Annotated in this window: 54 protein-coding genes (2 of these 54 running past the window's edge); 27 read left to right on the forward strand and 27 right to left on the reverse strand. The window is 71.3% G+C overall.

What is annotated here, in order from left to right:
* From rplT to pheT, 5 genes are all read left to right on the forward strand, one after another.
* Positions 1–106, forward strand: the final stretch of a protein-coding gene (gene rplT, locus KXC43_RS22360) for a 50S ribosomal protein L20 (protein ID WP_221378068.1). It extends 287 nt beyond the left edge of the window; the window shows 106 of its 393 coding nt (coding positions 288–393); its start codon lies beyond the left edge, outside the window; it ends in the stop codon at positions 104–106.
* Positions 107–433: 327 nt separating this feature from the next.
* On the forward strand, positions 434–1,210 hold the full coding sequence (locus KXC43_RS22365) for a TrmH family RNA methyltransferase (RefSeq protein ID WP_221378069.1): 777 nt from the start codon (positions 434–436) through the stop codon (positions 1,208–1,210).
* Positions 1,210–2,214 carry an alcohol dehydrogenase catalytic domain-containing protein gene (locus KXC43_RS22370; protein WP_221378070.1) on the forward strand — a complete coding sequence of 335 codons (1,005 nt, stop codon included), beginning with the start codon at positions 1,210–1,212 and terminating at the stop codon, positions 2,212–2,214. Before KXC43_RS22365 ends, KXC43_RS22370 begins: the two co-directional genes overlap by 1 nt.
* A 156-nt stretch (positions 2,215–2,370) precedes the next feature.
* On the forward strand, positions 2,371–3,432 hold the full coding sequence (gene pheS / locus KXC43_RS22375) for a phenylalanine--tRNA ligase subunit alpha (protein WP_221378071.1): 1,062 nt from the start codon (positions 2,371–2,373) through the stop codon (positions 3,430–3,432).
* An 88-nt stretch (positions 3,433–3,520) separates the two neighbouring features.
* Positions 3,521–6,001, forward strand: a complete 2,481-nt coding sequence (gene pheT / locus KXC43_RS22380) for a phenylalanine--tRNA ligase subunit beta (RefSeq protein ID WP_221378072.1) — start codon at positions 3,521–3,523, stop codon at positions 5,999–6,001.
* A 43-nt stretch (positions 6,002–6,044) separates the two neighbouring features.
* Here the strand turns inward: pheT and KXC43_RS22385 are convergent, their stop codons facing one another.
* From KXC43_RS22385 to KXC43_RS22395, 3 genes are read right to left on the reverse strand one after another with little or no spacing between them, the layout of a single operon-like run.
* Positions 6,045–6,326, reverse strand: a complete 282-nt coding sequence (locus tag KXC43_RS22385) for a hypothetical protein (RefSeq protein WP_221378073.1) — start codon at positions 6,324–6,326, stop codon at positions 6,045–6,047.
* A 56-nt stretch (positions 6,327–6,382) separates the two neighbouring features.
* Entirely contained in the window at positions 6,383–7,132 is a 750-nt protein-coding gene (locus KXC43_RS22390; RefSeq protein ID WP_221378074.1) for an SAM hydrolase/SAM-dependent halogenase family protein, read from the reverse strand.
* Between the two features lie 17 nt (positions 7,133–7,149).
* Positions 7,150–7,896 (reverse strand): SDR family oxidoreductase, encoded by a 747-nt coding sequence (locus KXC43_RS22395; RefSeq protein WP_221378075.1) that lies wholly within the window; start codon positions 7,894–7,896, stop codon positions 7,150–7,152.
* Between the two features lie 76 nt (positions 7,897–7,972).
* On the opposite strand from KXC43_RS22395, the gene KXC43_RS22400 reads away from it, so the two are divergent.
* Positions 7,973–8,980, forward strand: a complete 1,008-nt coding sequence (locus KXC43_RS22400) for an LLM class flavin-dependent oxidoreductase (protein WP_308129190.1) — start codon at positions 7,973–7,975, stop codon at positions 8,978–8,980.
* 55 nt (positions 8,981–9,035) lie between these two features.
* Here the strand turns inward: KXC43_RS22400 and KXC43_RS22405 are convergent, their stop codons facing one another.
* Positions 9,036–9,485: a hypothetical protein gene (locus tag KXC43_RS22405; protein ID WP_221378076.1), complete on the reverse strand. Its 450-nt coding sequence runs from the start codon at positions 9,483–9,485 to the stop codon at positions 9,036–9,038.
* A gap of 145 nt (positions 9,486–9,630) precedes the next feature.
* Here KXC43_RS22405 and KXC43_RS22410 point away from each other — a divergent pair, with 145 nt between their 5' ends.
* The 4 genes from KXC43_RS22410 (at position 9,631) to KXC43_RS22425 (ending at position 12,966) form a co-directional block, all read left to right on the forward strand.
* Positions 9,631–10,362, forward strand: coding sequence for an ABC transporter ATP-binding protein (locus tag KXC43_RS22410; protein ID WP_221378163.1), 732 nt, complete (start codon positions 9,631–9,633; stop codon positions 10,360–10,362).
* A 10-nt stretch (positions 10,363–10,372) separates the two neighbouring features.
* Complete coding sequence (locus tag KXC43_RS22415; protein ID WP_255644564.1) at positions 10,373–12,199, forward strand: FtsX-like permease family protein; 1,827 nt, start codon at positions 10,373–10,375, stop codon at positions 12,197–12,199.
* 93 nt (positions 12,200–12,292) lie between these two features.
* Positions 12,293–12,577 (forward strand): type II toxin-antitoxin system Phd/YefM family antitoxin, encoded by a 285-nt coding sequence (locus KXC43_RS22420; RefSeq protein ID WP_221378078.1) that lies wholly within the window; start codon positions 12,293–12,295, stop codon positions 12,575–12,577.
* Positions 12,574–12,966: a type II toxin-antitoxin system VapC family toxin gene (locus KXC43_RS22425; RefSeq protein WP_221378079.1), complete on the forward strand. Its 393-nt coding sequence runs from the start codon at positions 12,574–12,576 to the stop codon at positions 12,964–12,966. The genes KXC43_RS22420 and KXC43_RS22425 overlap by 4 nt, the downstream gene beginning before the upstream one ends.
* 68 nt (positions 12,967–13,034) lie before the next feature.
* On the opposite strand, the gene KXC43_RS22430 is transcribed toward KXC43_RS22425, so the two are convergent.
* Both KXC43_RS22430 and KXC43_RS22435 read right to left on the reverse strand, forming a co-directional pair.
* On the reverse strand, positions 13,035–14,180 hold the full coding sequence (locus KXC43_RS22430; RefSeq protein ID WP_221378080.1) for a DUF3616 domain-containing protein: 1,146 nt from the start codon (positions 14,178–14,180) through the stop codon (positions 13,035–13,037).
* Between the two features lie 57 nt (positions 14,181–14,237).
* On the reverse strand, positions 14,238–15,596 hold the full coding sequence (locus KXC43_RS22435; protein WP_221378081.1) for a M20/M25/M40 family metallo-hydrolase: 1,359 nt from the start codon (positions 15,594–15,596) through the stop codon (positions 14,238–14,240).
* 76 nt (positions 15,597–15,672) lie between these two features.
* On the opposite strand from KXC43_RS22435, the gene KXC43_RS22440 reads away from it, so the two are divergent.
* Positions 15,673–16,131: an SRPBCC family protein gene (locus tag KXC43_RS22440; RefSeq protein ID WP_221378082.1), complete on the forward strand. Its 459-nt coding sequence runs from the start codon at positions 15,673–15,675 to the stop codon at positions 16,129–16,131.
* A 33-nt stretch (positions 16,132–16,164) separates the two neighbouring features.
* Here KXC43_RS22440 and KXC43_RS22445 read toward each other — a convergent pair whose 3' ends face one another.
* The gene (locus tag KXC43_RS22445; protein WP_221378083.1) at positions 16,165–17,340 is read right to left on the reverse strand and encodes an acyltransferase family protein; all 1,176 of its coding nucleotides are present in this window, start codon (positions 17,338–17,340) and stop codon (positions 16,165–16,167) included.
* Between the two features lie 140 nt (positions 17,341–17,480).
* Complete coding sequence (locus KXC43_RS22450) at positions 17,481–18,194, reverse strand: SanA/YdcF family protein (protein WP_221378084.1); 714 nt, start codon at positions 18,192–18,194, stop codon at positions 17,481–17,483.
* A gap of 9 nt (positions 18,195–18,203) precedes the next feature.
* Between KXC43_RS22450 and KXC43_RS22455 the strand changes: the two genes are divergently transcribed.
* Positions 18,204–18,917, forward strand: coding sequence for a GNAT family N-acetyltransferase (locus KXC43_RS22455; RefSeq protein WP_308129191.1), 714 nt, complete (start codon positions 18,204–18,206; stop codon positions 18,915–18,917).
* Here KXC43_RS22455 and KXC43_RS22460 read toward each other — a convergent pair.
* From KXC43_RS22460 to KXC43_RS22470, 3 genes are all read right to left on the reverse strand, one after another.
* Positions 18,907–21,159, reverse strand: coding sequence for an exo-beta-d-1,3/1,6-glucosidase (locus KXC43_RS22460; RefSeq protein ID WP_221378085.1), 2,253 nt, complete (start codon positions 21,157–21,159; stop codon positions 18,907–18,909). The two genes, KXC43_RS22455 and KXC43_RS22460, sit on opposite strands and share 11 nt — an antisense overlap.
* Positions 21,160–21,273: 114 nt before the next feature.
* Positions 21,274–21,507 carry a hypothetical protein gene (locus KXC43_RS22465; RefSeq protein ID WP_221378086.1) on the reverse strand — a complete coding sequence of 78 codons (234 nt, stop codon included), beginning with the start codon at positions 21,505–21,507 and terminating at the stop codon, positions 21,274–21,276.
* 26 nt (positions 21,508–21,533) lie between these two features.
* Entirely contained in the window at positions 21,534–22,205 is a 672-nt protein-coding gene (locus tag KXC43_RS22470) for a Crp/Fnr family transcriptional regulator (RefSeq protein WP_221378087.1), read from the reverse strand.
* A gap of 137 nt (positions 22,206–22,342) precedes the next feature.
* Between KXC43_RS22470 and argC the strand changes: the two genes are divergently transcribed.
* The 8 genes from argC to argH are packed head-to-tail and all read left to right on the forward strand — an operon-like array spanning position 22,343 to position 30,611.
* Positions 22,343–23,350, forward strand: a complete 1,008-nt coding sequence (argC, locus tag KXC43_RS22475) for an N-acetyl-gamma-glutamyl-phosphate reductase (RefSeq protein ID WP_221378088.1) — start codon at positions 22,343–22,345, stop codon at positions 23,348–23,350.
* A complete protein-coding gene (argJ, locus tag KXC43_RS22480; RefSeq protein ID WP_221378089.1) occupies positions 23,347–24,519 on the forward strand; it encodes a bifunctional glutamate N-acetyltransferase/amino-acid acetyltransferase ArgJ in 1,173 nt (390 codons plus the stop codon). Before argC ends, argJ begins: the two co-directional genes overlap by 4 nt.
* Positions 24,516–25,385, forward strand: a complete 870-nt coding sequence (argB, locus tag KXC43_RS22485) for an acetylglutamate kinase (protein WP_221378090.1) — start codon at positions 24,516–24,518, stop codon at positions 25,383–25,385. The genes argJ and argB overlap by 4 nt, the downstream gene beginning before the upstream one ends.
* On the forward strand, positions 25,382–26,536 hold the full coding sequence (locus tag KXC43_RS22490; RefSeq protein ID WP_221378091.1) for an acetylornithine transaminase: 1,155 nt from the start codon (positions 25,382–25,384) through the stop codon (positions 26,534–26,536). Before argB ends, KXC43_RS22490 begins: the two co-directional genes overlap by 4 nt.
* Entirely contained in the window at positions 26,533–27,462 is a 930-nt protein-coding gene (gene argF, locus KXC43_RS22495; RefSeq protein WP_221378092.1) for an ornithine carbamoyltransferase, read from the forward strand. The genes KXC43_RS22490 and argF overlap by 4 nt, the downstream gene beginning before the upstream one ends.
* On the forward strand, positions 27,459–27,968 hold the full coding sequence (locus KXC43_RS22500; protein WP_221378093.1) for an arginine repressor: 510 nt from the start codon (positions 27,459–27,461) through the stop codon (positions 27,966–27,968). The genes argF and KXC43_RS22500 overlap by 4 nt, the downstream gene beginning before the upstream one ends.
* 12 nt (positions 27,969–27,980) lie before the next feature.
* Positions 27,981–29,183, forward strand: a complete 1,203-nt coding sequence (locus KXC43_RS22505) for an argininosuccinate synthase (protein ID WP_221378094.1) — start codon at positions 27,981–27,983, stop codon at positions 29,181–29,183.
* A 6-nt stretch (positions 29,184–29,189) separates the two neighbouring features.
* The gene (gene argH, locus KXC43_RS22510; RefSeq protein ID WP_221378095.1) at positions 29,190–30,611 is read left to right on the forward strand and encodes an argininosuccinate lyase; all 1,422 of its coding nucleotides are present in this window, start codon (positions 29,190–29,192) and stop codon (positions 30,609–30,611) included.
* Here the strand turns inward: argH and KXC43_RS22515 are convergent.
* Genes KXC43_RS22515 through KXC43_RS22525 form a run of 3 tightly spaced genes read right to left on the reverse strand, consistent with a single transcriptional unit; the run spans position 30,608 to position 33,645 of the window.
* Entirely contained in the window at positions 30,608–31,708 is a 1,101-nt protein-coding gene (locus KXC43_RS22515) for a winged helix DNA-binding domain-containing protein (protein WP_221378096.1), read from the reverse strand. The two genes, argH and KXC43_RS22515, sit on opposite strands and share 4 nt — an antisense overlap.
* 39 nt (positions 31,709–31,747) lie before the next feature.
* Complete coding sequence (locus KXC43_RS22520) at positions 31,748–33,139, reverse strand: hypothetical protein (protein ID WP_221378097.1); 1,392 nt, start codon at positions 33,137–33,139, stop codon at positions 31,748–31,750.
* Positions 33,136–33,645, reverse strand: coding sequence for a SigE family RNA polymerase sigma factor (locus tag KXC43_RS22525; protein ID WP_221378098.1), 510 nt, complete (start codon positions 33,643–33,645; stop codon positions 33,136–33,138). The genes KXC43_RS22520 and KXC43_RS22525 overlap by 4 nt, the downstream gene beginning before the upstream one ends.
* A gap of 188 nt (positions 33,646–33,833) precedes the next feature.
* Here KXC43_RS22525 and KXC43_RS22530 point away from each other — a divergent pair, with 188 nt between their 5' ends.
* On the forward strand, positions 33,834–34,610 hold the full coding sequence (locus KXC43_RS22530) for a response regulator transcription factor (RefSeq protein WP_308129192.1): 777 nt from the start codon (positions 33,834–33,836) through the stop codon (positions 34,608–34,610).
* 38 nt (positions 34,611–34,648) lie between these two features.
* Positions 34,649–35,188, forward strand: coding sequence for a VanZ family protein (locus KXC43_RS22535; protein WP_221378099.1), 540 nt, complete (start codon positions 34,649–34,651; stop codon positions 35,186–35,188).
* A 66-nt stretch (positions 35,189–35,254) separates the two neighbouring features.
* Here KXC43_RS22535 and KXC43_RS22540 read toward each other — a convergent pair whose 3' ends face one another.
* Positions 35,255–36,325 (reverse strand): glycosyltransferase, encoded by a 1,071-nt coding sequence (locus tag KXC43_RS22540; RefSeq protein WP_221378100.1) that lies wholly within the window; start codon positions 36,323–36,325, stop codon positions 35,255–35,257.
* A 341-nt stretch (positions 36,326–36,666) separates the two neighbouring features.
* Here KXC43_RS22540 and KXC43_RS22545 point away from each other — a divergent pair, with 341 nt between their 5' ends.
* The 5 genes from KXC43_RS22545 (at position 36,667) to KXC43_RS22565 (ending at position 42,344) form a co-directional block, all read left to right on the forward strand.
* On the forward strand, positions 36,667–38,556 hold the full coding sequence (locus KXC43_RS22545) for a nucleoside-diphosphate sugar epimerase/dehydratase (protein ID WP_221378101.1): 1,890 nt from the start codon (positions 36,667–36,669) through the stop codon (positions 38,554–38,556).
* A gap of 9 nt (positions 38,557–38,565) precedes the next feature.
* Complete coding sequence (locus tag KXC43_RS22550; protein WP_221378102.1) at positions 38,566–39,819, forward strand: nucleotide sugar dehydrogenase; 1,254 nt, start codon at positions 38,566–38,568, stop codon at positions 39,817–39,819.
* Positions 39,816–40,514, forward strand: coding sequence for a sugar transferase (locus KXC43_RS22555; RefSeq protein WP_221378103.1), 699 nt, complete (start codon positions 39,816–39,818; stop codon positions 40,512–40,514). The genes KXC43_RS22550 and KXC43_RS22555 overlap by 4 nt, the downstream gene beginning before the upstream one ends.
* A gap of 55 nt (positions 40,515–40,569) precedes the next feature.
* Complete coding sequence (locus KXC43_RS22560) at positions 40,570–41,640, forward strand: aspartate aminotransferase family protein (protein WP_308129193.1); 1,071 nt, start codon at positions 40,570–40,572, stop codon at positions 41,638–41,640.
* Between the two features lie 137 nt (positions 41,641–41,777).
* Positions 41,778–42,344: a GNAT family N-acetyltransferase gene (locus KXC43_RS22565; RefSeq protein WP_221378104.1), complete on the forward strand. Its 567-nt coding sequence runs from the start codon at positions 41,778–41,780 to the stop codon at positions 42,342–42,344.
* Positions 42,345–42,376: 32 nt separating this feature from the next.
* Here KXC43_RS22565 and KXC43_RS22570 read toward each other — a convergent pair whose 3' ends face one another.
* The 12 genes from KXC43_RS22570 to KXC43_RS22625 form a co-directional block, all read right to left on the reverse strand.
* Positions 42,377–43,465 (reverse strand): amidase, encoded by a 1,089-nt coding sequence (locus tag KXC43_RS22570; RefSeq protein ID WP_221378105.1) that lies wholly within the window; start codon positions 43,463–43,465, stop codon positions 42,377–42,379.
* A 30-nt stretch (positions 43,466–43,495) separates the two neighbouring features.
* Positions 43,496–44,419: an L-histidine N(alpha)-methyltransferase gene (locus tag KXC43_RS22575; RefSeq protein WP_221378106.1), complete on the reverse strand. Its 924-nt coding sequence runs from the start codon at positions 44,417–44,419 to the stop codon at positions 43,496–43,498.
* A 36-nt stretch (positions 44,420–44,455) separates the two neighbouring features.
* The gene (locus tag KXC43_RS22580; protein ID WP_221378107.1) at positions 44,456–44,659 is read right to left on the reverse strand and encodes a hypothetical protein; all 204 of its coding nucleotides are present in this window, start codon (positions 44,657–44,659) and stop codon (positions 44,456–44,458) included.
* A 93-nt stretch (positions 44,660–44,752) separates the two neighbouring features.
* Positions 44,753–45,757, reverse strand: a complete 1,005-nt coding sequence (locus KXC43_RS22585) for a GNAT family N-acetyltransferase (protein WP_221378108.1) — start codon at positions 45,755–45,757, stop codon at positions 44,753–44,755.
* Between the two features lie 2 nt (positions 45,758–45,759).
* A complete protein-coding gene (locus tag KXC43_RS22590; RefSeq protein WP_221378109.1) occupies positions 45,760–46,989 on the reverse strand; it encodes an FAD-dependent monooxygenase in 1,230 nt (409 codons plus the stop codon).
* Between the two features lie 9 nt (positions 46,990–46,998).
* Complete coding sequence (locus KXC43_RS22595) at positions 46,999–48,012, reverse strand: GNAT family N-acetyltransferase (protein ID WP_221378110.1); 1,014 nt, start codon at positions 48,010–48,012, stop codon at positions 46,999–47,001.
* The gene (locus KXC43_RS22600) at positions 48,009–49,136 is read right to left on the reverse strand and encodes a hypothetical protein (protein ID WP_221378111.1); all 1,128 of its coding nucleotides are present in this window, start codon (positions 49,134–49,136) and stop codon (positions 48,009–48,011) included. Before KXC43_RS22600 ends, KXC43_RS22595 begins: the two co-directional genes overlap by 4 nt.
* On the reverse strand, positions 49,133–50,335 hold the full coding sequence (locus KXC43_RS22605; RefSeq protein ID WP_221378112.1) for an O-antigen ligase family protein: 1,203 nt from the start codon (positions 50,333–50,335) through the stop codon (positions 49,133–49,135). Before KXC43_RS22605 ends, KXC43_RS22600 begins: the two co-directional genes overlap by 4 nt.
* A complete protein-coding gene (locus KXC43_RS22610; protein ID WP_255644572.1) occupies positions 50,332–51,618 on the reverse strand; it encodes a lipopolysaccharide biosynthesis protein in 1,287 nt (428 codons plus the stop codon). Before KXC43_RS22610 ends, KXC43_RS22605 begins: the two co-directional genes overlap by 4 nt.
* Positions 51,611–53,311: a tyrosine-protein kinase domain-containing protein gene (locus KXC43_RS22615; RefSeq protein ID WP_221378113.1), complete on the reverse strand. Its 1,701-nt coding sequence runs from the start codon at positions 53,309–53,311 to the stop codon at positions 51,611–51,613. Before KXC43_RS22615 ends, KXC43_RS22610 begins: the two co-directional genes overlap by 8 nt.
* 2 nt (positions 53,312–53,313) lie before the next feature.
* Entirely contained in the window at positions 53,314–54,993 is a 1,680-nt protein-coding gene (locus KXC43_RS22620; RefSeq protein WP_221378114.1) for a glycosyltransferase family 4 protein, read from the reverse strand.
* A gap of 7 nt (positions 54,994–55,000) precedes the next feature.
* Positions 55,001–55,728, reverse strand: partial view of an aminotransferase class I/II-fold pyridoxal phosphate-dependent enzyme gene (locus KXC43_RS22625; RefSeq protein WP_221378115.1) — the 3' portion only. It continues 424 nt past the right edge of the window; the window shows 728 of its 1,152 coding nt (coding positions 425–1,152); its start codon lies beyond the right edge, outside the window; the stop codon is at positions 55,001–55,003.

The raw sequence follows: 55,728 nt of genomic DNA on the forward strand, positions 1-55,728 counted from the left end.
TGACCTCGCGGTGAACGACGCGGCTGCTTTCGCCGCCATCGTCGAGGTTGCCAAGGCGGCTGTTGCCGCTGAGGGCACGGGTGGCGCCGCCGCCCAGGCTGCTTAGTTCTCGTTTTCTCCTGCAGGCGTCTCCCGATCATCTCGGGAGGCGCCTGCGGCATTTGAGAACAGCGGATCAAGATCAAATTCTGGATGTCCCGGCTGGGTGGCGGGTGCGGACCGTCGCTCCCGCGGGGACCGGCGCGGGCTTCGCTGGCCGCTGGCGCGTCCAGAACGCGAAACCCACACCGGCGGCGTGCGTGAGTGGTTGCGCTCAAGACCCAAAACCAAAGCCAAACCCGCCCCGGCCCGGACCCAGCCTGGCAGCGCGCCCGGTGGGGCACAGCGCGACGCCGGCGACGACGGCCTCGGACACGAAGACTTGGATCGGTTGATGACGTTCACCTCGCGCACGCCCAGGGTTGCCAACGCGCGGAAGCTGCAGCGGCGCCGGGATCGCGATCAGACCGGGCGCTTTCTGGCTGAGGGGCAGCAGGCGGTGCGTGAGGCGCTGGCCGCGGGCGTGGTGGTCGAGCTGTTCGCCACCGGCGACGCGGTCGAGCGGTATGCCGATCTGGTAGCTCACGCCGAAGTGGTGTCGCTCGTGAGCGAGGACGGGCTGGCAGCGCTGGCCGAGACTGTGCAGCCGCAGGGCATCGTGGCGGTGTGCGAGCAGGTGGACGTGCCGCTGAAGGAGGCGCTGGGCAAGAAGCCGCGGCTCGTCGCCGTGGTGGCGGAGGTCCGTGACCCCGGCAACGCGGGCACGATTCTGCGTACGGCGGACGCGGCCGGAGCGGGTGCGGTCGTGTTCGCGGGTGATGCTGTGGACCCGTACAACGGGAAATGCGTCCGCGCGTCGGCCGGGTCGTTGTTTCATGTAGATGTGGTCCGTTCCCCGCTCGACGTCGTGACACCGCTGCGTGAAGCCGGTCTGCAGGTGCTCGCCACCAGCGGCTACGGCGCCGACGACCTCGACACCCTGGCTGACGACGGCGTCCTCGCCGCCCCCACCGCGTGGCTGTTCGGGTCGGAGGCCCACGGCCTGCCTCCGGCGCTGCTCGACGGGGCCGACCGGCAGGTGCGCGTGCCCATCTACGGCGGGGCCGAGAGCTTGAACCTGGCCGCGGCCGCCGCCGTCTGCCTGTACGCGTCGGCCCGGGCGCAACGCTGATGCGGGCCATCGTCTACGACGCCGTCGGGGCGCCCCCGCGGGTCGCCGTGGTGCCCGAGCCTGTCTGCCCGGCCGACGGCGCCGTGATCGAGGTGCGGGCGACCGGGCTGTGCCGCTCCGACTGGCACGCCTGGCGCGGGCACGACCCGGTGCCGCTGCCGCACATCCCCGGGCACGAGTTCGCGGGCGAGGTCGTCGCGGTCGGCCCGTCCGTCCGCGGCTTCGCCCTGGGCGACCGGGTGACCGCGCCCTTCGTCAACGGCTGCGGCCGCTGCGAGTTCTGCGTGACGGGCCGGGCCCAGATCTGCCCCGACCAGGCCCAGCCCGGCTTCACCCACGCCGGGTCGTTCGCCGAGCGGGTCGTCGTGCGGGCCGCCGACACCAACCTGGTGCGGCTGCCCGACAGCGTCGGCTTCGTCGCCGCGGCCGCGCTGGGCTGCCGCTTCGCCACCGCGTTCCGGGCGCTGACCGGGCACGGGCCGGTGCCCGACGACGCTGTGGTGGCGGTCTACGGCTGCGGCGGCGTCGGCCTGTCGGCCATCATGATCGCGACCGCGCTGGGCCTCGAGGTGCTCGCCGTCGACCCGTCGCCCGCGGCCAACTCGATGGCCGCCGCGCTGGGCGCGGTGATCGTGCACGAGATCGACCAGCGGGCGCACATCGCGATCGACGCCTACGGCTCGGCCGCCACCGCCGAGGCCTCGGTGCGCAGCCTGCGCCGCGGCGGCCGGCACGTGCAGGTCGGCCTCATGCTCGGGGCCGACGCCCGCGCGCCGCTGCCCTGGGACCTGGTGGTCGCCCGCGAACTGCAGATCGTCGGCTCGCACGGCATGGCCGCGGCCGACTACCCGCCGATGATGGATCTGGTCGCCCGGGGCCGCCTCGACCCGGGCCGCCTGGTCGGCTCGGTGATCCCGCTCGAAGCGGCCGGGGTGGCACTGACGACGATGGATTCCCCCATCCCGGGCCACGCCGGTATCACCGTCGCGGAGCGTCAGGCCTGACGGGTATGATTCGACCCGTGCCAGGACTCTCATTGCTGTTTAGCCGGCCCGCTGGTCGCGGGCCGCGGGTCTGACACACCCTCAACTCCCTGACCGGCGGGCTGCGGCCCAGCCGTGCCTCCGTACACTGCCGTTGGCATTCAGGTGAGGGAGACCATGTCCTACCGCAACGATCCGTACGACCCCAAGCAGGCCGCCCTGCTCGACCCGGCCGCGCTCGAGGCCGCCGTCGACGACGCCCGCAAGGCCTTCGACGCCGCGTCCGACCTGGACGAGCTGGCCGCGCTGAAGTCCGTCCACCTCGGCGACCGCGGGCCCGTCTCGCTGGCCCGGCGTGAGATCGGCTCGCTGCCGCCGGCCGCCAAGTCCGACGCCGGCAAGCGCGTCAATCTGGCCCGGCAGTCCGTGCAGGGCGCGTACGACTCACGCCAGGCCGAACTCGAGATCGAGCGCGCCGCCCGCGTGCTCGTCGAGGAGCGGGTCGACGTCACCCTGCCGTGGGACAGGCGCCCGCGCGGCGCCCGCCACCCGCTGACCACGTTGATGGAGCACATGGGCGACCTGTTCGCCGGCATGGGCTACGACATCGTCGAGGGCCCCGAGCTCGAACTGGAGTGGGCCAACTTCGACGCCCTCAACATCGGGCCCGACAACGCCGTCCGCGGGTCGATGGACACGTTCTATGTCGACCTGCCCGGCCTGGTGATGCGCACGCACACCTCGCCCGGCCAGGTGCGCACGATGCTCACCCGGCAACCACCGATCTATGTGGTCAGCCCCGGCCGCGCCTACCGCTCCGACGAGCTGGACGCGACCCACAGCCCGGTCTTCCACCAGATCGAGGGCCTGGTCGTCGACGAGGGCATCACCATGGCCCACCTGCGCGGCACGCTCGACCACTTCGCCAAGGCGATGTTCGGCCCCGACGCGCGCACCCGCTGGCGGCCGCACTACTTCCCGTTCACCGAGCCGTCGGCCGAGTTCGACGTCTGGTTCGCCCAGCACCGCGACGGCCCGCGCTGGGTCGAGTGGGGCGGCTGCGGCATGGTCAACCCCAAGGTGCTGGTGGCCGCGGGCATCGACCCCGAGCGCTACTCGGGCTTCGCGTTCGGCATGGGCGTCGAGCGCACCCTGATGTTCCGCAACGGCGTCAGCGACATGCGCGACATGGTCGAGGGCGACGTGCGGTTCACCGCGAACTTCGGAATGGAGGTCTGATCGGCGTGAGCGAGCGCACCGAGCGCGAGATGCGCGCTCCCCGTCAGATCGGCACGAGGGCCACGAGCCCACGCCCAGGAGGCTCAGCATGAAGACGTCACTGTCGTGGCTGCGGGAATTCGTCGAGCTGCCGGCCGGCCTCACCGCCCAGGAACTCGACGACGCCCTGACCAACGCGGGCATGGAGGTCGAGTCGATCGTCGACCAGGCCGCCACCGTCACCGGCGACCTCGTGGTGGGCCGGGTGCTCACCATCGAGGAGCTCACCGGGTTCAAGAAGCCGATCCGTTTCACCACCGTCGACGTGGGCCGGGCCGAGCCGCAGGAGATCGTCTGCGGCGCCCGCAACTTCAGCGAGGGCGACCTGGTCCCGGTCATCCTGCCCGGCGGCGAGCTGCCCGGCGGTTTCAAGATCGGCGCCCGGAAGACGTACGGCCGCAATTCGAACGGCATGATCTGCTCGGCGGCTGAACTGGGCCTGAGCGGGGACCACGACGGCATCATCGTGCTGTCGCCCGGCGCCGCGAAGCCCGGCGACGACGCGCGTCCCGTCGTGGGGCTGGCCGACGTGCTGGTCGAGGTCGAGATCACCCCCGACCGCGGGTACGAGATGAGCCTGCGCGGCCTGGCCCGCGAGCTGTCGTATGCGTTCGACGCCGCCTACACCGACCCGGCCTCGATCGTCACCGCCCCCGGCGGCACGGCCGAGGTCCCGTACGAGGTGAAGCTCGAGGACACCGTCGGCTGCGACCGGTTCTCGGCCCGCGTCGTGCGCGGCATCGACCCGAACGCGTCCTCGCCGCTGTGGATGCAGCAGCGCCTGGTCGCCGCGGGCATCCGCACGATCTCGCTGCCGGTCGACATCACCAACTACCTGATGCTCGAGCTCGGCCAGCCGATGCACGTGTTCGACCTCAACCGGCTCAGCGGCGGCCTGGTCGTACGCCGTGCCCGGCCCGGCGAGAAGCTGACCACGCTCGACGGCGTGGCCCGCGTGCTCGACGCCGAAGACATGGTCATCTGCGACGACACCGGCCCGATCTCGCTGGCCGCGGTCATGGGCGGCGAGACCAGCGAGTGGCAGCCCGGCACGGTCGACGTGCTGCTCGAGGCCGCCCACTGGGACCCGGTGATGGTCGGCCGGACGGCCCGCCGCCACAAGCTGTTCAGCGAGGCCGCCAAGCGGTGGGAGCGCGGGGTCGACCCGCAGCTCACCCTGGTCGCGCTCGAGCGGGCGGTGCAGATCCTGACCGGGCACGCCGGCGGCACGGCCGACGAGCGGGTGCTCGACCTCGACCACGTGATCGCCCCGGCCCCGATCGCGCTCGACCCGGCCCTGCCCGCGCGCCGGATCGGGTTGGCCTACGACACCGAGCAGGTGACCGCCCTGCTGTCCCAGGTCGGCTGCACGGTCACCGGCGTGTCCCCGCTCGAGGTCACCCCGCCGACCTGGCGTCCCGACCTGCAGGCCCCGATCGACCTGGTCGAAGAGGTGGCCCGGCTCGGCGGCTACAACGACATTCCGTCGCTGCTGCCCCCGGCCCGGGGCGGCAGCGGCATCACCCCGCAGCAGCGGCGGCGGCGCACGGTGGGCCGGGCGCTGGCCGAGAACGGCTACGTCGAGGTCTTGTCGTACCCGTTCGTGGCGCCGGCGGCGGCCGACCAGCTCGGCTACCCGGCCGACGACCCGCGGCGCAGCGCCGTGCGGCTCACCAACCCGCTCTCCGAGCAGGAGCCGCTGCTGCGCACGTCGCTGCTGCCCACCCTGCTGGGCACGCTCAAGCGCAACCTGGGCCGGGGTCACCGCGACCTGGCGCTGTTCGAGACGGGCACGGTGTTCCTGCCGCGCCTGGCCCAGGCCGCCCCGCCGGCGATGGGTGTCGACCGCCGCCCGACCGGCGACGAGTGGGACGCCGCCAACGCGATCGTGCCCGACCAGCCCTGGCACCTGGCGGTCGCGCTGACCGGCGACGCCGAGCCGGCCGGCTGGTGGGGTGCGGGCCGGCCCGCGTCCTGGGCCGACGCGGTCGAAGCTGTCCGGATCGCGCTGTCCGCGGCCGGCGTCACCCCCGACCGGATCAGTGTGAGCGCGGCCGAACTCGCGCCGTGGCACCCGGGCCGCTGCGCGGCGATCGCCGTCGACGACGCCGTGGTCGGTCACGCGGGGGAGCTGCACCCGGCCGTCGTCTCCGCGTACGAGCTGCCCAAGCGCACCAGCGTGGCCGAGCTCGACCTGGACGCGCTGCCGCTGCCCCCGGTCACCCAGGCCCGGCGGATCTCGTCGTTCCCGCCGGCCCTGATCGACGTGGCGCTGATCGTCGGCCGCGACGTGCCGGCCGCTGCTGTCCAGCAGACGCTGGCCGGCGGGGCGGGCGAGCTGCTCGAGTCGGTGTCGCTGTTCGACCTGTACGAGTCGGACCAGCTGGGGGAGGACAAGAAGTCGCTCGCTTACAAGCTGACGTTCCGCGCCCCCGACCGCACGCTCACCACCGAGGAGACTCTCTCGGCGCGCGACGCGGCCGTGGCGGCGGTGTCTGCCCGCTACGGAGCCACCCTCCGCGGCGCGTAAGCATCGGTCGCATCGAGCCGGGCCCGAATACGGGCCCGGCTCGTCATCGCCGCTCGACGGTCCCGGTGCCGCCACAGGCGGAGCACATGGTGGCCGGCGCGTGTCTGTCCTCGAAGCCGTCGCCGGTGAAGTTGAGGGTGCGCTCGGGTTCCCGGCCGACCCAGCCGGTGCCGTGGCATCGCAGACACTTCACGGTGCGCGACCGGCCGGCGTCCGATCCCGTTCGCCCGGGCGAGCGCCCCTCGCCGCGCTGCCGAGCGGCGATGACGACTGCCACCACGATCACCAGCAGCGCAAACAGCAGGAACCACTTCATGGTCGCCATCACCCCATCGAATGGGCGGATTTCCGACGGCGCCTCGACTGTACCCGGGCCGGATCCTAGGACTGACGGCTGATCTCGACGGGGGTGCCGGAGGCGGGGCGGCCGAATCTGTCGGCGGCGCGGCCCCCACGCAGCAACAGCTCGAAGAACGGCACGCCCCAGCCCGAGCTCCCCGGGGCGAACGACATGGCGCCGGCCGGCACGGTGAAGACGCCGTCGCTGACCACGGCCTCGGCGGTGGTGTCCCCGATGCGTACGGAAACGGTCGTGTCCGGCTCGGCCGGCGGCTCGTGCCAGGACGTCTTGAGATTGCCGTAGCCGTCGGTGTAGACAACCGCGTTGCCGGGCGGATCCGGCAGCGTCAGCTCCTCGCCGAGCAGGTCTTCGCCGCGGGCCAGCGCGGCCACAGCGGCCGGGAACACGTCCCGCGACCGGAACTGGGAGCCGGCGTCGGCCACCTTGACCGCCCGGACCTTCGCGCCCAGAAAGGACAGGCTCACCCCGGAGGCCACGCCCACCACGAGCACACCCGAATCGAGCCGGACGGCGGCCAGACGCTCGCCGGCGTTGTCGGGACGCGGATCGTCCTCGTCGGCGCGCGGCGCCACGTTGGCGAAGACGATACGGTCGGCCGGGCCGTCGGTGAGCGCGAGTTGCGCGACGCAGAACCCGGCGCTGACCGTGTCGAACGCCGGCACCGGCACCGCGGTGACATCGGCCTGCGGCATCAGCTTCGCGAACCGTTGCCGCACCTCGGCGAAGGCCAGATCTCCCACGCCGTAGTCGGCGACGACTGTGATCAGCACTCCCGCAGATTAACCGGCTAATCGGTGGTGAAACCGCCGTTGACCGTGATCCGCTCGCCGGTCACGAAGCGGGACGCGTCGGACGCCACGAAGGCCACCACGTCGGCGATCTCCTGCGGGGTGCCGATCCGGCGCAGCGGCACCTCGGCCACGTACCCCGCAGTGTCGGCCTCGGTGAGCGCCCCGTGCCGCTCCACCGGGATCCAGCCCGGCGCGACCACATTGACCGTCACGTTGTCGGCGCCCAGCTCGCGCGCCCAGGTGCGGGCCAGAACGAGCTGCGCCCCCTTGGCCGCGTTGTAGGCCGAGAACCCCGGCAGCGCCCGCTCCACCATGTCGGAGCCGATGTGGATGAAGCGGCCACCGCCCAGCCGTCGCATGTGGGGCAACGTGGCCTGCAGCAAAAGGGTCGGGCTCTTCACAAAGAAGGTCAGCTGGTCGAGGTGGTCCTGCCAGGTGGTCTCCTCGGCCTTGACCTCCGGCTGCGGGCCGGTCGCGTTGGCCACCACCACCTGCACGGGCCCGAGCGCACCCTCGACTTCGGCCACCAGCCGGGCGACCTCGTCCTCGTCGGTCACATCGGCCTGGAAGGCAGCGGCCCGCCCGCCCGCGCCCTCGATGTCGGCGACCACCTTGGCCGCGCCCGCACCGTCGGACCGGTAGTTGACCGCCACTGCCCACCCGTCCGCCGCCAACCGCCGGCAGAGGTGTGCGCCGAGCCCACGCGAGGCCCCCGTCACCAGGGCACTTCCCGAGATCGTCATCCGCCGACCGTACGGCAGAGCGCAGTGACAGCAACGTCACGGGCCTGGGGGCGATCTTTCGTGGCAGGGTGGGTGGGTGGCTGTGCGACCTCTGCGGAAACTCGGGTTCCTGACCATCGGGCTCTTCGAGCGGGACGATCCGCGGGCGGGCCACGAGTCCACGCTCGGGATCATTCAGCTGGGGGAGCAGCTCGGCTTCGACAGCGCCTGGGTGCGGCACCGGCACCTTCAGTACGGCATCTCGTCGCCCGTGGCTGTGCTGGCGGCGGCCTCGCAGCGTACGTCGAAGATCGAGCTCGGCACGGCCGTGATCCCGCTCGGCTGGGAGAATCCGCTGCGCCTGGCCGAGGATCTCGCGACCGTCGACGTGCTTTCCGGCGGGCGGCTCAACCCGGGGATCAGCGTCGGCCCGCCGATGAACTTCGACACCGTGAAGGAAGCGCTCTACCCCGATACCGCCGACGCCGAGGATTTCAGCTACGGCCGGGTCGAGCGGCTGCTCGGTTTCGTCCGCGGCGACCAGGCCAGCGACTTCAGCGGCCGGCAGGGCGTCGTCGAGGAGTTCTCGGAGCGGGTCGAGCCGCACTCGCCCGGCCTGATCGACCGGATGTGGTACGGCGGGGCCAGCCTGCGGTCGGCGCAGTGGGCCGGCGAGCACGGCATGAACTTCCTGACCAGCAGCGTGGTCAAGGCCGAGGAGGCCGGCGACTTCGCCGAGATCCAGCTGTCGCACATCCGCGCCTTCCGCAGGCATCACCCGCTGGGTGACCAGGCACGCGTGTCCCAGGGCCTGGTCGTCATTCCCACCGATTCGGCGACTTCGGAGCAGAAAGCCAAATATCAGGCGTACGCCGAGAAGCGCACCCCGCGCACCCGTGAGCCACAAGGCCCGGCCCGCATGCTGTTCTCGCGCGATTTTGTCGGCAGCTCCGCCGAGATCGCCGGGCAGCTGCTCGCCCACGCCGCGTTCCGCGAGGTCGATGAGGTGGCGTTCGCCTTGCCGTTCAGCTTCGAACACGACGACTACGTCCAGATCCTCACCGACATCGCCACCCACCTCGGCCCGGCGCTGGGCCGGCGATAGGGTCTGTTTCGCAGCTGGGGCGGGGCTACGGCGCGGTCCAGCTGCGAAACAGACCCTAGCCGAGTGCGGCGGCGCTCGCCGGGTGCCCGTCGGTGAGGCCCGCGACCGGGATCAGGGCGGCCGGGCCGTCGGTCATCAGCACCAGGGTCGTCGTCTCGGTGTCCCCGGCCGCGAGCTGCCGCAGTTTGGGGACGTCGGCCGCAGCGACAGTGACCTGGCCGTTCTTGCGGGATGCCTGCACTGTGCCGAGCGGCCCGTTGAGTACGAGGCACAGCTTCTTGTCGCCGTCCTCGGCGTAGAAGGTGTCGGCGTCGCACATGCCCAGGGTCCGGCCCAGGAAGCCGGGCGGGTCCTGGGTCTCGCCCGAGATGGCGTCGTCCAACGCGTACACCTCGACCTGATGACTGCCCGGCCGGTTCAGCGGGTCCCGTACCAGAAAGAAGGTGACCGCCGCGCCCAGCACCAGAATGCTGCCCGCCCAGGCGAGCTTTCGTCTCGTTGACATGGATACGACCCTATGAACCGGCGGGGGCGCGGGGCCTGAGTAGCCGCACTCAAAGCGGTAGAGGTGCTAGCACCACCCCGAACTGGGTGGTTGGCCGTAGCGACTCGCAGCAGCCTCGAAAATAGCGTTCTACAGCATGACGACTATGACGATGGCCCCGGCCGCGGTGGCGCTGCACGGGGTCAGCCGGGTGTTCGGCCGGGGGCCGGCGGCGGTCCGGGCCGTCGACGACGTGACGCTCGATTTTCCGCGGGGCGGCTGGACGGCGGTGATGGGCCCCTCCGGTTCGGGCAAGTCGACGCTGTTGCACTGCGCGGCCGGGCTCGAGCGGGTCGACGGCGGGCGGGTGCTGCTCGGGGACACCGAACTGACCTCGGCCGGCGACGCCGAGCTGACCGCGTTGCGGCGCACCCGGATCGGGTTCGTGTTCCAGAGTTTCAACCTCATCGGCGCGCTGACCGCCGAGCAGAACGTGGCGTTGCCGCTGCGGCTGGCCGGCAAGCGCCCGTCCCGGTCGGTTGTCCGCGCGACGCTCGACGCCGTCGGCCTGGCCGACCGCGCCCGGCACAAGCCCCGTGAGTTGTCCGGCGGGCAGCAGCAGCGGGTGGCGATCGCGCGGGCCATGGTGACCGGCCCCGAGGTGCTCTTCGCCGACGAGCCCACCGGCGCTCTCGATTCCACGGCCGCCCGCACGGTGCTCGACCTGCTGCGCGCGATGGCCGACGCCGGGCAGAGCATCGTGATGGTCACGCACGACCCGGGCGCCGCGGCCCGGGCCGACGCGGTGGTTTTCCTGCGTGACGGCCGGGTGGTCGACCGGCTGGCCGGAGCCGACGCGCGCGGGGTGGCCGACCGGCTCGGGGCCTGGGAGCGCTGAGATGCTGGGGATGAGCCGGGCCGGACTGGCCGAACGTTGGACGCTGTTCGTGGGCGCGCTGCTGTCGGTAGCTCTCGGGGTGGCGCTCGTGCAATCTTCGCTGCTGTTGCTGATCTCGGCCGCGGGGCAGAGCTCGGACGATGCCGCAGTGCCGATGCTGGGCGTCGTGCTGGGCGGATCGGTCTTCCTGGCCGGCTTCGTCATCAGTTCGACGTTCGCCTTCACCGTCGACCAGCGCCGCCGCGACCTGGCCCTGCTGCGGCTGGTCGGCGGCAGCCGCGGTCAGGTACGCCGGCTGTTGCTGGGTGAGGCGTTGCTGCTGGGCCTGACCGGCGCCGGGTTCGGCGTGCCGGCGGGGCTGGGGGTGATGGCGGTGCAGACGTGGCTGATGCGCCGGTTCGAGTTCGTGCCGCCGGGGTTCACCGGCGAGTGGCGGATGTGGATCCTCGGCGTCTCGTTCGGCACGGGCATCCTGCTCGCGGTGGCCGGTGTGCTGGTCGCGGCGCGGCGGGCGGCCCGGGTGCGGCCGCTGGAGGCGTTGCGCGAGAGCGGCGCGGCGGCCCGGGTGATGACGGCCGGGCGCTGGGTGGCCGGGCTGTTCTTCTTCGCCGGCGCGCTGGCGCTGGTCATCGTGGCCCCGCACGGCGGTCCGGCCGGCGGCCAGGCGATGGCGATGAACGTGGCCATGCCGGCTGCAGTGGCGATGGTGGCGTTCGGGCCGTTGCTGGTTCCGGTGCTGGCCCGGTTGGTGCCGTTCGGGGGCGGAGTGCTCGGGTCGCTGGCCCGGGCGAACGTGCGCGATGCCCGCCGGCGGTCGGCCTCGGTGGCGGCGCCGCTGATCGTGCTGGTCGCCCTGGTCGTGGGTAACACCGGCGCCGGGAGCTCGTTCACGGCGAGCGGCGTCGACGAACTGGCCCGCTCGACCCACGCCGACTTCGTGGTGGAGGCGCCGGTGCCGGCCGGAGCGGTGCCGGGTGTGGCCACCGTGTCCGCCGAGACCGCACTGCTCGCCGACGTCACGGTCGGGTCGGGCGACGAGCGGGAGACGACAGCGCTCGACGCGCTGGTGATCGACCCCCGGGCGTACGCGGCGGTGCACGGAACGGCGGTCGAGCTGAGCGGCCGGGCGGTGGCCCGGGGCCCCGGCGGTGAGGTGCCCGCCCGCGGCCGGGTGAGCGTCCGGCTGCCGGGGGCCGACCTCGGTCAGCTGCCGGTGGTGGCCGCAGTCCCCGAGCGGATGAGCGGCGGCGCGAGCCTGCTGCTGCCACCCGGTCTGGTGCCCGCGGCCGCACTGGCACAGGCCCCTACCCGCTCGTTCGTGGCGCTCGAGCCGGGCGCTGACCCGGCCGCCGTACGGGCCGAACTCGCCCGCCTGGGCCCGGTGAACACCGCCGGCGACTGGCTGCGCGCGGACGCCGAACAACGCAGCTCGACCACCAACAAGGTCATGCTGATCGTGCTCGGCCTGGGCGGCCTCTACGCGCTGATCGGCGTGATCAACTCGATCGTCATCGGCGCCGCCACCCGCCGCCGCGAGTTCGCCGAGGCCCGCGTGACCGGTCTGACCCGCGCCCAGGTCGTCCGGTCGGCCCTGCTCGAGGCGTACGCGGTGACCGCCGCCGCCCTGGTCCTGGGCGCCGTAGCCGCGTCGGCCGCCTTCTTCGCGGTGCTCGCCACCACCTCGGCCGTGACCGGTGCCGCCACCCTCGACCTGCCCTGGCCCCTGTTCGCCGCAGTAGCCGCGATCGCCCTGACCGTCACCGGCGCGACCAGCCTGATCACGTCCTGGTCGGCCACCCGCCACCCGCCAGTGAGCCTGCTGGCCGCCCGCGAGTGATCGGACTAAGATGTACCTACACTTCGCCGGGTGTAGGTACATTGCCGGGTGTCAACATTGCCGACTGTAGGGATATGGCCGAGGAGGTCGTCGATGAGTTCAGTTTCCGTCCGGGAGTTCTCCTACAACCCGAGCGCGATGTTCAACCGCGTCGAGCAGGGCGAGACGATCGAGGTGACTCGTCACGGCAAGGTCATCGCTGTGCTGTTGCCCGGGGCAAGTGGCTTGGGCCGCTATTCTCCTCTGGTCGCCAAGGGGCTGATCCGGCTCAAGGCCACCACGACAGCCGACCTCGACCAGATGCCGTCCTACGACGTTCCAGCCGGCGTCTCACCGCTCGACATCCTGCTGGACGCCCGAGCCGAGGACGACCGTTGATCTATCTGGATGCTTCCGCCCTCGTCACCCTCATTTCGAGGCGGACCTATGCCGAGGAACTGCGCCAGTTCCTGAGCGCCCGGCCGGGGATGCCGATGGCCACAAGTACCCTCGGCTTCGTCGAGACCGTCCGCACCATGGACCGTATCGGCGACTACCCCAGCCTCATGCGTGACCTCGTCGGCCGCTTCACGGAGATTCTGCTGACCGAAGAGGTCCGCGATGCGGCAGCCCAGCTGCCGGGCGCCCTCCGGACGCTCGATGCCATCCACGTGGCCAGCGCGCAGGTTCTCGGCGATTCTCTGGACACGCTGATCACCTACGACAAACGGATGATCGAGGTCGCCCGGGCGGAAGGGCTTCCGGTCGAGGCTCCGGGCTTCTTCTGACAGGCGTCGGCGCCAACAGGCCGAGCCGGCGTGGCGAATGGACGACAGGAGTGACGAAGAGCAGGCACCTAGCGTGATGGATCAAATCCCCATTCGTCGGCTTCGGCACGTTGGCCGGCGAGGAAGCCGCGGCCGGTCCTGTTGACTCTGCCGGTCGGCATGCGGACGACGTCGGCGATCACGGCGTCGTCGTCGGTCAGGCGGACTGCGGCCGGGCTGTCGTAGACGACCAGCAGGCGGCCTTCGCCGTATCTGCTGATGCCTTCCGCGTGGTCGTCGCCCTCGCCGTACGTCAGTTCGAGCACCCGGCTGATCAGGTCGCCCCGCACGATCGTCGGCTGCTCGGACCGGGCTGCGCCGTGCCAGCGGTAGACCCGCACCGGGCCGTCCAGGTCCATCGTCGGGCCGGCCAGGATCAGCAGGTCGTCGCCGTCGGGGCAGAGGTCGCGGACGCCCAGGCCGTCGAGCTTCAGCACGTGCTTGCGGTAGGTGAAGCCGTCCGCAAACTCGTGCAGCCGCAGCCGGTCGGGCTCGTCGGGGTCGATGTAGGGCCGCAGCTCCAGCACGAACGCCCAGCCGCGCAGCACCGGCCCGCGCAGGCCCAGGTAGATCCGGTCGCCGCTGACCGCGATGCCCTCGATGTCGAGCCCGTTGTCCTTGCCCGGGATCGGCAGGAACGGCGCCAGGTGCTCGTCGCGGCGAAGCAGGCGGCGCAGGTCGTCCTGGCCGCCCAGGGCGGCGGCGTAGTGCTTCTCGCCGTCGATCTCGATTTCCCGTACGGGGGTGGGTAGCCCGTCCACGTCGGCGATCGGGAGCCGTACGAGAATCTGGCGATTCTCCTGCCCCTCGATGCGCGCCAGCCGCTTGAGCGCCTTCGCCCCCTCGTGCCGCTGCTTGATCTGCTTGCGGCGCAGGCTGTGCGAGCCGATCGCCCACAGGAACGACCCGGACCGGGCCAGCCCTTCGACGTCGGCCTCCTCCTCGATGTCGGTGCCCGGCAGGCTGATGAAATCGCCCAGGCTGTACGTCGTCTCGTCGCCGAACTCGGTGGGCCGGGCCGGGTCGTCGGCGACCAGCCGTTCCACGGTCGCCGTCTCGTCGCCCGCGATCCACAGGACGGGACCGTCGAGGCGTACGGCGGAGAGGTTGGTGTGTGTCGCCGCGGCGCGCGACTTGTCCCCGAAGCGCAGCCGGACCGTGTGTTCCAAGGTCATGGTCATCATCGTCGCACCGGGGAACCACCCCGCGTGTCCGCTGACGGGATTGCGAAATCAGCTGGACGGGCGAGGTGCGGCGGCCGGACTGCGGTGCCCGTCGGCGTCCACCGCCCGTACGCCGAAGAAGACGTTGTCCTTGGAGAGGTCGATGGTCACCTCGCTGACCTTGCCCACGGCCCGCGAATGCTGCCAGTCGGCGGCGGTCGTCTCGCGCCACACCACCTCGTAGCCGGCCAGGTCGGGCTCGGCGCCGAGCTGCCAGCGCAGCGTGGTGGCGTTGGTGAGCTGGGTTGTGTCGATGACCAGGCCTTTCGGCGTGCCCGGGGCCTGGGCGAGCGACCAGAGTACGGAGGCGTTGGTTCGGGCCACCCGGGCGATGTACCCGAAGTCGCAGAATTCGACCAGGTCGCCGTACTGGACGCCGTTCTCGACGCGGACGTCCTGGTGCTCGTGGGCGAAGTTCTCCCGCGGTTCGGTGAATCGGGCCGCCGGATAGCCGCGGAGCAGGAACGAGATGTGGTCACTGCCGCGCAGATAGCGGTCACGGCGCCAGATGAGACGTACGTCGAGGTCGGTCCGCAGGTCGGCCACGAACCGCCCGAGCTGGCGGGACGGCCCGTCGTTCTCGCCGCCGACGCTCTTGCGGGTGGTCGCCTCGGCTGCCGTCTCCGAGGTGGGCACGCCCTCGACGAAGAGCCGCACCGACCGGTTGGCGGGCCGGGTGCCGTCGTGGGCGTCGCCCGTGCCGACGATGTCGTTGCTGAACATGGCCTGGATGTCGGCGCCCTGGTCTTTGTAGGACTGGGCCAGGTGGTCGGAGCCGTACAGCCCCTGTTCCTCGCCGGCCACGGCCGCGAACACGATGGTCGCCTCGGGACGGCGGGTGGCCAGCACCCGCGCCAACTCCATGATCACGGCGACTCCGGACGCGTCGTCGTCGGCGCCCGGCGCGTCCTTGACCGCGTCCATCACGTCGGTCACACGCGAGTCGTAGTGCCCGGTCACCACGTAGATCCGTTCCGGCGTGACACTGCCGCGCAGCGTGGCGACCACGTTGGTGATCGTGGTCGGCGCCGGGATGCGCGGCGAGACCGGCTGCACGAACGACTGCAACTCGACCGTCATCCGGCCGCCGGAGGCCGCCGCGTACCGCTGCAGCTCGGCGAAGATCCAGTCGCGCGCCGCCCCGATGCCGCGCACCGGATCGTCCTGGCTGGAAAGGGTGTGCCGGGTGCCGAACGAGACCAGCTTGCGGACGATGGCCTCGACCCGTTCGGGCTCGATCTCGCGCAGGATCGCCTTCAGCTCGCCCTGGGGAACCGCCCCGGCCCGGGCCCCGCTCGGAGCGACCAGCGGAGCTGCTGCAGCCGCCGCGGACACCGTCAGAAACGCACGCCGACTCGATGTGGCCATGCCGTCCACTCTGGTCCTCGAACGTCGAGATGTCCACGCTCATCTATGTCTTGGCATGCCCGGTTAGAGTCGCGTCATGATGGTGCGTACGCGGTGGAGCGTGCCGCAGAGCCCGGCCGAGATGTGGCCCGCGCTGTGTGACTCGCGCATCGAGCTGACCCCGCGCTGCCCGGTTTTCTACCTCGGCACGCCTCGACCCGCCGAGTGCCGGCTCCCCGAGGGTTCGGGCCAAGTGGGCGCGGCCCGGCAGTGTGTCTCCGAGCAGGGCACCATCCGCCAGCGCATCGACGTCTGGGAGCCGCCGGCCCGGCTCGCCTTCCACATGGAAGAGACCGACCTCTGCTTCGACCGCTTCGTCGACCGCCTGGGCGACACGTTCGAACTGACGCCGGAGGGCTCGGGCACCCGGATCACCCGTACGACAACGGTTTCCGTACGCCACCGGTTCGCGGGTCTGCTCTACCCGGCGCTCTGGGTGGGCCTGAAGTCGGTGCACCGCTTCGTTTTCCGCAACTGGCAACGTCAGGCGACGTAGAACGACAAGTCCTCATGCAGACCGGTTCGCATTTCAGCGCACGCCGAAAAGGAAGCGGGTGGGGGCGGTTCGGCGGACCAGCAGGTCGTAGACGGCGAACATGATGGCGAACGAGAGCGCGACTATCGCCAGGTACTTCACCAGCATCGGGGCGTTCCACCGGACGGCGAAGTAGGCCACCGTGACGACGATCGGCTGGTGGAGGATGTAGAGCGGTAGGGCTGCGGTCGCCAGATAGGCGTAGGTGCGTCGTTCCTGCACCGCGACCGATCGGCGAGGGCCGGCGTTTTCACTTGGGGTGGCGGCCTTTTCGGGGCCGCGGTCGAGCAAGCCCAGGATGGCGACGAGCCAGCACCAGCCGGCGGCGGCGAAGACGACTCGGGCGGCGATCGCGTGGGCCGTCATGTCGGTGAACGGTTCGCCGTCGGCCGAGCCGAGCAGCGCGCCGGAGGCGCCGAACAACAAGAAACCGATGATGGCGGCCGGTTTGGCGTCGCGGCGCATTCCCGTACGGAAGCGGTCGTCACCGGCGAGGACGAAGCCGTACAGAAACAGCAGCAGGTAGGCCCAGCGGCTCCATCCCGCGAACGCTTCCTCCATGCCCAGCAGGGCGCCGACGACGATCAGCGGAATGGCCGGGAGCACCAGCAGCACACCCCGGCGGGACACGAAGCCCAGCCGTGCGACCGGCAGCCATCGCGCCATCAGAGCCAGGATCAGCGAGAACGTCAGCAACAGCACGACGAACCACAGATGCCCGCTCTCGAAATAGTCACCCTGCACCAGGAACGGGAAGTCGGCCAGGCTCAGGTGGACGTCGAGGAAGTGCAGCAGAAACCGGGGATACGACTCGTCGTAGCCCGGGTCGGCCGCCTTCAACCGCAGCCATTGCGGCACCGGAACGAGGGTCAGCGTCGCGAAGACCAGCGGAACCCCGAGGCGCAGCAACCTTTCCCGGACGAAGCCACCGCTGCCCCGGCGCTGCATCGAATGCCACGCCCCGAATCCCGCGATCAGGAACAGCGCCGGCATCGCCCACACCACGCCCAGCCCGGCCACCCAGGTCACGGCCTCGGTCGTCTGCGCATTCTTGACGTAGAAGTCGTCGCGCTCGTCGAACACGAGCGCACTGTGAAAGAACACCAGTCCCAGAACAACCACAAGCCGGATCGCATCCAGTTCGGGCCGCCGTGCTTCATCCCCCGCCATGCCGCCACGCTATGGTGCCCAGCATGGGAGCGGAAGCCGCGGGAAAGTCCCGTTGCTCGATCCGTCCGGCGAGCGTTCTCCGCTCCATCGCGTGGAGCTCCCGCAAGAACATCCGCCCGCCACCGAAGTCGACCGTCAGGTCAGGGGGCGGCGACGGCGTCGTGGACTGTTGTCTCCTGGCGGCCCAGGAAGACGGGGTCGCGGTGGGAGATGACGTCGGTCACGGCCTTGACGATGGCGCCGCGTTCGCGGATCACGGAGTTGCGCCACGGTTCTTGGTAAATTTTGACGGAGTCGTCGCCGACGCCGGTGGCTTCGATGCCCTGGCTGCGGCACAGGGCCACCGCGCGGTCCAGGTGGTAGGTCTGGGTGACGACGATGGCCTGGCGGACGCCGAAGATGCGGCCGGCCCGGGCACACGAGTCGTAGGTGTCGAAGCCGGCGTAGTCGAGGGCGACCCGCGACGCCGGCACACCCCGGGCCACCAGGTAGACCTCCGACATGCCGGGCTCGTCGTACTCCCAGCGGCTGTGGTCGCCGGAGACCAGGATCGCCTTGACCTTGCCCGCGTCGAGCAGGCGCCGGGCGATGTCGAGGCGGGCGGCCAGGAAAGGCGAGGGCGAGCCGTCGGGGTACACCTCGGCCCCGAGCACCAGCGCGACCGGCGCCGCGGGCACGTCGGCCTCGCTGTAGACGTGGCCCTGGGCGGCGGCGCGGGTCCACAGTTCGCCGCCGGCGGAGGTCAGCCCGCCCACGGCTACGGTCAGGACGACGGCCAGAACCGCGAGGCGGAGCAGGCGGCGGCGGCTGATGATCGGCACCCGACCGACGATGCCAGTCCGTGTCAACGCCATGATGGGATCGTGCCCAGCATCGATGATCTGGCCGCCGCCACCGAGGACGACTCCTTCATGCGGTGGGCAGGCGATCGGCCCGGCGTACGGATCTGGATCGAGCCCCGCGCGGCGGTGGTCGCCGTCCCGGCCCTGTCCCGCCATGACCGGCTGGCCATCCACGGCGAGCCGGGCGCCCTCGCGGGGCTGCTGAGCCGGGTGATGCCCGAGGTCGGCCCGAGCTACCGCCCGTTCGGCAACGAGACCACCGTCGTCGAGACCGCGGAGCTACTGCCCGCAATATCGGTCGCAGGCCGTTTCGCGTGGATGGAGACGGCCACAGCGCCCGCGGGCGGTCGCGGCGAATGGCTCACCGACGACGATCTGCCCGAAGTCGAGGCGCTGCTGGAAAAGGACTTTCCCGACTCGTACGCCCGTCCCGGCGCTCCGGGCGTGACGAGGTGGGCCGGTCAGCGCGACGAGGCCGGCGCCCTGGCCGTGGTGGCCGCCGACGCCTGGTCGAGCCCGCGGATCGGCCTCATGGGCGGCGTCGCCACCCGATCCGACCAGCGTGGTCGGGGACGGGCGGCGACGCTGTGCGCCTTCGTGACGGGTGAGCTGCTGACCGGCCGGTACCGGGTCGCGTTGCTCGCCGACTACTGGAATGTCGCGGCCGTGGCCACGTACCGCAAATTAGGTTTTGCCCTGAAGCCCTTGGCCGCCGCCCACCACGTCACTGACTGACGATCCGGAACGGCGCCCGCAGCAGGTCGCGCTCGCGGGAGCTCGGCCCGACCAGCAGCTCGAAGTCGCCCGGCTCGACGATGCGCCGGCCGTCCGCGGTGACCAGCGAGCACGCCGACGCCGGCAGCTCGAGCTCGACGGTGACGGTCTCGCCGGCCGGCACCTCGACCTGGCGGTACGCCTTGAGCTCGCGGCCGGCCCAGGTCACCGACGTGACCAGGTCGCTGATGTACGCCTGCACGGTCTCGAGCGCGGGCCGGGCGCCGCTGTTGGTGAGCGTGACCGTCGCCCGCACGACCTCGTCGGCCGGCACCGACGGCGTGGTGACCGTCAGATCCCCGTACGTCAAGGTCGTGTAGCTCAGGCCCTCGCCGAAGGCGAACAGCGGATCCTGCGTGAGGTCGGCGTAGCGGCTGCCGTGCTGACCGCGGATGGTGTTGTAGTAGACCGGCTGCTGGCCGACGTGCCGCGCCACCGACAGCGGCAGCCGGCCGCTCGGCTCGATGTGGCCGAGGATCAGCTCGGCGATCGCCCGGCCGCCCCGCATGCCCGGGTTGAAGGCCTGGATGATCGCCGCCGCGCCCAGGGCCGACGGCGGCAGAACGGTGGGCTTCGAGTTGACCAGCACGACGATCATCGGGGTCTTGGTGGCGGCGATGGCGTCGAGCAGCGCGATCTGGCCGCCCTGGAGCTCGAGCGTGGCCGTCGACTTGTGCTCGCCGGTCAGGTTGACCGTGTCGCCCACCACGACCACCGCGTAGTCCGAGCGGACCGCCTTGTCGCGGGCCACGTCGATCAAGTGGCGGTCGATCGGGGCGCCGACCGAGATCGGCGGGCGCGGCTGGCCGTCGGGATAGGTGGCGCCCTCGGGGTCGGGCACCAGGCGCTCGATGTCGGCGCCGCGGGCGTGCTCGATCACCCAGTTGGCCGGGGCGACGGCGCGGAAGCCGTCGAGCACCGTCTCGGTCAGCTCGCGCGGGTGGCCGTCGGGCATCCAGTCGACCTGGCCCGAGTCGCCGGCCCAGTCGCCGAGCTGGGCCGAGACGCTGTCGGCGTTGGGCCCGACGACGGCGATGCGACGGAACTTGCCGGCCGGTTCGACCGGCAGCACGCCGTCGTTCTTGAGCAGGACCAGCGAGCGGCGGGCGACCTCGAGGTTGAGCTCGGCGTGCTCGGCCGCCCCGATCACTTCCCGCTGGCGGGCCGGGTCGGGGGCGCGCGGGTTCTCGAAGAGACCCAGCTCGAACTTGAGGCGCAGGATCCGGCGTACGGCCTGGTCGATCTCCTCCTCGCGGAGCAGGCCGCGCTCGACCGCCTCCTGAGCGCCCTCGAAGAAGCCGGGAGTGACCATGACCAGGTCGTTGCCGGCCTGCACGGCGACCGCGGCGGCCTCGGCGTAGTCGGCGCAGACCTTCTGTTCCCAGACCATGCGGCCGACGTTGTCCCAGTCGGTGACGAGGGTGCCGGTGAAGCCCCACTCCTGTTTGAGGACGTCGTTGAGCAGCCACTTGTTGGCGGTGATGGGAACGCCGTCCATCGACTGGTAGCCGAGCATGAACACCCGGCAGCCTTCCTTGGCGACCCGCTCGAACGGCGGCAGGAACCAGGAGCGCAGCTTGCGCGGGCTGATGTCGGCCTCGCTGGCGTCGCGGCCGCCCTGGGTCTCGGAGTAGCCGGCGAAGTGCTTCGCGGTGGCCAGGATCGCGGTCGGGTCGTCGAGGCCGCCGCCCTGGTAGCCGCGGATCATCGCCGAGCCGAACTCGCCGATCAGGAACGGATCCTCGCCGAACGTCTCGTCGACCCGGCCCCAGCGCAGGTCGCGCGTGATGCACAGGACGGGGGAGAAGGTCCAGTGGATGCCGGTCGCCGCCACCTCGACGGCGGTGACCCGGGCGACCCGTTCGATCAGGTCGGCGTCCCAGCTCGCGGCCATGCCGAGCTGGGTCGGGAAGATCGTCGCTCCCGGCCAGAACGAGTGGCCGTGGATGCAGTCCTCCGCGGTGAGCAGCGGGATCTGCAGCCGGGTCTTGGCGACGAGGTCGATCGCCTCGAGCATCTTGGCCGGCGAGGTGTGCAGGATCGAGCCCGCCAGCTTCTCGCTGACGATCTCTTTCACGTCGCCCCGGGCATCCAGCTGGAGCATCTGACCCACCTTTTCGGGCAGAGTCATCCTGCTCAGCAGGTCGTCGACACGTTCGTCGACGGTCAGGGACTCATCCCGGTACGGGATGTCTGCGGGCACGTGCGCCTCCGGTCGTCACGACCGCGGTGGCACGGTCATCGAAACACGAACAACCCGGAGTCTTCCAGGACGGAACCGGTTACGGGAGCCCGCCCCGGTTCCGGAACTGTTCACTTAGTTGTCCGGATCGCTTTCGTCGATGCTCGGCGCCTCGATACCGGCTGCCTCGATCGCGTCGAGCCGGGCCTCGGCCGCCTCTTTCTCCCGCTCGACCAGCGTCGCGTACTCGACCAGCACGGACGGGTCGGTCGTGTCCTCGAGCCGGTCGAAGAACCGCTGCGTGGTGCGGACAGCTTCGGCGTACGCCTCGGCGGCCTCGCGGAGGGCGATGATCGTCTTGTCAGCCATGCGCCAGTCTTACCACCAATCGGGTTTCAGGGGCGGGTGGCTGCGCGCAGGCGTTGCGGGTCCCACACGGTTATGCGGCCATAACGGGTGCTGACGAGGTGTGCGTCACGCAGTTCGCGCAGGGCCTTGTGGACCGAGCCCTCGGCCGCGCCGCAGAGGGCCGCCAGCTCGGGCTGGGTGAGGCGGACGGCCAGCTCGACGGCGCCGTGGCTCAGGGGATGGCCGTGCTGCTCGGCCAGCTCGGCGAGGATCCGGGCCACGCGTACGCGGATCGGGTAGACGGTGAAGTCGATCTGCCGCCGGTTGGCCCACCGCAGGCGGGTGGCGACCATGGTGGCCACGGCCACCGCGGCGTCGGGATGCCGGGCCAGGAACGGGGTGAACCGCCCGGCCGGGATCATGACGACGCTACCGGGGCCGGACATCGTGATCGTGGCGCAGCGCGGCGCGCCGTCCAGCGCCGCCATCTCGCCGACCAGGTCGCCGGCGGCGCGGATGGAGATCAGCGACTTGCCGGCCGACACCTTGGCCACGCCGCGCCGGATGACGACCACGTGGGACTCGGCGCTGCCCTCGCGCATGAGGACCCCGCCCGTGGGCATGGCCTGTTCCGGCCCCAGCCGCAGCAGGGCCCGGACGGTGGGTTCGGCGAGCGCGGCGAGCAACGAACCGCGCGGCCACGTCTCGAGCGTGCTCATCTTCCGAGCACACCGCACGATCGGTGCGCGCGCCAGAGCTCTGGGTCACGATGTGACCAGCGACTCGCGGGTGAACCTGGTTGCCCCCGTCGTGGGCGGCTTGATACGGTCCTCTGCATAGTCATGCGGAGGTTGGTATGGGAATCCGGGTCGCAGTCGCCGGAGCAAGTGGATATGCCGGGGGCGAGTTGCTGCGCCTGCTCGCCGGGCATCCCGAGTTCGACCTCGTGGCCGCCACGGCACACTCACAGGCCGGGTCGCACGTCACCGCCGTGCACCCCCAGCTGGCCGGTCTCGACCTCACGCTCACCGCGACCGACGCGGCCGGCCTGAGCGAGGCCGACCTGGTGTTTCTCGCCCTGCCCCACGGGCAGTCGGCGGCGCTCGCGGCCCAGCTGCCCGAGTCGGTCAAGGTGGTCGACCTGGGCGCCGACTTCCGGCTTCAGGACGCCGCGCTGTGGGAGCGGTACTACGGCGGCGCGCACGCCGGCACGTGGACCTACGGGTTACCTGAACTGCCCGGCCGGCGCGAGCTGATCGCCGCCTCCGATCGGGTGGCGAATACAGGGTGTTATGCGGCCACCATCACACTCGCGCTGGCCCCGCTGATCGCCTCCGGGCTCGCCGACCCGGCCGACGTGGTCGTCGTGGCGTCCTCCGGCACGTCCGGCGCGGGCCGCTCGGCCAAGGTGAATCTGCTGGCCAGTGAGATCATGGGCGACCTCTCGCCCTACAAGGTCGGCGCCCACCAGCACGTCCCCGAGATCAAGCAGGCGACCGGCGCGACGTCGCTGTCGATGACGCCCGTGCTCGCCCCCATGCCGCGCGGCATCCTCGCCACGGTCACAGCGCGTTTCGCCGCCTCGGCGACGGGCGACCCGCGTGAGGTTCTGGCCGCCGCGTACGCCGACGAGCCCTTCGTCCACGTCCTGCCCGAGGGTTCGTGGCCGCACACGGCCGCGACCGCCGGCTCCAACTCCTGCCACCTGCAGGCCACCGTCGACGTCGATTCCGGCCGCATCGTGGTGGTCAGCGCGCTCGACAACCTCGGCAAGGGCGCCGCCGGCCAGGCGGTGCAGTGCGCCAACCTCATGTCCGGCCTGCCCGAAACGATGGGCCTGTCCGTGTTCGGAGTCGCACCGTGACCGTCACCCACCCCAAGGGCTTCCGGGCCTCCGGCGTCGCCGCCGGCCTCAAGCCCTCCGGAAATCCCGACGTCGCCCTGGTCGTCAACGACGGCCCCGACTTCACCGCCGCCGGCGTCTTCACCGGCAACCGCGTCAAGGCGGCGCCCGTGCTCTGGAGCCAGCAGGTGCTCAAGGGCGGCGTCGTGCGAGCGGTCGTGCTCAACTCGGGCGGCGCCAACGCCTGCACCGGCACGCAGGGCTTCCGCGACACCCACGCCACCGCCGAGCACACCGCGACCGTGCTGCGCGGCGGTCCCAAGCCCCAGCTGATCGGGGCCGGCGACGTGGCCGTCTGCTCCACCGGTCTGATCGGCGAGCTGCTGCCGATGCAGAAGCTGCTGCCCGGTGTGGCGGCCGCGGCGAAGGAGCTGAAGGCCGACGGCGGCCCGAAGGCGGCCGAGGCGATCATGACGACCGACACCGTGGCCAAGAACGCGGTCGTCGAGGGCGACGGCTGGTCGGTCGGCGGCATCGCCAAGGGCGCCGGCATGCTGGCCCCGGCCCTGGCCACGATGCTCGTGGTCATCACCACCGACGCGAGCGCGGGCAACGACGTGCTCGACGCCGCGCTGCGTGAGGCGACCCGGCTCACCTTCGACCGGATCGACGCCGACGGCTGCATGTCCACCAACGACACGGTTCTGCTGCTGGCCAGTGGCGCCTCCGACGTGCAGCCCTCGCCCGAGGAGCTGACCGCCGCCGTCACCGAGGTCTGCCACAACCTGGCCCAGCAGCTCATCGCCGACGCCGAGGGCGCCACCAAACACATCGCCATCGAGGTGAAGGGCGCGGCCAGCGAGGCCGACGCGGTCGAGGTGGGCCGCACGGTCGCCCGCAACAACCTCGTCAAGACGGCCCTGTTCGGCAACGACCCCAACTGGGGCCGCATCCTGGCCGCGGTGGGCACGACGGCGGCGCGCTTCGAGCCCGACCGGGTCGATGTGGCGATCAACGACGTGTGGATCTGCAAGGGCGGGGCGGCCGCCGACGACCGCTCCAAGGTCGACCTCAGCGGCCGCGACGTGAAGATCACGGTCAACCTGCGCGAGGGCGAGATGGAGGCGACGATCTGGACCACGGATCTGTCCCACGCCTACGTGCACGAGAACTCGGCGTACTCGTCATGACGTCTCCGGTCGAGAAGGCCGAGGTGCTGATCGAGGCGCTGCCCTGGCTGGAGCGCTTCCACGGCTCGACGATCGTCATCAAGTACGGCGGCAACGCCATGATCAGGCCGGAGCTCCAGCAGGCGTTCGCGGCCGACATGGCCTTCCTGCGCTACGCCGGCATCCGCCCGGTGGTCGTGCACGGCGGCGGCCCGCAGATCAGCCGCATGCTCGACCGCTTCGGCATCGAGAGCGAGTTCCGCGGCGGCCTGCGGGTCACCACGCCCGAGGCGATGGAGGTCGTCCGCATGGTGCTGACCGGGCAGGTCGGCCGCGAGCTGGTCGGGCTCATCAACCGCCACGGCCCGCTCGCCGTCGGGCTCTCCGGCGAGGACGCCCACCTGTTCACCGCCGTCCGCCGGGGCGCCGTCGTCGACGGCGAGACCGTCGACATCGGCCTGGTCGGTGACGTCGACCGGGTCGACACGTCGGCCGTCGACGACCTCATCGCGGCCGGCCGCATCCCGGTCATCGCCAGCGTCGCCCCGGACGTCGACGGCGTGGTGCACAACGTGAACGCCGATACCGCCGCCGCCGCGCTGGCCGAGGCGCTGGGCGCGCACAAGCTGGTGGTGCTCACCGACGTCCCCGGCCTCTATACCGACTGGCCCGACACGTCCTCGCTGGTCACCGAGATCGACGCCGACGCGCTGGCCAAGCTGCTGCCCCGGCTCGAGTCGGGCATGGCGCCCAAGATGGAGGCCTGCCTGCGCGCGGTCCGTGGCGGAGTGCCCGCGGCGCACGTCATCGACGGCCGCATCGCCCACTCGACCCTGCTCGAAGTCTTCACCCCGGAAGGAATAGGAACGATGGTGGTCCCCTCATGAGCTCGCTGATCGAGCGGTGGTCCCAGGCCGGGATGAACAACTACGGCACCCCGCAGGCCGCTCTGGTGCGCGGTGAGGGGGCCGTGCTGACCGCTGACGACGGCAAGCAGTACGTCGACTTCCTGGGCGGCATCGCGGTCAACGCGCTCGGCCACGCCCACCCGGCCGTGGTCGCCGCCGTCACCCAGCAGATCCAGCAGCTGGGCCACGTCTCCAACTTCTACGTGGCCGAGCCGCCGGTCGCGCTGGCCGAACTGCTGCTGGCGCTGGCCGGCCGGGCCGGGCGGGTCGTGTTCACCAACTCGGGCGCCGAGGCCAACGAGGCCGCCTTCAAGATCTCCCGCCTCACCGGCCGCACCCACGTCGTGGCCACCGACGGCGCGTTCCACGGGCGCACCATGGGCGCGCTCGCGCTGACCGGCCAGCCGGCCAAGGCAGACCCCTTCCGGCCGCTGCCGGGAGCGGTGACCCACATCCCGTTCGGTGATCTGCCGGCCCTGGCGGCGGCGGTCACCGACGAGACCGCCATGGTGATCCTCGAGCCGATCCAGGGCGAGAACGGCGTCGTCGTGCCGCCGGCCGGCTACCTGGCCGGGGCCCGCGAGATCTGCACGGCCAAGGGCGCGCTGCTCGTGCTCGACGAGGTGCAGACCGGCATCGGCCGCACCGGCCACTGGTTCCACCACCAGAGCGAGGGCGTCGAGCCCGACATCATCACCCTGGCCAAGGGCCTCGGCGGTGGCCTGCCCATCGGCGCCTGCGTCGCCTTCGGCCGGGCCGCCGAGCTGCTGACCCCCGGCTCGCACGGCACCACGTTCGGCGGCAACCCCGTCTCCTGCGCGGCCGGCCTCGCGGTGATCCGCACGATCGCCGGCGAGGGCCTGCTCGACCACGTCAAGCGGGTCGGCGAGCAGCTGCGCCGCGGCATCGAGGGCCTCGACCACCCACTGATCAAGCACGTGCGCGGCGCCGGTCTGCTGCTGGGGATCGTGCTCAACGAGCCCGAGTCGGCCCGCATCGCCGCCGCCCTCAAGGAGGCCGGGTTCCTGGTGAACGCCCCGCAGCCCGACGTCATCCGCCTCGCCCCGCCGCTGATCATCAGCACCGAGCAGGCCGACGCCCTCATCGCGGCCCTGGGCGGTGTGCTGTGACCCGCCACTTCCTGCGTGACGACGATCTTTCGCCCGACGAGCAGAATGCGGTGATCGAGCTCGCGGCCGAGATGAAGGCCGACCGGTTCAAATACACGCCGCTCCAGGGCCCGCGCTCGGTCGCCGTCTTCTTCGACAAGGTCAGCCTGCGCACCCGGCTCTCGTTCGAGGCGGGCATCGCCGAGCTGGGTGGCCAGCCGATGATCGTCGACACCCACGCCACCCACTTCGGCCGGGGCGAGTCGCTCAGCGACGCCGGCCGGGTGGTCTCGCGCTACGTGGCCGCGATGGTCTTCCGGACGACCGGCGACGAGCGCCTGACCGAGCTGGCCTCCGGCGTCAACGTCCCGGTGATCAACGCGCTCACCGACGGCTTCCACCCCTGCCAGCTGCTGGCCGACCTGCTCACGATCCGCGAGCGGCTCGGATCGGCCCAGGGCCGGAAGCTGGCCTACGTGGGCGACGCGGCCAACAACATGGCGCACTCCTACCTGCTGGCCGGCGCGACCGCCGGCATGCACGTCCGGGTGGCCGGCCCGTCCGGCTTCGACCCGGCGGCGGCGGTGGTGTCGCGGGCCGCCGAGATCGCCGCCTGGACGGGCGGCTCGGTCGAGGTGCTGCGCGACCCCTTCGAGGCCGCCGACGGCGTCAACGTGCTGGCCACCGACACGTGGACCTCGATGGGCCAGGAGGACGACGGGCGCGACCGGCGCACCCCGTTCTGGCCCTACCAGGTCAACGAGAAGCTGCTGGCGACGGCGTCGAGCGACGCGATCGTGCTGCACTGCCTGCCCGCGCACCGCGGCGAAGAGATCACCGACGACGTCATGGACGGCCCGCACAGCGCCGTCTTCGACCAGGCCGAGAATCGGTTGCACGCCCAGAAGGCGCTGCTGGCCTGGCTGCTGGGGGTGAATGCGCAGTGACCGGGCCGGTGACCCGCGCGGGGCGGCACGCCCGGATCGTGGAGTTGATCCGGGACAAGGCGATCCGCTCGCAGACCGAGCTGGCCGACCTGCTGGCCGGCGAGGGTGTGCAGGTCACCCAGGCCACCCTCTCGCGCGATCTGGAAGAGCTGGGCGCCGTCAAGGTCAGCGGCGCCTACCTGATCCCTGAGGACGGCAAGCGCCCCCTGCGCGAGACGACCGAGCAGGGCCCGGCCCGGCTGCTGAGACTGCTGCGTGAGCTGCTCACCGGCGTCGACTACAGCGCCAACATCGCCGTGCTGCGCACCCCGCCGGGCGCCGCGCACTTCCTGGCCAGCGCGCTCGACCGGGCCGGCCTGACCGATGTCGTCGGCACGATCGCCGGCGACGACACCATCCTCGTCGTCTCCCGCGACGCCACCGGCGGCAAGGCGCTGGCGGCCAAGCTCGCCGACTGGGCGGGCCACAACTCCGACAAGCCGAACGCCGAGTACCGACACTTCTGAAAGGAGCCTCCCGTGAGCGAGCGGGTCGTTCTTGCCTATTCCGGGGGGCTCGACACCTCCGTGGCCATTCCCTATCTCGCCGACCAGGTCGGCGGTGAGGTCATCGCGGTCGCGCTCGACGTCGGCCAGGGCGGCGAGAACATGGAGGTCATCCGGCAGCGCGCGCTCGACTGCGGGGCCGCCGAGAGCATCGTGGTGGACGCCCGCGAGGAGTTCGCCGCCGACTTCTGCCTGCCCGCCCTGCGCGCCAACGCCCTCTACATGGACCGCTACCCGCTGGTCTCGGCGCTCAGCCGCCCGCTGATCGTGCGGCACCTGGTCCAGGCGGCCAAGCAGCACGGCGGCACAGTGGTCTCGCACGGCTGCACCGGCAAGGGCAACGACCAGGTGCGCTTCGAGGTCGGCATCGGCGCGCTGGCCCCCGGCCTCAAGGTGGTCGCCCCGGCCCGCGACTTCGCCTGGACCCGCGACAAGGCGATCGCGCTGGCCGAGGAGAAGGGCCTGCCGATCGACGTGTCGCACAAGTCGCCCTACTCGATCGACCAGAACCTGTGGGGCCGCGCGGTCGAGACGGGCTTTCTCGAGGACATCTGGAACGCCCCGATCGAGGACATCTACTCCTACACCCAGGACCCGGCCGTCGCCCGGGACCCCGACGAGGTGGTCATCACCTTCGACCAGGGCAACCCGGTCGCCCTCGACGGCGAGACGGTCACCCCGTTCCAGGCGATCACCGAGCTGAACCGCCGGGCCGGGGCGCAGGGTGTCGGTCGCCTCGACATGGTGGAGGATCGTCTGGTCGGCATCAAGAGCCGCGAGGTCTACGAGGCCCCGGGCGCGATCGCGCTGATCGCGGCCCACCAGGAACTCGAGAACGTGACCGTCGAGCGCGACCTGGCCCGCTTCAAGCGCTCGGTCGACCAGCGCTGGGGTGAGCTGGTGTACGACGGCCTCTGGTTCTCGCCGCTGAAGCAGTCGCTGGACGCCTTCATCGACGACAGCCAGAAGCACGTGTCGGGCGAGGTGCGCCTCACCCTGCACGGGGGCCGGGCCACGGTCACCGGCCGGCGTTCCGAGGCCAGCCTGTACGACTTCGGCCTGGCCACGTACGACACCGGCGACACGTTCGACCAGTCCCTGGCCAAGGGTTTCGTGCAGCTCTGGGGCTTGCCGTCGCGCATGGCGTCGGCCCGTGACGCGCGCCTGGCAGACTGAGCCCCGATGAGTGACAAGACTTCTCTGTGGGGTGGCCGGTTCTCCGGCGGCCCGGCCGACGCCCTGGCCCGTCTTTCGGTGAGCGTCCAGTTCGACTGGCGCCTCGCCCCCTACGACATCGCCGGCTCGCGGGCCCACGCCCGGGTGCTCGCGGCAGCCGGGCTGCTCGACCCCGACGAACTGGGCCAGATGCTGGCCGCCCTGGACGACCTCGAGGCGGCCTGCGCGTCCGGCGAGTTCCGGCCGACCATAGACGACGAGGACGTGCACACCGCCCTCGAACGCGGTCTGCTCGAACGCCTCGGCGCCCTCGGCGGCAAGCTGCGGGCCGGTCGCTCGCGCAACGACCAGGTCGCCACCGACCTGCGGCTCTATCTGCGCGACCACGCCCGCGGGGTGGCGGTGGCGCTGGTCGAGCTGGCCGACGCGCTCACCGAGCAGGCGGCCCGCAACGTCGACACGCCCGCACCCGGCATGACCCACCTGCAGCACGCGCAGCCGGTCACGTTCGGGCACTGGCTGCTCGCCCACGTGCAGCCGCTGCTGCGCGACCTCGACCGGATGCGGGACTGGGACGTCCGTACGGCCGTCTCGCCGCTCGGCAGCGGTGCGCTGGCCGGCTCGTCGCTGCCGCTCGACCCGGCCGCCGTCGCGAAGGAGCTGGGCTTCACCGCGCCCGCGCCCAACTCGATGGACGCCGTGGCCGACCGCGACTTCGTGGCCGAGTTCCTGTTCATCACCGCGCTGATCGGCGTGCACCTCTCGCGCCTGGGCGAAGAGGTGGTGCTCTGGACGTCGACCGAGTTCGGCTGGGTCGAGCTCGACGACGCGTTCGCCACCGGTTCGTCGATCATGCCGCAGAAGAAGAACGCGGACATCGCCGAGCTGGCCCGGGGCAAGAGCGGCCGGCTGATCGGCGGACTGGTCACGGTGCTGACCATGCTCAAGGGCCTGCCCCTCACCTACGACCGCGACATGCAGGAGGACAAGGAGCCGGTCTTCGACGCGATCGAGACGCTCGAGCTCCTGCTGCCCGCGCTGGCCGGCATGGTCTCGACCATGACCGTCCGGGTCGACCGGCTCGCCGCGTCCACGCCGGTCGGCTTCTCGCTGGCCACCGAGGTCGCCGACTGGCTGGTCCGCAGGAACGTCCCGTTCCGTGAGGCGCACGAGATCACCGGCAAGCTGGTGGCGCTGTGCTCGGTGCGCGAGTGCGAGCTGGAAGACCTGACCGACGACGACCTCAAGACGGTCAGCGAGCACCTCGACCCGTCGGTGCGCCAGGTGCTCACCGTCGAGTCGGCCCTGGCCTCCCGCACCACCCCCGGCTCCACCGGCCCCGGTCCGGTCGCCGACCAGCTGGCGCAGGTGCAGCACCGCCTCGACAACTGGCGCCAGTGGGCGGTCGAAAAGGTCGTGCCCCGCTAACCGCTGGGTTTGTCGATGACGAGGTCGTGGGCGCGGCCCGGCGCCAGGAAGGCGAGCAGAGCCGCGCTCTCGGCTTCGACCTCTTCACGTTCCGAAGCGGTCAGGCGGCGGAACGGGCGGATCGTGAGCCGGTCGCCGGTCAGTTTCCAGGTGGCGGCCACGAACCCGTCGACCAGCAGCGAGCGGGGTTGCTCGGGGGAGTCGTAGCCGAAGCCCTGGGCGGTGTAGTCGACGGCGACCACCCGGCTGCGGTCGTCGTGCGAGAGCAGCAGATTGTCGAAGTCGTAGAGGAAGCGCACCGGCGCCGGGGTGTCCGGGTCGGGGCGCGGCGCGCCGGGCAGGTCGAAGAGTTCGCGACCCTGCTCGTCCCGGAACGTCACGAGCTGGGGTCGCATCCGTTCGACGACCTCGCCCAGCTTGGTCAACCCCGACCACTGCCGGCAGTCGGCCACCGTGGCCGGCCCGAACGCGGTCAGATAGCGCAGCATCAGCCGTTCCGGGGCCCGAACGTTGTCGGGAACGAGGGCGGGGGCGTTGCGGAGCCAGTCGTCGAGCGGCATGTGCAGGGCGCGGCCCTTGCGTCCCCATTGGCCGCGCGGCGGCAGCTGGGCCAGGGGCAGCCAGGCCCGGGCCACGTAACCGAGCGCGGCCGGGTCGCGGCCGGGGAAGTGTGTCTCGAGGGCTCGCCCCAGTTCGGCGAACTGCATCGGTCGTTCGGCAAGGATCGCCCGGGCTGCGGTCACCAGTTCGTCGCGGTCGACGCCGGTCACACCACGGCGGAAGACGCCCATGGTGCTGCGCTCGATGACGGGGTCGAGCAACGGCCGCAGCCAGCGGGCGTCGTCGGCGGTGACCAGGTGGATCGTGTTGCGCATCAGGCCGACCCGCACGATCGACGCCTCGCCGAGCAGCCGCGACGTTTCCGAGGGGTCGTAGGCGGCGAGCCGGCTCCACAGGCCGACGTACCAGCTCTGCGCCTCCTGTGCCTGCAACCCGGCGAGGTGGGTCAGAGCCTCGGCCGTGCTCAGCGGCGCACGCCGGAGCAGCAGTTGCCGCTCCAGCGTGGCCCGGTTGAGGTGCCGTCGCGTGAGGGTCATGCCCCCACGCTAGGGTCCATTGAGGCCAGTAACTGACCGCTAGCCGACGACCCGGGTCAGGGGGGTGTCGCCCGGCAGGCCGCCGCTGGACGTCTCGAACGGCGGCACGGGCGTCGTTCCCAGCACAACCCCATTCTTCCCGTACGCGGTGACCTGCGCCGCGGCGAAGGGCGGAACCGCGACGACGGCGGCGCCGGTCGCGTCGAGTGTCACCGGCGCCGGTGCCGCCCCGCCGATCTCCAGGGTCACCTTCTGCGCTCCGGACGGCGCGGTGACGACCACCTGATCCGTCCGGTCGTCCTTGCCGTCGGCTCGCAGGCGCCAGGCGATCGGCCGCTCGGCCGCCCCCTTCACCGGCAGCAGCAGCCGCAGGTCCTGGCGGTACGAGTCGGCGGCGCCGTGGTACGCGTAGGCCAGCACCCCGCCGCCCTTCGGCTGGATCGTCAGGAGCGCCGCCGGCTGCCCGTTGACCGTTCCCGTCCAGCGGAGGGTGATTGCCGTGCCGGCTGCCGTGACCCGGGCGTCCCGGATCGCGCCGGTGATCCAGCTCTGCAGCGTGGCCCGGTCGAACGTGCGGCCGCCCAGGGCCGCCGTGACCATCGCCTCGCTCACCTCGTGCGGGTCGTAGGCGTTGCCCGCCCAACCGCCACCGACTCCGCCCTCGTAGATGGTGTCCGGTCCCAGGGTGACGGTGGCCTTGGTCTCGGGTGGTGTGGGCGCCGGGGGCAGGGTCATCTCGGCCAGCCCGGTGCCGGCCGGCTGCTGCTGGGCCGGACCGTGCTCGACGGTGCCCTCGGGCGTGTAGCGGAAGCCCTGGCTCACCGAGACGGTGGACCCGACGGGACCGACCACGACCAGAATGCCCGGCCCGTCCGACCGCGTCTGGCCGTAGGTCACTACGGGCTCGCCGCCGTCGACCCGGCCGCTCTCCAGCAGTTCCGTGGCCGGCGCGCCCGCCTCGCCGGCATACCAGACCAGCGCCCTGTCCTCGAGGAAACCGAATCGCAGCGGCACGAGCGCCAGCACGAGCCGCTCGTCGCCGACGTCGGCCGCGTACACGAACCTGATCGCCTGCCGGTCGGCGACGCGCCAGGTCTCGCCCGGGTCCTCAATGTCCTTGATCTCCCGCCGGAGGCCCTCGAGGAACGCTTTGTCACCGGCGAGCGATCCGCGGACCGGCCCGTCGCCGAGCACCGCGTTGAATCCGGCGACCCGGACGGCGGGCACCCAGCTGGGCAGGGGCACCACGCCGGCCTGCACGCCGCCCGCTGCGGCCAGTGCGACCACGACACCGGCGAGAGCGGTTCGCCGCCGGCGCTTGTGGGCGCGTTCGCGCCGTTCGAAGCCCGCCCACGGATCCTCCGACACGTCCACCATGTCCGCTTCGGCGGCGAGCGCGTCTTTCAGCACGGATTCGGTGTTCACGTTCATGCTCGCGTCCTTTCCGGTACGGGGTTGAGGTGCGTACGCAGCCGGTCGAGCCCTCGTGAGGCCTGGCTCTTGACGGTGCCGACCGAGCAGCCCAGCAGGTCGGCCACCTCCGCCTCGCCGAGGTCGGCGAAGTAGCGCAGCACCAGCACGGCGCGCATCCGTGGCGGCAGGGTGCGCAGCGCGGCCACCACCTGCTGCCGCTGCTCGACCGACCCGTACGCGTCGGCCGCGGGCGAGTCGGTGACCAGTAGCGGCACCTCACTGACCCGCCGGCGGCGGCGCCACGAGGTCGCGGTGTTCACCATCGCCTTGCGCACGTAGGCGACCGGCGCCTCCATCCGCGAGACGCGGGCCCATTTGCGATGGGTCTTCTCCAGAGCGGCCTGGACCAGGTCCTCGGCGTAGCCGCGGTCGCCGGTCAGCAGGTAGGCGACACGCACGAGCGGCCCCCACTGCTGCTCGACGAAGGCGCGGAAGCCGTCGTCCGCCGGTGAGTGTGATGACATGCTGCGCTCAACGCCTCCCGGGACCGAAAAGGTTGAGTCCTCTATAGACAGCGGCTGCCGAACGAGTCCCGCTCAGTAAAAGAGCTTCACTTAGGTCGTTTGATCGGACAGGCAGGTATCCGTTATGTGACGAAGACGTTACGGTGGGGAGGCGCCGGGGCTCGGGTACCCCGTGGCACAGACGGGCAGTGACCTGGCTGGTTCGACATATTTCCAAGATTTTCGCGGCTGCGACCCATCCGAAGTCGTGGATGCTCCGAATAGACACGCAGGGGTACACAGGGAAAGAGCTTTCCGGGGTGCCTGCCGGATCCACCGATCCGGGCACGGGTGCTGGCGTCCATCGGCGAGGTGATGTGGTGATCCGGGTTGCGGTGGCCAGAGACGAGGGATACTTCGGCGTCCCCGTTCGTGCCCTGCTCGAGTCGAACCCCGACATGCATTTTATCGGCACGCTCCCGTTCGGCCTCGACCTGCCGCGTGTCGCGGCCGAGATGTGGCCCGGCGTGATCGTGATCGACACGCAGTACATGGTGAGTCAGGTGCTGCCGGTAGCCAATGCCGTGCGCTCGTCGAATCCGTCGTGCGCGCTGCTGCTGCTCTGCGATCCCAGCAAAAGGGGCATGCTGCCGCCCCGCCACCGGTCCGGCCCGCTCAACTTCCTGCCTCAGGACGCGTCGGCCGCGCTGCTGGCCGACTCGGTCCGGCGGCTCGCGGGCGGCGAACGGGTGGTCTCGGCGCGGTTGCAGACCGCCTCCCTGCTCGCCGACAAGGGTCTGACCACGCGCGAACTCGAGGTGCTCGGGCTCGCGGCCGAGGGTGAGCCGGTCAAGGAGATCGCCAAGCGGCTCTTCCTTTCCGGCGGCACGGTCCGCAACTACCTCTCGGCGATCATCTCGAAGACCGGCGCGCGCAACCGGCTCGACGCGATCCGGATCGCTCGCAAGGACGGCTGGCTTCGTTAGGGAACGCCCGCTGGGCGGCCGGACGTAGTGTTGGTCCAGTGCCAACTGGTCATGTCGAGATACCCGCGCTGCCGGTCATGATTCCGCTCGGGGTCGCGCTCATGATCGTCGCGGCGCTCGTGTTGCGGCGCCGGGGCGAGCTGACCCGGGGGCGGCTCGTCTCGTGGTGGCTGGCGGGCTGGTACGCGGTGGCCGTGCTGGGCGCGACCATGTTGCCGCTCCGGCTGACCTGGGGCCCCGGCGCGGGTGAGCCGGAATTGTTCCGGATCCTGGTGATCCCGTACGTCACCATGCGGGTCGACGACTTTGTGCTCAACATTTTCATGATGGTGCCCCTGGCCGCGGCGCTGCGCGTCGTGTTCGGGGTGCGGGACGGCAGGCGGGTGGTGCTGATCGGCTTCCTGATCAGCCTCACCATCGAGACGACCCAGTTGCTGATGCTCCTCTTCCTGAACGGCACCCGCTGGGCCGACACGAACGACCTGATCGCGAACACGCTCGGAGCCGGGCTGGGCTGGCTGGCCCTGCAGCGGGTCTCCAGGCGACGGCGTCAGACCGAGCCGGCCGTACGTTCGTAGCCGCGCCGAGGGTGCGGCGTCAGGCCGAGCCGGCCGTACGTTCGTAGCCGCGCTGAGGGTGCGGCGTCAGGCCGAGCCGGCCGTACGGTCGTAGAGCGCGCCCACCTCGGCCGCCACCCGCCCGGCGTCGTACCGCTCGCCCGCCGACCGCGCCGCGAGCCGGCCCCCGGACCGCTCGGCCAGGCAGAGCACCTCGGCCCGCAGCCCCCGCGGCAACGACTCGGGGTCGTGCGGGGTCAGCCGCCGGGCGCCGTCGACGGCTACCCCCTCCAGCGGCACGCAGGCGGCGTAGAGCGCGGGCAACCCGGCCGCGATCGCCTCGAGCACGGCCAGCCCGAACGTCTCGCGGCCCGGTGACGCGAAGACGTCCATCGCGCACAGCATCTCGCGGGCGTGCCGCACCGATCCGGCGAAGTGCACCCGGTCGGCGACGCCCTCGATGGCCGCGAGCCGTTCCAGCGCGTGCCGGGCCGAGCCGTCACCCACGAGCAACAGCACCGCGCCCGGCACCTCGCCCACGGCCCGGATCAGCATGTCGAACCGGCGGCGGGGTTCGAGCCGGCCGAGCCCGCCGATCACCGGGGTGTCCGGGGCGATGCGCAGCCGGGCCCGGGCCGACGCCCGCAGTCCGGGGTCGAACCGGAACTCCTCCGGGTCGAGGCCCTTGGGCACGACGACGAGGCGGTCGCCGGGCACTCCACGACGGCGCAACCGGTCGGCGACGGCCGCGGACACGGCGATGTTGACCTGGCCGAAGCGTTCGCCGGCCCGGTAGAACGCGCCGGCGCGCCGGCCGTCGTCGAGGTGGTAATCCGTGCCGACGATGCGCGCGACCCCGGCGAGCCAGGCCGCCAGCCGCCCCTGCACGCCGGCCCGGAACAGGTGGGTGTGCACGACGTCGAAGCGGCCACGCAGCGCGATCCGCCGCAGCCGGCGGATGGCGGTCGGGTCGATGTCGTGGGTGCTGACGAGTTGGTGCACGACCGTGCCGCCGGCCCGCATGTCGGCGAGCACCGGCCCGGGCGGGGACAACGTGACCACCTCGCTCTGCTGCGGCAGATGGCGGATCAGCAGTCGCAGCTGGTGTTCGGCGCCGTCGCCGGCCGGGGCGCTGATCACATGCAGCACCCGCGCCATTTTTCCACTCCCGTGGTGTCATTGTCGGCAATGCGATTGCGCACTCTGGAATGGACAGTCGCAGATCTTATTCACCGCGCGACAGACGCAAATGTCATGCGTAACAAGAGTGAGATTCATGTTTCGTTCGGAGTGACTGAGCTGGTCACACCGCATGTCACGAGAAATGTGAGAAGTTCTCACACGGTGCATGACAATAGCTACTGTATTCACTCCACCGTGCCTGGCAATCTCAAGGCCGCAGGCGAAGAAACACTTCGGATCATATTCCGCCACTTTCCTGACGCCCATTTCCCGGCCACGAGCGGGAAATGCGGGAGGTCGTGCGCAAGGAGGAAAGCATGCAGCTGAGGAGCGCGGCTCCCGCCGACGGGGCCGACGACGCGGGGGGCCGATGGCCGGGCGTGCGACTGACCAACACGATCCTGTTCGGCCGCTCCGCCCGGGCCGGCGTCGACGCCCTCGCCCTTGCCTTCGCCCTGCTGATCGCCGCGGTGCTGCGTCACGACGGTGACCTGGCCGCGGTCTCGCTGAGCGGGGTGCTCGTCCTCTCGGCGGTCGGCGCCGTCGTCCACACGGCGGTCGGGCTGCGCCTCGGCCTCTACACCGGGCGGTGGGCGTACGGCTGCTTCGAGGAGATCGCGGCGCTGGCCAAGACCGCGGCGGTCACCACCCCGGCCCTGTTCCTCCTCGACACACTGCTCGGCCGCCTCGTGCCGCGGTCGGCCATCATCGCGGCCGGCCTCATCACGCTCGTGCTCGCGGCGGGCGTGCGTTATGCCGTACGGCTTACCCGCGACCAACGCCTGCGTCCCTCACCGGCCCAGGGTGGCCGCGTCGTCGTGATGGGCGCCGGCGAGGGCGCCACCCAGGTCGTCCGGGCCATGCTGCGCGACCCCGCCAGCCCGTACGTCCCGGTCGCCCTGCTCGACGACGACCCGGCCAAGCGCACGTTGCAGATCATGGGTGTGCCGGTGGCCGGCACCCGCCGCGCGCTGGCCGACGTGGTGCGCCGCTTCGAGGCCGACGTCGTGCTCATCGCGATCCCCAGCGCCGCCGCCGATCTGGTGCGCGAGCTGACCGAACGGGCCGGCGCGGCCGGCGTCGAGGTCAAGGTCGTGCCGCCGGTGGTCGAGCTGTTCGGCCGCACGGTCAGCGTCGGCGACATCCGCCCGGTCAGCCACGCCGACCTGCTGGGCCGGCGTGAGATCGGCATCGACCTGGCCGCGATCGCCGGCTACCTGTCGGGCCGCCGGGTCCTGGTCACCGGGGCGGGCGGGTCGATCGGCTCGGAATTGTGCCGCCAGCTGAGCCGCTTCGACCCGGCCGCCCTGGTCATGCTCGACCGCGACGAGTCCGGCCTGCACGCCGTCCAGCTCTCGATGGACGGTCGCGGCCTGCTCGACGACCGTAACCTGGTCGTCGCCGACATCCGAGACCAGCAGCGACTCGACGAGGTCTTCGCCGAGCACCGCCCGCAGGTGGTGTTTCACGCGGCCGCCCTCAAACACCTGCCGCTGCTCGAGATGCACCCGTCCGAGGCGCTCAAGACCAACATCATCGGCACCTACCAGATCCTGCAGACCGCGCTGCGGCACGGCGTCGAGCGGCTCGTGAACATCTCGACCGACAAGGCCGCCGACCCCGGCAGCGTGCTCGGCTACTCCAAGCGCATCACCGAACGGCTGACCGCCGCGGCCGACGAGGCCGGCGCCGGCACGTTCTGCTCGGTCCGCTTCGGCAATGTGCTGGGCAGCCGGGGCTCCGTGCTCACCGCGTTCGCCGCCCAGGTCGAGTCGGGTGGCCCGATCACCGTCACCGACCCCGAGGTCTCGCGCTACTTCATGACCGTGCAGGAGGCGGTCCGCCTGGTCGTTCAGGCCGGCGCCCTCGACAGCGCGGGCGAGGTGCTGGTGCTCGACATGGGCGAGCCGGTGCGCATCGCCGACGTGGCACGCCGCCTGGCCGACGCGGCCGACCGGCACATCCCGATCGTCTACACCGGTCTGCGGCCCGGCGAGAAGATGCACGAGAGCTTGTTCGGCGCCCACGAGCCCGACCGCCGCCCGAATCATCCGCTCATCTCGCAGGTCTACGTGCCGCCCCTCGACGGGGCCGCGCTCTCCCTGCTCATCCCGACGGCGCAACGGCAAGAGCTGATCGCTGTCATGCGCTGGCTCGCCGAGAGCCCGGCGCTGTCCGTCGCCCGTCAGTTCTTGAAAGCCAGCTGAGGAGCCGTCATGCGGGTTGTCATCGTCGGTCAGGGATACGTGGGGCTGCCGCTGGCCGTCCGCGCGGCCCAGGTCGGGCACAGCGTCGTCGGCTTCGACGTCGACGACGAACGGATCAAGCGACTGGCCGCGGGCGAGTCCTACGTGGACGATGTCGCCTCGGCCGAGCTGCGCGAGCTGCTCGACGCGGGCACGTTCCAGCCCTCGTCCGACCCGCGGTCGTGCGCCGGGTTCGACGTCGCGGTCATCGCGGTGCCGACGCCGCTGCGCGAGGGCACGCCCGACCTCAAGTACATCGAGGAGTCGGCCCGTACGCTCGCCCGCTACCTGCGTCCCGGCGCGACCGTGGCCCTCGAGTCGACCACCTACCCGGGCACCACGACGGATCTGGTGGCCCCGCTGCTCGAGGAGGGCTCCGGCCTGATCGCGGGGGCCGACTTCTATCTGGGTTACAGCCCCGAGCGCATCGACCCCGGCAACCGGGAGTGGTCGCTGGCGACCACGCCCAAGGTGGTCTCCGGCATCAACCCGGCCTCGCTGGAACGGATCGACGCGTTCTACGCCTCGGTCGTCGACAAGACCGTGCCGGTCTCCGATCCCGCCGTGGCCGAGCTGGCCAAGCTGCTCGAGAACACGTTCCGGCACGTGAACATCGCGCTCGTCAACGAACTGGCGGTGTTCGCGCACGCCCTCGGCATCGACGTCTGGGAGGCGATCGACGCCGCGTCCTCCAAGCCGTTCGGCTACCTGCGCTTCGTGCCCGGGCCCGGGGTGGGGGGCCACTGCCTGCCGATCGATCCGTCCTACCTGTCGTGGCGGGTACAGCGCACGCTCGGGCAGAGCTTCCGCTTCGTCGAGCTGGCCAACGACATCAACAACCACATGCCCGACTACGTCGTACGGCGGTTGGTGGCGGCCCTGAACGAGCGGCGCAAGCCGGTCAACGGCTCGACGATCCTGCTGCTCGGCCTGGCCTACAAGAAGAACAGCGGCGACGCCCGCGAGTCGCCGGCCCGCCGGGTTGCGTCGCTGCTGCTGGACATGGGCGCCGACGTCCGGGCCGCCGATCCCCACGTGGTGGAGGACGCGCAGGTCGACCGCCGCGTCACGCGGGTCGCCCTCACGGCCCAGCAGGTCGCCGACGCCGACGCCGTCGTGCTGCTCGCCGACCACGACCTGTTCGACCTCAGCCTCGTCGAGGACGCCGTCTACGTGCTCGACACCCGCCACCGCCTCACCGGACCGAACGTGGAGACGATGTGAAGCTTCTCTGGGGTTTCTCGAATCAGCTGGCCGCCGCCGTCGCACTGATCCTGCTGTCGCCGGTGATCCTGGGCATCGCGCTCTGGATCCGGATCGCCGACGGCCCCGGCGTCCTGTTCGCGCAGGACCGCGCCGGCCTGCGCGGGCGGCCGTTCCGCATGCTCAAGTTCCGTTCGATGGTGCACGACTCGGTGGCGATGAGCGCCGAGCTCGGCATCGACGACCCGTTCGGCCTGGTCGAGAACGACCCGCGCATCACCCGGTGCGGCCGGTTCCTGCGCCGCACCTCCCTCGACGAACTGCCCCAGCTGCTCAACGTGCTGGCCGGCCGGATGCTGCTGGTCGGCCCCCGCCCCGACGTGCTGCCGCAGGTGGCGAACTACTCGCCGCTGGACGCCCGGCGCCTCGAGGTGAAGCCCGGCATCACCGGCTGGGCCCAGGTCAACGGCCGCGACGACATCGACTGGCCGCAACGGTTCATCCTCGACCGGTGGTACGTCGACAACTGGTCGCTCGCCCTCGACCTGCGCATCATTTGGCGCACCTTCGCCGACCTGCGCCGCGGCGAGCCACCCGTGCACGTCGACACCCTGAACATCGACCGGGCCCGTACGGGCGACGCGCCGCCCGTCCGACTGGGCATTCCCGCACCGCGCGAGGCCGAGCAGGCGCAGGACGCGCGGCGTGCGGCCTGAGACCGGTTCTTTGCGACCCCAGCGCTCGCCGATGCAGCCGGATCCTGGTTCTCTCGTGCGGCCCTCTCCCGTGCCGTCCGAGATCGGCTCGGAGTTCCACTGGGATCCGGCTCTCCTGCGCGACGGTGAGCGGGGCGGCCACCTTCCGGGCGAGCTGTTCGCGGCCGGGCACGAGCTGTTCGCGACCGGCTGCGGGGCGATGAGCGCGCTGCTGCGCCGGCTGGCTCGACCCGGCCGGCTGCACGTGCCGTCGTACTTCTGCATGGGGGTGGCCGAGGCACTGGGCAAGGACATGCCGCTGGCCTGGTACCGCCACCTGCCCGACGGCCGCGGGCCGCGCTGGGAGACGGTGCGCGCCGATCCCGGCGACGTTGTGCTGGCCCAGAACCTGTTCGGACGCGAGGACGGCGCCGCCTGGCACGAGTGGATCGGCGCCCACCCGGACGTGACGGTGCTCGAGGACCACTCCCACGACCCCTTCGGCCCGTGGGCGCGGAGCAGCACAGCGCCGTACGCCGTGGCCTCGCTTCGAAAAACGCTGCCCGTCCCCGACGGCGCCGTGCTGTGGTCGCCCCGCGGCCTCGAAGTTCCGCCCCCCAGCGGCCCCGCGAACGAGGGCAGCCAGCTGAAGCTGACCGCCATGCTGTTGAAGGCCGCGTGGCGGGACGGCCGCCCGATCCCCAAGGAAACGTTCCGCGCCCTCCAGCAGCAGGGCGAGCAGGCGCTGCTGGGCAGCGACGCCCCACCCGGCCCCTTCACCACCACCGTGCTGCCCCTGCTCGACATCCCGGGCATCCGTGCGACGGCCGGCCACAACGCCCGAGCCCTGGAAACTCTCCTCCGCCTTCCGGCTTGCGCACCCCCGACCGGCGGTGTGCCGTTCCGCGTTCAACTGGTCAGCCCCACCGAGGCCTCGCGGGACGCCTTGCTGGCCCACCTGGCGGCCGACGGCATTTTCGCGCCCGTGCACTGGCGGCAGGACCGCGACGGCTTCTGGAGCGGCGACGACGAGGCCGCCGACCTGGCCGCCCGCATCCTGACGCTGCCGGCGGACCACCGCTGCGGCCCGGCCGACCTGCACCGCCTGGCCGCGGCCGTCCGAGAAAGTGCCGGGCCGTCTGACTGAGCGCTGCGGTCGTCCGAGTGAGCGCTGCGGCCGTTTGACTGAGCGCTGCGGCCATCCGAGTGAGCGCCGGGGCCGTTTGAGAGCGCCGAGGCCGTCCGTGTGAAGATCGGATTGAGCGACGGGGAAGGGAGCTCTCGATGTCTGATCTGGACGGCTACGCCACGTCATTGTTCAACGGCCGGCACGTGCGGTTACGCGCGCTGCGGGACGACGACCTGCCGCAACTGGCGCAGTGGTGGAACGAGCCCGAAACCATGGTGCTACAGCAACACCGTTTGGTGCCCGGCCCGGTCGGCGGTCTCGAGGAGATGTTCCGGAACTGGAGCGCCAACAAGGACGAGAACGGCGTGGGCTTCAGCGTCGAGACGCACGAGGGCGAGCTGGTCGGCCACCTCACCCTGTGGGGTCTCAAGCCGCGAACCAGGATCGCCACGCTGGCCATCATCATCGGCTCGCCGCACACCGGCCGCGGCTACGGCACCGACGCTGTCCGGCTGGCCGTGCGCTACGCGTTCGAGGAACTCGCCGCCAACAAGGTCGAGCTGCAGGTCTGGGCGTTCAACGACCGGGCCGTCCACGTCTACGAGAAGGCCGGCTTCCGCCAGGAGGGCCGCCGCCGCGCCGCTGCGTACCACCGCTCGGCCTTCCACGACGAGATCCTGATGGGCATCCTGCGCGACGAGTACGAGCGCGCCGCCGGCTGACGACCGGCCTGCCGGCGCCGGCGCCGGCAGGCCTACTCGAAGGCCAGGCCGGTCGCACAGAGCAGCTCTTCGCCGTGCATCGGCCCGACGAGTTGCAGGCTGACCGGCACCGGCCCGGCCGACGGCACCGGCATCGACAGGGCGGGCACGCCGGCCAGGTTGAACGGCGCGGTCAGCTGGGTGAGCGGAAACCGCGCGAAGTCGCTCAGCAACGGCGGTTCGGCGACGAGGGTCGGCAGAGCCAGCACGTCCACCTCGTCCAGCATCGCGTTCACTTCCGCCTGCCAAGCCGCGCGGGCGGCCAGCGCTTCACTCAGCCGGCCCGGGGCGATGTCACGTCCCGCGTGCAGCGCGCCGTTGACGAACTCACCCACCCCGTCGGCGTCCAGCAGCGGGTGGTGGGCCCGCCACAGCTCGCCCAGGATGATCGCCTCCAGCGCCTCGTAGGTGTCGTCCCAACCCGGCAACCGCACCTCGCGGACGACCATCCCCGACACCTTCAGCGCACGGTCGATCGCCTCTTCCACCGCGCGGCCGACCCCCTTGACCCGGAGCCGTCCGACCACCCGGGCCGGAGCCGGCAGATCCGCCCACGCCGGATCGAGCAGCCGCATCCCAGCGACGACCCCGGCCACGTCGCGCGCGATCGGCCCGACGACATCCAGGCTGGGCGCCAGCGGCCACACCCCGTCGACCGGCACCCGCCCCAAGGTCGTCTTGAGCCCCACGATCCCGCAGCAGGCGGCCGGAATCCGCACCGACCCTCCGGTGTCGGTGCCCAGCCCCACATCCGCCTGGCCGGTGGCCACCGCGACCGCCGACCCACTCGACGACCCACCCGGAATCCGCTCCGGCGCCAGCGGATTCACCGGGGTGCCGAAAACCGCGTTGTCCCCCACCGGACTGACACACATCTCGGTCAACGTGGTCTTGCCGACGATGGACGCCCCCGCCCGCACCCCGGCCAGGCATCCGGCATCACGCGCCGCGACGACCCCCGCGTCCCGCACCGCAACACATCCGGCAGTCGTGACGACCCCGGCCACATCAATCGCGTCCTTGACCGCGACGCGCAGTCCCGGCCCCTCCGGCAGAGGAACGCGCATGACCCAGACCGACATCCGGCGACCATACTTGGCGCCCCCGCAGCCTCACGCCCCGGAACGGTGGTCCGCGACCCCGGCCAGAAGCACGTACTCGCTGTCCGCGCTACGGCGGTCCGTCAACAGCGAGTAGCCGGCATCCTCCACCATCTCGCCCAGCTCATCCGGCGACCGATGGTAATAGCGCCAGAGCAGGACGCGACTCCCGGCCGCCAAGGCGAGCCGCCCGGCGACCGTCACCGAGGCGGTCAGCCGGATCCGTAGATACCGCTGCCGGGTTGTGCCGTCAAAGCCGATCTCGGGCTCGTAACATTCGCGCGACACCCCCAGCCGATCCAGCATCAGGCGGTACCGCTCGGGGATGTTCTCGCCTTTCTCGCTCTCGCCGAACCGGAAGAACGTACGGTTGGCGACCGTGTCGGTACGTGCCACGAGGGTGATGACGTCCGCCACCTGGCGCGCATGCCGGAGGACAGCAACCGGATCCGCGAAGTTCAGCAGCGTGCCGCCGACGATGAGCACCAGTGTGGACGGTCCCTTCAGGTCGGCGAGGGGGCCGGACGAGAAGTCGCGGCGGTGGAACTCCAAGGGCGTGCCAGGCCCGAGCCAGGTCCTGAGGTTGGCCTCCGCGATGGCGAGCATCTCGCCGCTGTTGTCGACGCCGACGTAGCGTTCGAGTCGGCCCGTCGCCCGGAGCCGCTCCACCAGGCCACGGACGGGCATGGCGTTGCCGGGGCCCAGGTCGACGACCCGCACCGGGCCGCTCAGCGCCCCGCCCAGAGTGCTGTGCGCATCGGCCAGCAGGCCCAGCGTCGCGTGCAGGATGTTGGCCGAGCCCTCGCTCTGCTGCCACGTCACGAACCTGTCCCAGGTGGCCGCCCCCTCGCCCAGGTACGAGTACCGCGCATCGATCTCACCCGTTGCCGCCAGGTGGGTCGCGATGTCGTCGAGTTCTTCCGCGGTGAAACTCATGGCTGCCACCTCTACGGGGTTGGTGGGACGGCGCCTTCAGGAGTCGAGGGCCAGGCGCCATTCGCTGCGCGGAAGGACGGCGAAGCGGGCGTTCTCGGGGCGTGGGTGGCCGAGGGCCTCTTCGATGGCCTTGGCTCGGCTACTGCGGGCCGGCAGTCCGGGGTGTCGGGGCACCTCGGCGACCAGTTGCCAGGTGTTGTCGGCTGTCTCGCGCAGGACGATGTAGGCGGGCTGAGTCATGTCTCCATGCCATCAGCGGGCGGGAGCGCCCGCCGGCTCGGGGCGGAGCCGGCGGGCGGTGGGAACCGCTGGTTCAGCGGCGATGCGGGCGGATCAGCGGTATGGAGGGAAGCGGCCGGTCAGGGCATCGGGAGTGGGGGTGCCGGCCAGCTTTTCGTACGCCCGCGGGTCGGCGATGACGCGCCAGGTGTGGAAGGACTGGCGGCCGGCGGCGAACTGGGACTTGTAGCGGAAGAGGGAATCGGCTGCGCCGCCGACGCCGCCGCCCAGGTGGTAGACCGTGTTGCCGCGGGCGCGGCCCCACGTTCGTACCTCGTGGTAGAGCAGTTTGTCGGCGTAGTGGACGGGGGCGTCGGCGGTGGACTGCAGATGGGTGTGCATCATGCCGCCGTACTCGAAGAAGAGGTTGCCTCCGAGCACCCGGCCGTCGAGCACTGCGACCGCGAGGTGGACATGGTCGCGCAGGGCGGTGCGCAACCGGTCGAAGAACGCGGGGCTGAAGAAGTAGAACTCGGACGCGCGGACGCGGTGCATCGTGGCGTGGTAGGTCTCGATCCACGCGCCGAACAGCGACCAGTCGTCGAACACGACTTCCACGCCGGCCCGCTTGGCCTTGTTGATCTGGTTGCGGTGGCTGCGGTGGGTCTGCGACCAGATCTCGTCCGGGGTGAGCGTCAGGTCGATCGACACCGTGTCACCGTGATTGACCAGCGTTCCCGCCGTTTCCAGGGCGGACGGGAACAGGGGTAGCAGGGGGTGCAGGCGGGCGAAGACGGTCACCACTGAATGCGTGCAGAGCAGTTCGGTCATCGCGCCGGCCGCGCGTGACCAGAAGGCAGCGTCGTCGCTGCCGACGGGGCCGGGATATCCGTACGGGGAGGTCGCGTCCTGCAGGTCGGTGTCGGGAACCGGCCTCAGCAGCAGGGGGACCAGCAGGACGCGTCCCGCCTCGGAGTATCGGAAAGCCACCGGAGTGCCGCCGGTCAGGCCGGCGTCGAGCCGCACGTAATCGGGAACGTGGTAGATGTCGTGCCGGACCCGGCTCAGCGCCTCCGTCCATGCCGGGTCCTGGGGTGACAGCAGTGCGGCATCGGCCATAGTCAACCTCCCGTGGGTAGGGGCGCCGCCCGGGCGGGCGGCGCGGTCGGGGCGACGCCGGGGCGGCGGCGGGCCCTGGTCCATCGGCGTGCGCTCAACGCCCGGCGGAGCAGGGCGCGAGGCACCGCCTGCTGCGTACCACGGTGCAGCAGGTAACGCCACAGTGGATACTCGCCGCGGCGGTCGGAGAGCGCGTACGAGAATCGGATCGACGGCAGGCCGGCGTAGTCGGGCAGCCGCTCGAACCATTCGCTGCTGGCCAGCGCGGCCCGTTGCAGGGGCGCCAGGGCGGCGCGGCGGCGGTGCTCGTACTTCTCGAGGGCCGGGGCCAGTTCACCGCCGGCGGCCAGCGCGTCGGCCAGCGCCATCGCATCCTGCATGGCCAGCTTGGTGCCCGAGCCGATGGCGAAGTGGGTGGTGTGCGCGGCGTCGCCCATCAGCACCACGTTGCCGTTGTCCCAGCGCTCGTTGGTGACCCGGCGGAAGTTCATCCAGCCGGTGCCGCCGGAGTTGGCCCGCTGGTCGACCAGCCGCTGCCCGTCCAGGTGGGCAGCGAAGATCTTCTCCAGGCGGGCGCAGCCCTCGGCGGCGTCGAGCCGGTCGAGTTCGAGCCCGGCCCACGTCGCGGGCGTGCACTCGACGATGAACGTGCTCGTCCGGTCGTCGAACGGGTAGGCGTGGAACCATATCCACCCGGCGGGGGAGCGCTCGAAGCCGAACGTGAACGTGCGGAAGACGTGCGACGTGCCCAGCCAAATGTACTTGTTGCCGCCCATGGCAACAGAGGTGCCGAAGTGTCCCGAGTCAACCGATCGCAGAGTGCTCCCGGCGCCATCAGCCGCCACGACAAGATCCGATGGCGGGATGTCCGAAATGTCAGTGGACCATCGCACATCCACACCCAAGGACAGCGCCCGCGACTCCAAGATGGACAGCAACTCGTGCCGCCCCAGACTGAAGCCATAACCCGCGAGATGGGTGACTGATTTACCGGTCGCCCGCACCTCGTACTCGTCCCACTGGCAGGCGGCGTCCCAGATCTGCCGCGCGCTCACCGGGTCGTAGGCGTACAGGTCGTCGAGCAGGTCGTCCCAGAACACCACGCCCCACCCGTACGTGACGCCGCGTGGGTTGCGTTCCAGCACGGTGACCTCGTGCGTCGGGTCGGCCAGCTTGGCCAGCACCGCGAAGTACAGTCCGGCGGGCCCGCCACCGACACAAGTGATCCGCATGGCTCGCTCCTAACGGTAGGGCGGGAAGGTGCCGGACTCGCCGGTGTCGCGGCCGGCGGCGGAGACCAGGTCCTCGTACGCCATCCGGTCGCTCACCACGCGCCAGGTGTGGAACGGATGCCGCCGCGGCGAGAAGCCGGCTTTGTACGAGAACAGCGAGTCCTGCTCGCCGCCCTTGCCCCCGCCGAGGTGGAAGACGGTGTCGCCGCGCGTCTTGCACCAGCGCCGCACCTCGTCGTACAGCAACTCGTCGGCGTACCGCTTGGGCGCCCGCCGGGTCGACGAGACGTAGCCGGTGGCGATGCCGTGGTGCTCGAAGAACGTGTTGCCCCCGACCACTTCGCCGTCCTCGAGCGCGACGGCCAGGTGCATCCGGTCGCCCATCGCGTCGTGCACGGCGGCCAGGTGCTCGCGGCTGAAGAAGTAGTAGTCGGAGGCGCCGACCCGCCGCATGTTGTCGTGGTAGACCGCGACCCACTCGTCGAGCCGGCCCCAGTCGTCGAAGACGACCTCGGTGCCGGCCCGCCGCGCCCGGTTGATGTGGTTGCGGTGGTCGCTGCGGGTCTGTTTCCACATCTCGTCGAGGCTGACTGTCAGGTCCATCGAGACGGTCTCGCCGTGGTGCACCAACGTGCCGAAGCGGGCGAGCAGCGGCAGCGGCGCGGGCAGCAACGGGTGCATGCGGACGAAGGCGGTGACGATGCCCTCGTCGCGCAGCGTCTCGAGCATGGCCGCGCAGGCCCGCTCCCAGAAGTCGCGGTCGCCGGGCATCGCGTCGCTGATCGGGCCCGGATATCCGTACGGGGAAAGCGCATCCCGCAGACCCGTGCCGGGGATCTCGCGCAGAATGAGGGGCAGCAGCAGGTGACGGCTGCCGTCGGAATACCAGAACGCGGCCGGGGTGCCGGAGCACAGCGCCGCGTCCAGCGTCACGTAATCGGGCAGGTGGTAGGTGTCGTGCCGGGCGCGGTGCAGGGCCTCCTTCCATTCCCGGGCCGCCGGTCCCACGAGCGCTGCGGTCATTTCCTGGCTCCTAACAAACGGGCGTTGAGCGCCATGTTGGCGGCGAACTGGTCGTTGACGACGCGGTGGCTCTCCAGCCGCTGCTGGACGCCGGGGTCGGAGCGGCCGAGCTTCACGAAGCCGTCCGCGAACCACCCGTTGTCGGTGCCGCTGCCGTCCACATAGGCCTTGTAGGTGGTGCCCCCGGGCCACACGACCCGGAGCAGCAGGCGCGAGAACGCCGCCAGATCGGCCTCGGTCCAGGTGGTGCCGCGGTCGCGGGCCTCCACCACGTACGCCATGACCCCGTTGCCATGGCTGATGTCCTGGCCCGGCCGTTGCGCCGAGCCCCACACGTCGCTCCAGAAGTACGCGGTCGGCTCGACCGGGTTGCGGCGCATCTGTTGCCGGAGCCCGCCGTTGTACCCGGGCACGTGCTGGTCGACGTCGGCCACCACGGTCAGGTAGCGCTGCTTGCGGCCGGCGTCGGTGGTGACGCGCGACAGATTGAGCGCGATGAGCGCCCAGTGCGACGTCATGTGGGTGCGTTCCCGATAGATCGTGTCCTCGGGCCCGCGCGAGTGCCATTTCTCGAAGATGTGCTTCTCGGCGAACGAGAGCAGCCGGTCGTAGCGGGATCGGTAGGCCGGGTCGCCGAAGACTGCCGGGTTCTCCCGCATGGCCACGAGCAGAGCCGTTCCGTACCGCCAGAAGTAGCTTTCGTAGAGCGGCACCTCGGTGCCGTCCTCCCGGGCCGACGTCCATCCCAGATAGCCGCCGCGCATCGTGCTCGCGGTGGCGGTCACGTTCTCGACGAGCTGCAGCGAGCGGTCGAGGTAACGGCGTTCGCCGGTGGCCCGGAACATCGCCACGGCGGCGTCAACCGTGTACGAGACCCCGTAGTGGTCCCAGCTGTCGGCCGACCGGCTCAGCGGCAGCCCGACCTCGACCGTGTAGTCCCAAGCCCGTAGATACACGCCCGCCCAGTAGCTGACCGGCTTGAGCGCGGCCGACGTCACCGCCGCCTCCGGCGAGGCCGGCAACGGGCTGAGGGCCGCGGTGGTGTCTTCCTCGGGCGTGGTGCAGGCGGCAACCGATCCGGCTGCCGCCAACAGCAGCGCCCGTCGCGAAGCGCGTGCGGTCATGCCGGGACCTCCTCGAGTACGCGGGCCGGCACCGTGGCCGCGGCCGCGGCCATCGCACCGAAGATCCAGGCTAGGCGTGAGTCGTAGTAGTCGCCGGAGAACAGGCTGCTCAGCCCCACGAAGACGGCGGCCGCCACGGCCAGTCCGGTCAGCTGGGGGCGGTGCCCGCCGCCATGTACGGTCGCCGTCCACAGCAGCACGGCCGCGGTGAGCAGCCCGATGCCGATCAGGCCACCCTCGGCCGCCACCCCGAGCACGTAGTTGTGCGGGTACTCGACGAACTGGTTGACGCCGATCAGCCCGTAGAAGCCGTCGAGCCCGGCGCCCGCGAGGGGGTGGTCGACCGCGAGCTGCCACGCCGCGGCCCAGATGTCCGTCCGGTCGGAGAGGTACCGGTCCTGCACGGTCTGCTCGACGAAGCGTTCCTGGAACAGGTTGGTGAACGCGGGCGGCGCGAACGCCCAGATCGTGATCACCGCGAGGGTGACGAAGCCGAGGGCGCCGGCGACGGCTCCGGGATGCAGCTTGCGCCGGATCTTGACGAGCGCGAACGCTCCCACGGCCGCCCCCGCGAGCAGGCCGGCCCGCGAACCGGAGAGCACGGCGGCCAGGCCGAACAGCGGGGTGGCCAGCAGCGGCAGCAGGCGGCGGGTGAACAGGGCCAGCGCCACCGCGCTGATGATGCCGAGAATCTCGATGCGGACGAAGACGTTGGGGCCACCGCCGAACGCCGAGTAGCGGCCCTGGTCGCCCGGGCCGTTGATGAAGAGGGCGGCCAGCGCGAAGATGATCGCGGCCACGTAGAAGAGCAGGAACGCCGTGCGCACGACCGCGTCGGGATCGCCCACGGCGTACAGATAGAAGGCGACGACGAGCGCGCCCAGCAGCACGAGGTCGAGCGTCTGCGGCCCGACCCGCGAGGCCGCCGGCGCCCACAGGCCCGAGGCGATCTGGAACAGGAAGAACAGCATCGTGGCGACGAGCCAGCCTTCCCTCCTCTCGCCGAAGGAACAGCGGGGCCGCCGGGCGATGTCCACCACCAGCACCGCCAGCGCGACGAGCAGGCCCACCACGCGCAGGTCGACCCAGGCCAGATCGGTCCAGCCGGCCCGGTCGAGCGTGTACCGCCCGCCGATCGCCACCAGGACCAGGATCAGCCCGGGCGCCAGGAAGACCCGCGGAGTGCGCAGCCAGGTCATCCGCGGTCACCTGTCACGCGGTTGGCGATGAGCGCGAAGAGCAGGCACGAGCCGTAGCCGATGAGCGATCCGTAGGCGGCGCCGAGGATGCCGAACGGCGGGATGAGCGAGACGTACCCGGCGAAGCTGACCACGAAGCCGGTGATCTCGGCCGCCGAGACGTGGCTGCCGCGGCCCTTGGCGATCAGCAGGCCGAGCACGACGCGCGAGACGGCGTAGAGGCCGGCCGCGGCGACCAGCGGCACGACGACCGCCTTGGCCGAGGCGTAGTCGGCGCCGAAGACCGGCACGATGAGCAGATACAGCAGTCCCGCGGCGATCGGCGCCACGACCAGGCAGTAGAGGCTGACCGCGAGCAGGATCGGGCGGGTCGCCAGGCCACCGTTCTGATGCGCCTGGCGCCACTTGCCGAGCCGTGAGTCGGCGTAGGCCCGGATCGGCCACGCCAGCAACTCGGTCATGGTGGCCACAGCGGCGTACAGGCCGAGCGCCGAGGTGGAGGCGAGCGCCGGCAACGCCAGGCGGTCGGTGCGCAGCATCGCCATGTTCGAGATGGCCGCGGGGAACAGGGCCAGACCTTCCCGGCGTACGAGGCGGTTGCGGTCGGGCAGGCCGGGCCCCGCCGGAGCCGGGCGACGTAGCCACACGACGATGTAGGCCGCAGTGGGGAGCAGACCGGCTACGAGGTAGGCGACGATCCACAGCGCCGGGGTCGTGGTGTCGACCACGTACAGCACGACCAGCAGGCCGAGCAGCAGCAGCGCCTCGGCGACCCGGGCGATCAGGAAGTCACCGACCCGCCCGGCCGCGATCGCGATCGACCGCGTGGCCAGCCCGGCCACCTCGACCAGCGTGTAGAGCGTGATCAGCCCGATGACCAGCAGCCCCGGGTTGTACCGGCCGGGCGCGAAGACCTCGTAGCCGGCGGCCAGGGCGACGCCCGCCGCGCAGGGAACGATCAGGAGCTTCGCGTACGCCTTGACGGCCGCGGCCGGCCTGATCCCGTGGTAACCGGCCACGAAGCTGCGTTCCGTGCCCAGCAGCATGAACTGGGTGGACAGATAGACCACCTGAAGCATGAGCGCCACCTCGCCGCGATGCGCGGGAGCGAGGGCCCGGACCATCAGGATGTTGACCACGAAGGCCACGCCACCGGTCAGCAGCTGAGAGGCGAACAGCTGCACGTACGACTCCCGCAGCTGCCCGCCTATCCAGGCTACCGGGCCGGTGCGCCGCTCGGCGACGGCCGCGACGGCCGGGCGCTCCGCCTGGAGCTCACTCATCCTCGCCCTGCTTCTCGAGCTTCTCGGTCGCGTCCTCGTCCTTCTCGGCGGCGCGTGCCTGGCCGTTCTCCGTGGTGCGTGCCTGGCCGTTTTCCGCGGCGCGCGTCCGGCCACTCTCCCCGGCAGGCGTCCAGCCGTTCATGACGTCGTTGCCGTTGACCGGCTTGATCCGCTGGGTGGTGATGCCGTCCACGGGGGTGAAGGCGATCTTCTGCGTGGTGGCGCCGTCGTCCGCTTCCCGTGGCTGGAAATCGTTCGCCACGGGTTTCCGCTGTTTCACGATGGCCCGGCCGCTGACCGGGTTGGCCGGGGACGGCGGCGCCTCGTCCGGCTGCTCACGCCGGCCCAGCAGGGTGGTGACCAGGCTGTCGTTGTCGAGCGGGGCGGGCCGCTGCGGCTGCGGCGGGGCCGGCTCGTCGGGCAGACGGCGGGGCAGGGCGTTGAGGACGGCCGCGACCAGCTGGGTGCCGATCCGTCCGAGCAGGTCGATCGAGCGCTGCACGTCCGCTGTGCGTGTCCGGTTGGCCCGCACCACCAGCAGCGCGCCGTCGGTCACCTTGCCCAGCACGGCGGCGTCGGCCACGCCGTGCAGCGGCGGCGCGTCGACCAGCACGACGTCGAAGCGGGCGGTCAGCTCGCGGATGGTCGAGGCCAGTGTGGGGGAGGCCAGCACCTGCCCCGGGTCGAGCCGCTTCTCACCCGGCGGCAACACGGTCAGGCGCCCGTCCAGCGGGTCGCGCAGCACGTCGTTCACCCGGGCCCGCCCGGTCAGCACGTCGGCCAGCCCGGGCCCGTTGTCCATGGCCAGATAGCGGCCCACTCCCGGCGAGCGCAGATTGGCGTCGACCAGCAGTACCCGGGCCCCGGTCTCGGCGATCGCGATGGCCAGCCCGCAGGCGACGGCGGTCGTGCCCTCCTTGGGGTTGGCCGCGGTCAGCATCAGCGCCGTGCCGCGCGAGCCGTCCCGGGCCGGTGTCTCGGGCAGCAGGCTGCGCACCCGGCGGAACGCCTCGGCCAGCGCCGAATCGGCCTGACCCGACCGCGCCCAGCGCCCGTTGAGCGAGATGACCCCGACCGTGCCGATGCCGAGGCGCCGCAGGTCGTCCTCCTCGCCGATCGTCTTGCCGGTCGCCTCCCGCACCGCGACTGCGACGGCGCCCACGAGCAGCCCGAGCACGGCCGAGAAGCCCACGTCGCGGACGAGGGTGCCCGGTTCCTGGGTCGTCACCGCCTCCTGAGCGACGGTGATCTGCGGCGGCGGCCCGTCGTCCGTGGCGACCGGCGGATCGAGCTTCTTGGCCAGGGCGACCAGCGCCGACGTGGCGCTGGTGACCATCGTCCGGCTCTTGTCGGCCGAAGCGTCCTTGGCCGTGACCACCAGCAGGTCGGTTCCCGCCTGCACTTCCGCCGACAGGCTCTTCCGCACCTGCTCGGCGGTGGCCGGCTCACCCAGCTTGGTCGCCACGTTCTGTGCCACCCGGGGGCCGGTGAGCAGCGCGATGTACGAGTTGAGGCGGCTCGCCTTCGCGTCCGGGTCGCCCGCTCCGGTGGTGACGAACAGGATCATCGAGGACCGGTACGCCGGCTCCTGGGTCAGCGCCAGTCCGGTCGCCCCGCATACGGCCACCAGCACCGGCACGACGATCCACAGCCATCGGCGCCGGCACGCCCGAACGTATTCGCGCAGTTCCACGCTCAACTCCTGCTCTCGGCAGCGGCAACCTGCTCGCTCGTGGCGGCAGCGCTCGTGGCGGCGGCGCGGTTGTCCGTGGTGGCAGCCTGTTTGCTGATGGGAGCGGCGCTCGTGGCAGCGGATTGTTTGTTCGTGGCGGTAGCCTGTTCGCTCGTGGCGGCGGCGCTCATGGCAGCGGCCCGGTTGTTCGTGGTGGCAGTCTGTTCGCTCGTGGCGGCGGCGCTCGTGGCAGCGGCCCGGTTGTTCGTGGCGTCGGCCTGTTCGCTCATGGCAGCGGCGCTCATCGCAGCGGATTGTTTGTTCGTGGCGTCGGCCTGTTCGTTTGTGGCGGCGGTGCTCGTGGCTGCGGCGCGGTTGTTTGTGGCGTCGGCCTGTTCGTTTGTGGCGGCGGTGCTCGTGGCTGCGGCGCGGTTGTTTGTGGCGGCGGTCTGTTCGTTTGTGGCGGCGGTGCTCGTGGCCGCGGTCCGGTTGTTCGTGGCGGCGGCCCGGTCCAGGACCTCGGCGAAGCGGTCGAACAACAGGTCGCGCGAGAACTGCTCCACGGCGAGCTTGTGGGCTGCGACGCGGGCCTGGGCCAGCCACGACTCGTCCCGGCAGTGCTTGACGAACTGCTCGGCCGCGTCGTCGGTGTCGGTGGGATCGAGGACGAGCCCGGCGCCGGTCTCGTCGATCAGGTCGGCCTGCCAGCCGCCGTAGTTGATGGCGATCGGCCGGCCGGCCGCGAGGGCGTCGAAGAACTTGTTGGCGGAGTTGTCCCACAGCGCGCGGATCGGCCGCACGAAGCTGGTCGACATGGTCGCGGCGCCCAGAATCACCGGCAGCTCGGCCTTCGGCACCTTCTCCCACATGCGCACGGTGTCGTCGAGCAGCCCCAACTCGGCCGCGAGCGCCTTCGTCGGCTCCCACTCCTTGCCGTGCCCCACGATGAGCACCCGGATCTCAGGGTCGAGCTCGCGCATCCGCTGGGCCGCCCGGACCAGATACTCGACGCCGTTGACCGCCCCGAGCGCTCCGGTGTAGACGATCAATGGCCGTTCGCGCAGCCATTCATGCTTGTTTCTGAACGCTTGGACATCCTCGGGTGCGACGTCGAACATCGCCAGGTCGGCCGCGTTGGGGATGACCGTCGTCCGGGTCGACGGCCGCCGGGCGACGACACCGGCCGCCATACCGGGGGAGAGGGCGACAACCTCTTTCGCGTTGCGGTAAGCGAAGTTCGCGAGTGCCCCGGCCACCCCGCGCAGCACGGGGTTGCGCAGCGCGCCCATCTTGATCGGCACCTCGGGCCACAGGTCGCGTACCTCGAACACGAACGGCACCCGGCGCAGTTTCGAAGCGAGCACACCCGGCACGGCGACGGTCAGAGGCGTGCTGGTGGCGAAGACCAGGTCGGCCTTCAGCGAGGCCGCTTTGGTCGTAGCGACCACCATGAACTGAGCGAACGCGCGGATTCTGCGCGCGTAGGACATCGAGTTGTTGTACGGAACCGAGAACCAGTGCACGCGTACGCCGTCGTCCTCGGTCTGCCGCCAACCAGCCCCGCCGGGCGCGCCGGTGATGTCGGTGGTGATGACGTCGACCGTGTGCCCCCGCTCGACGAGGCGCCGGGCCTGCTCGTACGAGCGGATGCCCCCGGCCATGCCGGGATTGCAGTAGTACTGGTGGATGTAGACGATGTGCATGCCGGCGCTACCCCTCTGTTCCGGCGGCGACCGCGCGCACGGCAGCCACGACGCGTTCCCGGTCGTGCTCGGTCAGCGCGGACCCGCTCGGGAGGCACAGCCCGCGCTCGAAGAGGTCAGTGCAGACGTCGCCGCCGCGCATCACGCAGTCACGGAAGACCGGTTGCAGGTGCATCGGCTTCCAGGTCGGCCGCGCCTCGATCTCGTGGGCGGCGAGGCGCTCGAGCACCCGGTCGCGGCTCGCGCCGAACCGCTCGGCGTCGATCAGCAGGCAGGTCAGCCACCAGTTGGCCGCCCCGTAGCCGGCGATCGGCATGAACGTCACGCCGGGCAGGTCGCCCAGCGCCGCCCGGTAGTGACGGCCGGTCTCGCGGCGGGCGGCGATCATCGAATCGAGCCGCTGGAGCTGCCCCCGGCCGACCGCGGCGAGCAGGTTGCTGAGCCGGTAGTTGTAGCCGACCGCGCGGTGCTCGTAGTGCGGGAACGGCTCGCGGGCCTGGGTCGCCAGGTGCCGGGCCTTTCGGGCCACGCCGTCGTCGTCGGTGACGAGCATGCCGCCCCCGCCGGTGGTGATGATCTTGTTGCCGTTGAACGAGAGGACGCCGGCCAGGCCGAACGACCCCGCCGGGCGGCCGCGATAGGTGGCCCCGAGCGCCTCGGCCGCGTCCTCGATGAGAGCGACGCCGTAGCGGTCGCACGCGTCGACCAGCGGCTCGTAGTCGGCGCACTGCCCGT

The organism is Paractinoplanes polyasparticus (assembly GCF_019710575.1).
Taxonomy (GTDB): Bacteria; Actinomycetota; Actinomycetes; order Mycobacteriales; family Micromonosporaceae; genus Actinoplanes; species Actinoplanes polyasparticus.

What these genes read in the sequence shown, in the direction of transcription:
- KXC43_RS22450 (WP_221378084.1), bottom strand. Translation starts at nt 18,194, where the DNA reads ATGGCGTTGACACGGACTGGCATCGTCGGTCGGGTGCCGATCATCAGC.
- argH (WP_221378095.1), top strand. Translation starts at nt 29,190, where the DNA reads ATGAGTGACAAGACTTCTCTGTGGGGTGGCCGGTTCTCCGGCGGCCCG.
- KXC43_RS22540 (WP_221378100.1), bottom strand. Translation starts at nt 36,325, where the DNA reads ATGGCGCGGGTGCTGCATGTGATCAGCGCCCCGGCCGGCGACGGCGCC.
- KXC43_RS22525 (WP_221378098.1), bottom strand. Translation starts at nt 33,645, where the DNA reads ATGTCATCACACTCACCGGCGGACGACGGCTTCCGCGCCTTCGTCGAG.
- KXC43_RS22575 (WP_221378106.1), bottom strand. Translation starts at nt 44,419, where the DNA reads ATGAGTTTCACCGCGGAAGAACTCGACGACATCGCGACCCACCTGGCG.
- argC (WP_221378088.1), top strand. Translation starts at nt 22,343, where the DNA reads ATGGGAATCCGGGTCGCAGTCGCCGGAGCAAGTGGATATGCCGGGGGC.
- KXC43_RS22545 (WP_221378101.1), top strand. Translation starts at nt 36,667, where the DNA reads ATGCAGCTGAGGAGCGCGGCTCCCGCCGACGGGGCCGACGACGCGGGG.
- KXC43_RS22405 (WP_221378076.1), bottom strand. Translation starts at nt 9,485, where the DNA reads ATGTCAACGAGACGAAAGCTCGCCTGGGCGGGCAGCATTCTGGTGCTG.
- KXC43_RS22415 (WP_255644564.1), top strand. Translation starts at nt 10,373, where the DNA reads ATGAGCCGGGCCGGACTGGCCGAACGTTGGACGCTGTTCGTGGGCGCG.
- KXC43_RS22595 (WP_221378110.1), bottom strand. Translation starts at nt 48,012, where the DNA reads ATGACCGCAGCGCTCGTGGGACCGGCGGCCCGGGAATGGAAGGAGGCC.
- pheS (WP_221378071.1), top strand. Translation starts at nt 2,371, where the DNA reads ATGTCCTACCGCAACGATCCGTACGACCCCAAGCAGGCCGCCCTGCTC.
- KXC43_RS22430 (WP_221378080.1), bottom strand. Translation starts at nt 14,180, where the DNA reads ATGACCTTGGAACACACGGTCCGGCTGCGCTTCGGGGACAAGTCGCGC.
- KXC43_RS22605 (WP_221378112.1), bottom strand. Translation starts at nt 50,335, where the DNA reads ATGACCTGGCTGCGCACTCCGCGGGTCTTCCTGGCGCCCGGGCTGATC.
- KXC43_RS22365 (WP_221378069.1), top strand. Translation starts at nt 434, where the DNA reads ATGACGTTCACCTCGCGCACGCCCAGGGTTGCCAACGCGCGGAAGCTG.
- KXC43_RS22490 (WP_221378091.1), top strand. Translation starts at nt 25,382, where the DNA reads ATGAGCTCGCTGATCGAGCGGTGGTCCCAGGCCGGGATGAACAACTAC.
- KXC43_RS22600 (WP_221378111.1), bottom strand. Translation starts at nt 49,136, where the DNA reads ATGACCGCACGCGCTTCGCGACGGGCGCTGCTGTTGGCGGCAGCCGGA.
- KXC43_RS22620 (WP_221378114.1), bottom strand. Translation starts at nt 54,993, where the DNA reads ATGCACATCGTCTACATCCACCAGTACTACTGCAATCCCGGCATGGCC.
- KXC43_RS22465 (WP_221378086.1), bottom strand. Translation starts at nt 21,507, where the DNA reads ATGGCTGACAAGACGATCATCGCCCTCCGCGAGGCCGCCGAGGCGTAC.
- KXC43_RS22590 (WP_221378109.1), bottom strand. Translation starts at nt 46,989, where the DNA reads ATGCGGATCACTTGTGTCGGTGGCGGGCCCGCCGGACTGTACTTCGCG.
- KXC43_RS22440 (WP_221378082.1), top strand. Translation starts at nt 15,673, where the DNA reads ATGATGGTGCGTACGCGGTGGAGCGTGCCGCAGAGCCCGGCCGAGATG.
- KXC43_RS22470 (WP_221378087.1), bottom strand. Translation starts at nt 22,205, where the DNA reads ATGAGCACGCTCGAGACGTGGCCGCGCGGTTCGTTGCTCGCCGCGCTC.
- KXC43_RS22370 (WP_221378070.1), top strand. Translation starts at nt 1,210, where the DNA reads ATGCGGGCCATCGTCTACGACGCCGTCGGGGCGCCCCCGCGGGTCGCC.
- KXC43_RS22385 (WP_221378073.1), bottom strand. Translation starts at nt 6,326, where the DNA reads ATGGCGACCATGAAGTGGTTCCTGCTGTTTGCGCTGCTGGTGATCGTG.
- KXC43_RS22550 (WP_221378102.1), top strand. Translation starts at nt 38,566, where the DNA reads ATGCGGGTTGTCATCGTCGGTCAGGGATACGTGGGGCTGCCGCTGGCC.
- KXC43_RS22410 (WP_221378163.1), top strand. Translation starts at nt 9,631, where the DNA reads ATGACGATGGCCCCGGCCGCGGTGGCGCTGCACGGGGTCAGCCGGGTG.
- KXC43_RS22585 (WP_221378108.1), bottom strand. Translation starts at nt 45,757, where the DNA reads ATGGCCGATGCCGCACTGCTGTCACCCCAGGACCCGGCATGGACGGAG.
- KXC43_RS22580 (WP_221378107.1), bottom strand. Translation starts at nt 44,659, where the DNA reads ATGACTCAGCCCGCCTACATCGTCCTGCGCGAGACAGCCGACAACACC.
- KXC43_RS22520 (WP_221378097.1), bottom strand. Translation starts at nt 33,139, where the DNA reads ATGAACGTGAACACCGAATCCGTGCTGAAAGACGCGCTCGCCGCCGAA.
- KXC43_RS22435 (WP_221378081.1), bottom strand. Translation starts at nt 15,596, where the DNA reads ATGGCCACATCGAGTCGGCGTGCGTTTCTGACGGTGTCCGCGGCGGCT.
- KXC43_RS22515 (WP_221378096.1), bottom strand. Translation starts at nt 31,708, where the DNA reads ATGACCCTCACGCGACGGCACCTCAACCGGGCCACGCTGGAGCGGCAA.
- KXC43_RS22565 (WP_221378104.1), top strand. Translation starts at nt 41,778, where the DNA reads ATGTCTGATCTGGACGGCTACGCCACGTCATTGTTCAACGGCCGGCAC.
- KXC43_RS22570 (WP_221378105.1), bottom strand. Translation starts at nt 43,465, where the DNA reads ATGTCGGTCTGGGTCATGCGCGTTCCTCTGCCGGAGGGGCCGGGACTG.
- pheT (WP_221378072.1), top strand. Translation starts at nt 3,521, where the DNA reads ATGAAGACGTCACTGTCGTGGCTGCGGGAATTCGTCGAGCTGCCGGCC.
- KXC43_RS22420 (WP_221378078.1), top strand. Translation starts at nt 12,293, where the DNA reads ATGAGTTCAGTTTCCGTCCGGGAGTTCTCCTACAACCCGAGCGCGATG.
- argB (WP_221378090.1), top strand. Translation starts at nt 24,516, where the DNA reads ATGACGTCTCCGGTCGAGAAGGCCGAGGTGCTGATCGAGGCGCTGCCC.
- KXC43_RS22395 (WP_221378075.1), bottom strand. Translation starts at nt 7,896, where the DNA reads ATGACGATCTCGGGAAGTGCCCTGGTGACGGGGGCCTCGCGTGGGCTC.
- KXC43_RS22610 (WP_255644572.1), bottom strand. Translation starts at nt 51,618, where the DNA reads ATGAGTGAGCTCCAGGCGGAGCGCCCGGCCGTCGCGGCCGTCGCCGAG.
- KXC43_RS22445 (WP_221378083.1), bottom strand. Translation starts at nt 17,340, where the DNA reads ATGGCGGGGGATGAAGCACGGCGGCCCGAACTGGATGCGATCCGGCTT.